This window comes from Sediminibacterium sp. (assembly GCF_051860225.1).
GTDB lineage: Bacteria > Bacteroidota > Bacteroidia > Chitinophagales > Chitinophagaceae > Sediminibacterium.
The window spans coordinates 288,358-346,028 of record NZ_JBHYEI010000003.1 but is presented as its reverse complement, the minus strand read 5'-3'; the positions used below and the strand labels follow the sequence as shown (position 1 = coordinate 346,028).

49 protein-coding genes and 1 tRNA gene (2 of these 50 only partly in view) are annotated in these 57,671 nt (G+C 34.9%); 20 read left to right on the top strand and 30 right to left on the bottom strand.

Translation table 11 applies throughout. From position 1 onward, the window contains the following. On the bottom strand, positions 1–467 hold the 5' end (the start) of the coding sequence (locus ACTIEI_RS12090; RefSeq protein WP_439506551.1) for a putative sugar nucleotidyl transferase. 718 nt of this gene lie to the left of the window's left edge; the window shows 467 of its 1,185 coding nt (coding positions 1–467); it begins with the start codon at positions 465–467; the stop codon falls past the left edge of the window. A gap of 73 nt (positions 468–540) precedes the next feature. Between ACTIEI_RS12090 and pruA the strand changes: the two genes are divergently transcribed. After that, the gene (gene pruA, locus ACTIEI_RS12085; RefSeq protein ID WP_439506550.1) at positions 541–2,172 is read left to right on the top strand and encodes an L-glutamate gamma-semialdehyde dehydrogenase; all 1,632 of its coding nucleotides are present in this window, start codon (positions 541–543) and stop codon (positions 2,170–2,172) included. 60 nt (positions 2,173–2,232) lie between these two features. Here the strand turns inward: pruA and ACTIEI_RS12080 are convergent, their stop codons facing one another. After that, positions 2,233–2,745, bottom strand: coding sequence for a fasciclin domain-containing protein (locus ACTIEI_RS12080; protein ID WP_439506549.1), 513 nt, complete (start codon positions 2,743–2,745; stop codon positions 2,233–2,235). 218 nt (positions 2,746–2,963) lie between these two features. Here ACTIEI_RS12080 and ACTIEI_RS12075 point away from each other — a divergent pair, with 218 nt between their 5' ends. The 5 genes from ACTIEI_RS12075 to ACTIEI_RS12055 are packed head-to-tail and all read left to right on the top strand — an operon-like array spanning position 2,964 to position 6,403. Then, positions 2,964–3,440, top strand: a complete 477-nt coding sequence (locus ACTIEI_RS12075) for a hypothetical protein (RefSeq protein ID WP_439506548.1) — start codon at positions 2,964–2,966, stop codon at positions 3,438–3,440. A 47-nt stretch (positions 3,441–3,487) separates the two neighbouring features. Beyond that, positions 3,488–4,483, top strand: a complete 996-nt coding sequence (gene pdhA, locus ACTIEI_RS12070) for a pyruvate dehydrogenase (acetyl-transferring) E1 component subunit alpha (RefSeq protein ID WP_439506547.1) — start codon at positions 3,488–3,490, stop codon at positions 4,481–4,483. A gap of 25 nt (positions 4,484–4,508) precedes the next feature. Further along, positions 4,509–5,198 carry a tetratricopeptide repeat protein gene (locus tag ACTIEI_RS12065; protein ID WP_439506546.1) on the top strand — a complete coding sequence of 230 codons (690 nt, stop codon included), beginning with the start codon at positions 4,509–4,511 and terminating at the stop codon, positions 5,196–5,198. Then, positions 5,198–5,677: a 6,7-dimethyl-8-ribityllumazine synthase gene (gene ribH, locus ACTIEI_RS12060; RefSeq protein WP_439506545.1), complete on the top strand. Its 480-nt coding sequence runs from the start codon at positions 5,198–5,200 to the stop codon at positions 5,675–5,677. Before ACTIEI_RS12065 ends, ribH begins: the two co-directional genes overlap by 1 nt. A gap of 6 nt (positions 5,678–5,683) precedes the next feature. Next, positions 5,684–6,403 (top strand): (Fe-S)-binding protein, encoded by a 720-nt coding sequence (locus ACTIEI_RS12055; protein ID WP_439506544.1) that lies wholly within the window; start codon positions 5,684–5,686, stop codon positions 6,401–6,403. Between the two features lie 3 nt (positions 6,404–6,406). Here the strand turns inward: ACTIEI_RS12055 and rnr are convergent, their stop codons facing one another. From rnr to ACTIEI_RS12040, 3 genes are read right to left on the bottom strand one after another with little or no spacing between them, the layout of a single operon-like run. Further along, positions 6,407–8,368 (bottom strand): ribonuclease R, encoded by a 1,962-nt coding sequence (rnr, locus tag ACTIEI_RS12050; protein ID WP_439506543.1) that lies wholly within the window; start codon positions 8,366–8,368, stop codon positions 6,407–6,409. Then, positions 8,365–9,450, bottom strand: coding sequence for a tetraacyldisaccharide 4'-kinase (lpxK, locus tag ACTIEI_RS12045; protein ID WP_439506542.1), 1,086 nt, complete (start codon positions 9,448–9,450; stop codon positions 8,365–8,367). The genes rnr and lpxK overlap by 4 nt, the downstream gene beginning before the upstream one ends. Beyond that, positions 9,440–10,006, bottom strand: coding sequence for a 5-formyltetrahydrofolate cyclo-ligase (locus tag ACTIEI_RS12040; RefSeq protein ID WP_439506541.1), 567 nt, complete (start codon positions 10,004–10,006; stop codon positions 9,440–9,442). Before ACTIEI_RS12040 ends, lpxK begins: the two co-directional genes overlap by 11 nt. 96 nt (positions 10,007–10,102) lie before the next feature. Between ACTIEI_RS12040 and ACTIEI_RS12035 the strand changes: the two genes are divergently transcribed. Then, complete coding sequence (locus ACTIEI_RS12035) at positions 10,103–11,749, top strand: beta-N-acetylhexosaminidase (RefSeq protein ID WP_439506540.1); 1,647 nt, start codon at positions 10,103–10,105, stop codon at positions 11,747–11,749. Between the two features lie 54 nt (positions 11,750–11,803). Here the strand turns inward: ACTIEI_RS12035 and ACTIEI_RS12030 are convergent, their stop codons facing one another. From ACTIEI_RS12030 to hutI, 3 genes are all read right to left on the bottom strand, one after another. Further along, positions 11,804–12,007 carry a hypothetical protein gene (locus tag ACTIEI_RS12030; protein WP_439506539.1) on the bottom strand — a complete coding sequence of 68 codons (204 nt, stop codon included), beginning with the start codon at positions 12,005–12,007 and terminating at the stop codon, positions 11,804–11,806. A gap of 181 nt (positions 12,008–12,188) precedes the next feature. After that, on the bottom strand, positions 12,189–13,241 hold the full coding sequence (locus ACTIEI_RS12025; RefSeq protein WP_439506538.1) for a formimidoylglutamase: 1,053 nt from the start codon (positions 13,239–13,241) through the stop codon (positions 12,189–12,191). Between the two features lie 41 nt (positions 13,242–13,282). Next, on the bottom strand, positions 13,283–14,521 hold the full coding sequence (gene hutI / locus ACTIEI_RS12020; RefSeq protein ID WP_439506537.1) for an imidazolonepropionase: 1,239 nt from the start codon (positions 14,519–14,521) through the stop codon (positions 13,283–13,285). Positions 14,522–14,547: 26 nt separating this feature from the next. On the opposite strand from hutI, the gene ACTIEI_RS12015 reads away from it, so the two are divergent. From ACTIEI_RS12015 to ctlX, 3 genes are all read left to right on the top strand, one after another. After that, positions 14,548–15,237 carry a spheroidene monooxygenase gene (locus ACTIEI_RS12015; protein WP_439506536.1) on the top strand — a complete coding sequence of 230 codons (690 nt, stop codon included), beginning with the start codon at positions 14,548–14,550 and terminating at the stop codon, positions 15,235–15,237. A 223-nt stretch (positions 15,238–15,460) separates the two neighbouring features. Continuing rightward, positions 15,461–16,891, top strand: a complete 1,431-nt coding sequence (locus ACTIEI_RS12010) for an arginine deiminase family protein (protein WP_439506535.1) — start codon at positions 15,461–15,463, stop codon at positions 16,889–16,891. 7 nt (positions 16,892–16,898) lie between these two features. After that, positions 16,899–17,810: a citrulline utilization hydrolase CtlX gene (ctlX, locus tag ACTIEI_RS12005; protein ID WP_439506534.1), complete on the top strand. Its 912-nt coding sequence runs from the start codon at positions 16,899–16,901 to the stop codon at positions 17,808–17,810. 29 nt (positions 17,811–17,839) lie between these two features. On the opposite strand, the gene ACTIEI_RS12000 is transcribed toward ctlX, so the two are convergent. The 4 genes from ACTIEI_RS12000 to ACTIEI_RS11985 all read right to left on the bottom strand — a co-directional run bounded on the left by ACTIEI_RS12000 (position 17,840) and on the right by ACTIEI_RS11985 (position 22,464). Next, the gene (locus ACTIEI_RS12000) at positions 17,840–18,718 is read right to left on the bottom strand and encodes an SDR family oxidoreductase (RefSeq protein WP_439506533.1); all 879 of its coding nucleotides are present in this window, start codon (positions 18,716–18,718) and stop codon (positions 17,840–17,842) included. Between the two features lie 131 nt (positions 18,719–18,849). After that, a complete protein-coding gene (locus tag ACTIEI_RS11995; RefSeq protein ID WP_439506532.1) occupies positions 18,850–19,530 on the bottom strand; it encodes a response regulator transcription factor in 681 nt (226 codons plus the stop codon). 35 nt (positions 19,531–19,565) lie between these two features. Beyond that, on the bottom strand, positions 19,566–20,078 hold the full coding sequence (locus ACTIEI_RS11990; protein WP_439506531.1) for a hypothetical protein: 513 nt from the start codon (positions 20,076–20,078) through the stop codon (positions 19,566–19,568). Positions 20,079–20,169: 91 nt separating this feature from the next. Continuing rightward, positions 20,170–22,464, bottom strand: coding sequence for a tetratricopeptide repeat-containing sensor histidine kinase (locus tag ACTIEI_RS11985; protein ID WP_439506530.1), 2,295 nt, complete (start codon positions 22,462–22,464; stop codon positions 20,170–20,172). A gap of 256 nt (positions 22,465–22,720) precedes the next feature. Between ACTIEI_RS11985 and pfkA the strand changes: the two genes are divergently transcribed. From pfkA to ACTIEI_RS11960, 5 genes are all read left to right on the top strand, one after another. Beyond that, positions 22,721–23,704 (top strand): 6-phosphofructokinase, encoded by a 984-nt coding sequence (gene pfkA, locus ACTIEI_RS11980; protein ID WP_439506529.1) that lies wholly within the window; start codon positions 22,721–22,723, stop codon positions 23,702–23,704. A 28-nt stretch (positions 23,705–23,732) separates the two neighbouring features. Then, on the top strand, positions 23,733–25,223 hold the full coding sequence (pyk, locus tag ACTIEI_RS11975) for a pyruvate kinase (protein WP_439506528.1): 1,491 nt from the start codon (positions 23,733–23,735) through the stop codon (positions 25,221–25,223). A gap of 97 nt (positions 25,224–25,320) precedes the next feature. Continuing rightward, positions 25,321–26,964 (top strand): beta-N-acetylhexosaminidase, encoded by a 1,644-nt coding sequence (locus ACTIEI_RS11970; protein ID WP_439506527.1) that lies wholly within the window; start codon positions 25,321–25,323, stop codon positions 26,962–26,964. A gap of 73 nt (positions 26,965–27,037) precedes the next feature. Next, the gene (gene nagB / locus ACTIEI_RS11965; RefSeq protein WP_439506526.1) at positions 27,038–28,954 is read left to right on the top strand and encodes a glucosamine-6-phosphate deaminase; all 1,917 of its coding nucleotides are present in this window, start codon (positions 27,038–27,040) and stop codon (positions 28,952–28,954) included. A 15-nt stretch (positions 28,955–28,969) separates the two neighbouring features. After that, positions 28,970–29,590 (top strand): phosphatase PAP2-related protein, encoded by a 621-nt coding sequence (locus ACTIEI_RS11960; RefSeq protein WP_439506525.1) that lies wholly within the window; start codon positions 28,970–28,972, stop codon positions 29,588–29,590. Here the strand turns inward: ACTIEI_RS11960 and ACTIEI_RS11955 are convergent. From ACTIEI_RS11955 to ACTIEI_RS11920, 8 genes are all read right to left on the bottom strand, one after another. Further along, positions 29,583–30,374 (bottom strand): phosphatase PAP2 family protein, encoded by a 792-nt coding sequence (locus ACTIEI_RS11955; protein ID WP_439506524.1) that lies wholly within the window; start codon positions 30,372–30,374, stop codon positions 29,583–29,585. The two genes, ACTIEI_RS11960 and ACTIEI_RS11955, sit on opposite strands and share 8 nt — an antisense overlap. A gap of 144 nt (positions 30,375–30,518) precedes the next feature. Continuing rightward, complete coding sequence (locus ACTIEI_RS11950) at positions 30,519–31,073, bottom strand: DUF4833 domain-containing protein (protein WP_439506523.1); 555 nt, start codon at positions 31,071–31,073, stop codon at positions 30,519–30,521. A 43-nt stretch (positions 31,074–31,116) separates the two neighbouring features. Continuing rightward, positions 31,117–31,848: a CDP-alcohol phosphatidyltransferase family protein gene (locus ACTIEI_RS11945; RefSeq protein ID WP_439506522.1), complete on the bottom strand. Its 732-nt coding sequence runs from the start codon at positions 31,846–31,848 to the stop codon at positions 31,117–31,119. A 41-nt stretch (positions 31,849–31,889) separates the two neighbouring features. After that, positions 31,890–34,448 (bottom strand): DUF5686 family protein, encoded by a 2,559-nt coding sequence (locus ACTIEI_RS11940; protein WP_439506521.1) that lies wholly within the window; start codon positions 34,446–34,448, stop codon positions 31,890–31,892. A 10-nt stretch (positions 34,449–34,458) separates the two neighbouring features. Beyond that, positions 34,459–34,836: a GtrA family protein gene (locus ACTIEI_RS11935; RefSeq protein ID WP_439506520.1), complete on the bottom strand. Its 378-nt coding sequence runs from the start codon at positions 34,834–34,836 to the stop codon at positions 34,459–34,461. After that, the gene (locus ACTIEI_RS11930) at positions 34,830–35,282 is read right to left on the bottom strand and encodes a phosphatidylglycerophosphatase A family protein (protein WP_439506519.1); all 453 of its coding nucleotides are present in this window, start codon (positions 35,280–35,282) and stop codon (positions 34,830–34,832) included. Before ACTIEI_RS11930 ends, ACTIEI_RS11935 begins: the two co-directional genes overlap by 7 nt. Continuing rightward, positions 35,279–36,604, bottom strand: coding sequence for an inositol-3-phosphate synthase (locus ACTIEI_RS11925; RefSeq protein WP_439506518.1), 1,326 nt, complete (start codon positions 36,602–36,604; stop codon positions 35,279–35,281). The genes ACTIEI_RS11930 and ACTIEI_RS11925 overlap by 4 nt, the downstream gene beginning before the upstream one ends. A 23-nt stretch (positions 36,605–36,627) precedes the next feature. Further along, entirely contained in the window at positions 36,628–37,215 is a 588-nt protein-coding gene (locus ACTIEI_RS11920) for a TetR/AcrR family transcriptional regulator (RefSeq protein ID WP_439506517.1), read from the bottom strand. Positions 37,216–37,429: 214 nt separating this feature from the next. On the opposite strand from ACTIEI_RS11920, the gene ACTIEI_RS11915 reads away from it, so the two are divergent. Next, a complete protein-coding gene (locus ACTIEI_RS11915) occupies positions 37,430–38,350 on the top strand; it encodes a hypothetical protein (RefSeq protein ID WP_439506516.1) in 921 nt (306 codons plus the stop codon). A 72-nt stretch (positions 38,351–38,422) separates the two neighbouring features. Here the strand turns inward: ACTIEI_RS11915 and ACTIEI_RS11910 are convergent. From ACTIEI_RS11910 to ACTIEI_RS11900, 3 genes are all read right to left on the bottom strand, one after another. Further along, positions 38,423–38,496: transfer RNA gene (locus ACTIEI_RS11910), tRNA-Arg, on the bottom strand. 63 nt (positions 38,497–38,559) lie between these two features. Beyond that, complete coding sequence (locus tag ACTIEI_RS11905) at positions 38,560–40,269, bottom strand: hypothetical protein (RefSeq protein WP_439506515.1); 1,710 nt, start codon at positions 40,267–40,269, stop codon at positions 38,560–38,562. Between the two features lie 5 nt (positions 40,270–40,274). Next, positions 40,275–40,799 (bottom strand): DUF4833 domain-containing protein, encoded by a 525-nt coding sequence (locus tag ACTIEI_RS11900; RefSeq protein WP_439506514.1) that lies wholly within the window; start codon positions 40,797–40,799, stop codon positions 40,275–40,277. Positions 40,800–40,903: 104 nt separating this feature from the next. Between ACTIEI_RS11900 and ACTIEI_RS11895 the strand changes: the two genes are divergently transcribed. Continuing rightward, positions 40,904–42,736, top strand: coding sequence for a PAS domain-containing sensor histidine kinase (locus ACTIEI_RS11895; RefSeq protein WP_439506513.1), 1,833 nt, complete (start codon positions 40,904–40,906; stop codon positions 42,734–42,736). A 9-nt stretch (positions 42,737–42,745) separates the two neighbouring features. Here ACTIEI_RS11895 and ACTIEI_RS11890 read toward each other — a convergent pair whose 3' ends face one another. After that, positions 42,746–45,415, bottom strand: coding sequence for a glycoside hydrolase family 3 C-terminal domain-containing protein (locus ACTIEI_RS11890; protein ID WP_439506512.1), 2,670 nt, complete (start codon positions 45,413–45,415; stop codon positions 42,746–42,748). Positions 45,416–45,485: 70 nt separating this feature from the next. Between ACTIEI_RS11890 and ACTIEI_RS11885 the strand changes: the two genes are divergently transcribed. Beyond that, a complete protein-coding gene (locus ACTIEI_RS11885; protein WP_439506511.1) occupies positions 45,486–46,745 on the top strand; it encodes an aminotransferase class V-fold PLP-dependent enzyme in 1,260 nt (419 codons plus the stop codon). On the opposite strand, the gene ACTIEI_RS11880 is transcribed toward ACTIEI_RS11885, so the two are convergent. Together ACTIEI_RS11880 and ACTIEI_RS11875 are read right to left on the bottom strand one after the other, a co-directional pair. Beyond that, positions 46,742–48,652, bottom strand: coding sequence for a TonB-dependent receptor plug domain-containing protein (locus ACTIEI_RS11880; protein ID WP_439506510.1), 1,911 nt, complete (start codon positions 48,650–48,652; stop codon positions 46,742–46,744). The two genes, ACTIEI_RS11885 and ACTIEI_RS11880, sit on opposite strands and share 4 nt — an antisense overlap. Positions 48,653–48,696: 44 nt before the next feature. Beyond that, positions 48,697–51,090: a hypothetical protein gene (locus ACTIEI_RS11875; protein WP_439506509.1), complete on the bottom strand. Its 2,394-nt coding sequence runs from the start codon at positions 51,088–51,090 to the stop codon at positions 48,697–48,699. Positions 51,091–51,185: 95 nt separating this feature from the next. Between ACTIEI_RS11875 and ACTIEI_RS11870 the strand changes: the two genes are divergently transcribed. Together ACTIEI_RS11870 and ACTIEI_RS11865 are read left to right on the top strand one after the other, a co-directional pair. Beyond that, a complete protein-coding gene (locus tag ACTIEI_RS11870) occupies positions 51,186–51,659 on the top strand; it encodes a 23S rRNA (pseudouridine(1915)-N(3))-methyltransferase RlmH (protein WP_439506508.1) in 474 nt (157 codons plus the stop codon). 3 nt (positions 51,660–51,662) lie between these two features. Then, positions 51,663–52,307 (top strand): rhomboid family intramembrane serine protease, encoded by a 645-nt coding sequence (locus ACTIEI_RS11865; RefSeq protein WP_439506507.1) that lies wholly within the window; start codon positions 51,663–51,665, stop codon positions 52,305–52,307. Here the strand turns inward: ACTIEI_RS11865 and tilS are convergent. The 4 genes in view from tilS to ACTIEI_RS11845 are tightly spaced (at most 51 nt apart) and all read right to left on the bottom strand, a layout consistent with a single transcriptional unit that may run on beyond the window. Beyond that, positions 52,304–53,680: a tRNA lysidine(34) synthetase TilS gene (tilS, locus tag ACTIEI_RS11860; RefSeq protein WP_439506506.1), complete on the bottom strand. Its 1,377-nt coding sequence runs from the start codon at positions 53,678–53,680 to the stop codon at positions 52,304–52,306. The two genes, ACTIEI_RS11865 and tilS, sit on opposite strands and share 4 nt — an antisense overlap. A gap of 2 nt (positions 53,681–53,682) precedes the next feature. Next, positions 53,683–54,027: a hypothetical protein gene (locus ACTIEI_RS11855; protein WP_439506505.1), complete on the bottom strand. Its 345-nt coding sequence runs from the start codon at positions 54,025–54,027 to the stop codon at positions 53,683–53,685. 11 nt (positions 54,028–54,038) lie between these two features. Beyond that, positions 54,039–56,507, bottom strand: a complete 2,469-nt coding sequence (locus ACTIEI_RS11850; protein ID WP_439506504.1) for a penicillin acylase family protein — start codon at positions 56,505–56,507, stop codon at positions 54,039–54,041. Positions 56,508–56,558: 51 nt separating this feature from the next. After that, positions 56,559–57,671: the 3' portion of a DEAD/DEAH box helicase gene (locus ACTIEI_RS11845; protein WP_439506503.1), read on the bottom strand. 210 nt of this gene lie beyond the right edge of the window; 1,113 of the gene's 1,323 nt are visible here — the last part of the coding sequence; its start codon lies off the right edge, out of view — the gene reads right to left on this strand; its stop codon occupies positions 56,559–56,561.

Genomic DNA, 57,671 nt, shown 5'->3' with positions numbered 1-57,671 from the left:
TCATAATCGCTTCTGATGATAGCGTCATTCATTTGCATAATTTCCCAAGGGAAACGAAATCTTAAAGCATGCTCAATTTTATTAGCCTGCGTAAAGTAAGCAGCAGTATTGGCTGGATCAAATTCATGAAAAGAAAAATTTGATTTACCTGCCACTAACCCAAACTCATCCATTAAACAATCTCCTATTCCCAATTGCTTTATTTGAGTAAGCAATAATTCGTTGGGCAGAACAGAAGCATCAATCCAAATGGTTTCTTCGGATATGCTAGCTTCATTTGTAATGTTTGGTACAGTATATAAATCCTGCAAATAGGGTGCGGTATGAATATAGGATACCTCATTCAACATCAGCTCCCATCGCTCTTTAACACTTAATAATCCAAAATAAAACTGTGCCACTGCTTTGGTAGTAGAAAGCGGTGCTAAAAGGTTCCTGTATGGTGGATCAAATAAAATAACAGCCATATACAAATGTAGCCGAAAACCTAATACAGTTTTCTTCGTAACTTGCGCATTCAAACTTTATAAATTTTCTCTTATGAGTATTGGTACATTTTCTTACCCTATGCCGGCCAACGAACCGGTTCTTCAATTTGCACCAGGAAGTCCTGAGAAAGCTGCGCTTAAAAAAGCATTGGCGGAAGCAAAGAAAAAACAGTTAGACATTCCTATGTATATTGGAGGGAAAGCGGTTAGAACGGATAAAAAAACAGCCATTCATCCCCCACACGAATTAGCACATGTGTTGGGTCATTTTAACGCAGGAGAAGAAAAACATGCTCATCTTGCTATTGCTTCTGCTTTGCAAGCCAAAGAAAAATGGGCTGCAATGAGTTGGGAAAATAGGGCACATATTTTTTTAAAAGCAGCTGATTTATTGGCTACTAAATACCGGTTTCAAATGTTGGCTGCAACCATGTTGGGCCAAAGTAAAAATGCTTTTCAAGCGGAAATTGATAGTACTTGTGAATTGATAGACTTCTTGCGTTTTAATGTTCACTTTTTAAGTGAAATTTATAAGCAACAGCCTATTTCTGCTCCAGGCATGCACAATCGTTTAGAGTGGAGACCTTTAGAAGGATTTGTATTGGCTGTAACTCCATTCAACTTTACTGCAATTGGTGGTAACCTTCCTACTTCTGCTGCTATGTGTGGCAATGTGGTAGTTTGGAAACCTGCAAATACCCAAATTTATTCTGCACAACTATTCATGCGCATTTTAAAAGAAGCTGGTTTACCTGATGGTGTAATCAACCTTATTTATGTGGATGGACCTACTATAGGTAAAGTTTGTTTTTCACATAGAGATTTTGCTGGTGTTCACTTCACAGGTTCTACTGGTGTATTCAACAATATGTGGAAAGTGATTGGAGAAAACATGGGCATGTACAAATCTTATCCAAGAATTGTAGGTGAAACAGGTGGTAAAGATTTTGTTGTTGCACATAAGTCTGCAGATGTAGATTCTGTAGTGACTGCATTGGCAAGAGGCGCTTTTGAATTCCAAGGACAAAAATGTTCTGCCGCTTCAAGAGCCTATATTCCGAGCAATTTAGCAGATGAAATTTTACGTAAACTAGTTGCTGCCATCAACACCATGAAAATGGGAACAGTGGAAGATTTCACCAATTTCATCAATGCAGTCATCGATGAAAAATCTTATACAAGCATTACCCGTTACATCACTAACGCAAAGAAAAATAAGAAAGTAAAAATCATTGCTGGTGGTAACTTCAGCAAGACCAAAGGTTATTTTATTGAACCAACGGTGATTGTAACCAAGGATCCTAAATCGGTTACCATGTGCGAAGAAATTTTTGGACCAGTGTTAACCATTTATGTTTACCCAGCTGAACAATTTGAGAAAACACTTAAATTGATTGATGGTACTTCTCCTTATGCTTTAACTGGTGCTATTCTTTCGCAGGATAGAGCTGCTGTTGAATTAGCTACCAATGAACTTAGAAATGCAGCTGGTAATTTCTATATTAACGATAAGCCAACCGGTGCGGTAGTTGGTCAACAACCATTTGGTGGAGCTAGGGCTTCTGGCACCAACGACAAAGCAGGTAGTGCGCTGAACCTTTACAGATGGCTTAGTGCAAGAACGATTAAAGAGACCTATAATCCTCCTGTACATTATGGATATCCATTTATGCAAGAAGCTTAAATAACAAAAAAAGTCCCGAAATCATTCGGGACTTTTTTTATACTTACACATTAATCTAAATTACTTAGGTAATACTACAGTATCAATTACGTGTACCACACCGTTACCTGCTTTTAAATCTGCAGCAACTACAGTTGCAACACCACCGTTTTCATCGGTTAATGTTACTTTACCATCTTTTAAAGTTACTGTCAATGAATTTCCTGCAACTGTTTTAACAACCGCTTTGCCTTTACCATCTTTGATGGCTTTGATTACTGCAGCAGCGTCTAGATTTCCTACAACAACATGATAAGTTAATACTTTAACTAAAGTTGCTTTATTTTCAGGCTTTAATAAATTAGCAACAGTTCCTGCCGGTAATTTATCAAATGCTGCATTCACTGGAGCAAATACAGTGAAAGGTCCAGCACTTTGTAAAGTTCCAACCAAATCAGCCGCTTTAACTGCAGCTACCAATGTAGAATGGTCTTTAGAACCAACTGCAATATCCACTACGGTGTTCTGTGCAGCCACGGTACCAAATAATCCCATTACTGCAATCATTGTCAAGGTTAAAATGCGCTTTTTCATAAATATTTTGTTTAATTTTTTATATCTAACTCCTAAACAAGAAAAAGGTTCATGCAATGACTCATATTTAAGGATGAACGGTAGCAATGTGGAGTCCTTTGGGCAGTAAAATTGATTTTGGTTGTACAAATAAAATACTAGGGATAATTGGTCTATAAATTAGTATTAAAATCAACTTTTACACATTTAGTCTTGTTAATAAAAAAAAGAAAAAAGTTATGGCGTATCCAAACCTGGTTCTTGTAGATGTATTAAGACAAACTGCCAAAAATTTAAAAGAAGGAGCTCATTACGCTTGGGGAAACCACGGAGCCTGTAATTGTGGAAATTTATTGCAAGTAGTAGCAAATGTAAGCAAAGAAGAAATTTTAACTTATGCTCACACTGGCTTTGGAGAATGGACAGAATTAGCAGAAGAATATTGCCCTGTAAGTAATACCCCAGTTAACCTAATGATTAAAAAGTTAACCGATATTGGTTTAACCCCATCTGATATTCATCACTTAGAATATTTAGACGACAAATCGGTTTTAGAAAGACTACCCGGCGGTTTCAAGTGGCTAAAGCGAAATGTTAGAGAAGACGTTGTTGTATATTTCGACACGTTCGCAGATATTCTAGAAGAAAAATACCTAAATAATATCAGCATACCCTACCCGCCAAAAGAAGTATTAGAACGTGAATATGCTGGGTAGGGAACTATCAAGGATAACCCCTATATTTGCCTTCAAATTTTTGAAAAGTGGCTACAAAGTTTTCTAAAGAAACCTACCTCTATTGGTATGAATTAATGCAGCTGATTCGTCAGTTTGAATTAAAATCAGAAGAAATGTATAAAATGGCAGGAAAAATCCGTGGGTTTTTCCATGCTTACATTGGCCAGGAAGCAATTGCTGCTGGTTGCATGACTGCTACTCAAGCAGATGACCCTTTTATTACCGCTTACCGCGATCACGGTTTAGCTTTAGCTAAAGGGGTATCAGCTAACGCCTGTATGGCAGAGTTATATGGTAAAGCAACTGGCTGTGCAAAGGGTAAAGGTGGAAGTATGCACTTCTTTAGTGTTGAACACAAATTTTTTGGCGGACATGGTATTGTGGGTGCACAAATTGGAACCGGAGCTGGTTTGGCATTTGCAGAAAAATACAAAGATACTGAAAACGTAGTACTCTGCTATTTTGGCGATGGTGCTGCTCGTCAGGGCATGTTGCATGAAACTTTTAACCTTGCAATGCTTTGGAAATTACCTGTAATTTTTATTTGCGAAAATAATAATTACGCAATGGGAACTTCTATTGAAAGAACCAGTAATGTAATTGATATTTATAAGTTAGCGGACGCTTATGAAATGCCTGCAGACAAGGTAGATGGTATGACTCCTGAAGCAGTTCATGATGCTGTAGCTAGAGCAGTTAAAAGAGCTAGAGAAGGGGATGGTCCTACTCTACTTGAAATGAAGACCTATCGCTATAAAGGCCATTCCGTGTCTGATCCCCAAAAATACAGGTCTAAAGAAGAAGTGGAAGAATATAAAGACCAAGACCCAATTACCAAAGTAGCCTCAACTATTTTAGAAAATGGATTTGCAACTCAGGCAGAAATAGACATTATTAATGCACGCATTAATGCCATAGTAGATGAATCTGTTAAATTTGCAGAGGAAAGCCCTTGGCCAGATGATAGCGAAGTATTGAAAGATGTTTACATCGATCAAAACTATCCATTTATTGTAGATTAATTTATCAAACGCATAATCAATTATAATGAGCGAAAAACAAGCGCCTGAAGTTGTATCTCAAGAGGCAGCAAATAAAGTAGAATCAAGTTTTGCAAAAATTCAAAAGCCACTCATTGGAGCTATTGTGGCCGTATTAGTATTAGGTGGAGGCTGGTTTGCTTACCAACAATATGTAGTGAAACCTAAGGAAGAAAAAGCGGCAGAAGCTTTATTTAAAGCAGAGCAATATTTTGCACTAGACTCTTCTAGATTGGTTTTGAACGGAGATGGACAAAACAAAGGAGTATTAAATGTAATTAGCAATTTTGGTGGAACTAAAGCCGCTAACCTAGCCCATTATTATGCAGGTATTAGTTATTTGAAATTAGGTGAGTTTGATAATGCAGTGAAACACCTTAAAGATTTTTCAACAGATGCTAAGCAAGTACAACTATTAGCAACTGGTTGTTTAGGTGACGCATATGCAGAACTTAATAAAAAAGAAGAAGCAATAGATGCTTACAAGAAAGCAGCGACTACTTTTGTAGAAGATGAAGCCAATTCTTCTGAATATTTATTCCGTGCTGCTTTATTGTTAGAAACCACTGGTAAAACAACTGAAGCTTTAGATTTATACAAAGAATTAAAAAATAAATTTCCGAAAACAGATAAAGGTTTTCAAGCCGATAAATATATTTATCGTTTGAGCATCGAAAAAAATGATTTAGCTGAATAATGGCCACAAAAGGAAATACATCATTAAACAAAGGCATCCCCACTCTGGAGGATGCCTTTGTTGTTATCATTAAAACAGAATGGAATAGTTCCATCATCAATGCTTTAGAGAGGGGTGCTAAAAAGGTATTAAAAGCCGCTTCCACTTCAACTAAAACAATGATTGTACCTGGTGCATTTGAATTACCCTTTGCGGTTAAACAACATTATACTTACAGCAAGCGTGTGCCAGATGCTTATATTGTGTTGGGGGCCGTTATTCAAGGAGATACACCTCATTTTGACTATGTGTGCAAAGGTGTTACCGACGGAATTATGCAATTAAATTTACAAATTGACGTACCGGTTATTTTTGGTGTATTAACTGTTTTAAATGAACAACAGGCAATTGAAAGAATCGGCGGTGTCCATGGTCATAAGGGGGAAGAAGCTGCAATAACTGCCCTAAAAATGATTCAATTGAATCGTTCCATTAAATAACAAAAAATGAACGTACACATATTTGTTCCTTGCTTTATAGATCAACTCTACCCTGATGTGGCATTTAATATGGTGAAAGTCTTAAAGAAAGCTGGTTGTACTGTTCATTACAATACTGCACAAACTTGCTGTGGTCAGCCTGCATTTAATGCTGGATTTCATGGAGAAGCAAAAGAAGTATGCACCAAATTTTTACAAGATTTTGAAGGAGCTGAATATATTGTTGCCCCTAGTGCAAGTTGCGTGGGGTTTGTAAAAAACTATTACAAACAATTATTTGAGAACTCTGCATATAAAACCCAAGCCGCCAAAACTGCCGAAAGAATTTATGAATTTTCTGATTTTCTAGTTAACATATTAGGATGTACCGATTTTGGTGCTGTACTTCATGAAAAAGCTACATATCATGACAGCTGCGCTGCATTGAGAGAATGTAAAATAAAGCAAGAACCGAGAATTTTATTGAGTAAAGTTGAGGGGCTTGAGTTAGTAGAAATGAATGATGTTGAAACCTGCTGTGGATTTGGAGGCACTTTTGCGGTAAAGTTTGAGCCTATTAGTATAGCAATGGGGAATCAAAAAATAAATAACGCTGCCGAAATAAGTGCATCTGTATTAATTAGTACAGATATGAGCTGCTTAATGCATATTGATGGTTGCGCAAAACATGAAGGTAAGCCAATGCGTATGATGCACTTGGCAGATGTGTTGGCTAGTGGGTGGTAGATATTAGCCTAACTCCCACTCAAAATCTAATTGTCGTTTTTCTAAATTGGCAGCTACTAAAGTAACAGTGACTCTATCTCCCATTTTAAATATTCGCCCACTCCTTCTTCCTACTAAACTGTATTCGGACTCTACTAATCTGAAATCATCAAAATCGCTGAGGCTAACAATACTTACTAATCCTTCACACTTGTGATCAACTGTTTCTACAAAGAAACCAAAACTAGTCACCCCACTTACCACACCTTCAAATGTTTCTCCAACATGTGATTGTAGAAACTCTACTTGCTTGTATTTATTCCCCGCCCTTTCGCATTCCATAGCCGCACGCTCCCGTTCACTGGTATGCTTACATTTTTCTGCCATTTTTTTATCAATCATTGGAGCCCCATCTAATACAGATTGTAATACACGATGAACCAACACATCTGGGTATCTTCTAATTGGCGATGTAAAATGACAATAATGCTCGAATGCTAATCCATAGTGACCAATATTTTCTGGTGTATAAATAGCTTTGGCCATGGTTCTAATGCCCAATTGTTCTAATACATGTTGTTCTGGTTTCCCATGTGCATCGGCCAACATACCATTAAAACTATGTGCAATGGCTTGAGGAGTAGAAATATCAAAACGATGCCCATATCTTTTGGCATACTGTATAAATGGCGCTAGTTTTTCCTCATCTGGTTGATCATGTACGCGATACGGGAAAGGAATGGGCTTTTTGTTTACATGTTGCTTGGCAATATTTTCTGCAACAGTTCGATTAGCCAATAACATGAACTCTTCAATTAATTGATGCGATTCTTTGCTTTCTTTTACAACAATTCCTATGGGTACTCCTTTTTCATCTAATTGGAAGCGTACTTCTTGAGAAGAAAAGTTGATGGCCCCTTTGCTGAATCTTTTCTTTCTTAATTTTTGTGCAATATTGTTGAGTAATAAAATTTCATCCTTATGCAACCCATCTTTAGTTTCAATAATTTGCTGAACATCTTCGTATGTGTAACGATGGTCAGAATGAATCACTGTTCTTCCTAACCAATATTGTTTTACATCACCATTTTCATTTGTTTGAAATATTGCAGAGAAGGTAAGTTTATCTTCATGAGGTCGTAAGGAGCAAAGTTCATTTGAAATATGTTCAGGTAACATTGGATTTACTCTATCAGGCAAGTACACTGAAGTTGCTCTTCTATATGCTTCCGCATCTAATGCAGCGTCTGGTAACACATAATGACTAACATCTGCAATATGCACACCAATTTCATATTTATTGTCTCCTAGTTTTCTGACAGAAATGGCATCATCAAAGTCTTTTGCATCAACCGGGTCAATGGTAAAAGTAAGCAAGGATCTACAATCCCTTCTTTTGGCTATTTCTGCCTCATCAATGATATCTACTAATCTTGCTGCTTCTTCGAGCACTTCCTCAGAAAAACTGAGTGGAAACCCGGCTTCTGCCAAGATTTCTTTCATTGCCGCATCATTAACGTCATCTGGAGCCATCACACTAATTACTTCTCCAACTGGCTTTTTATCTTCTTTCTCCCAACGAACCAGCTTGACCAATACTTTATCTCTATGCTTTGCTCCATTGATGGATTGCATTGGAATATATAAGTCTGGCATTGGTTTGTCAGAATCAGGCACAAAAAAAGCATGATGCGCTGATACCTGAATTCTACCTATAAACTCAGTTTGTTTCCGTTCTACCACTTCGGTAATCTTCCCCTCTTTTTTACCAGTCCGCATATTCTCCCGAATAACTTTGACTCTTACTGTATCTCCATTTAGAGCAGTACCAAAATCATTGGGCTTCACCAATACATCTCCTGATTTATCATCAATTAACACATATCCCATACCAGAACGAGTCACTTCTAGTTTCCCTTTCAAGGTTTGAACTGTAATGGTTTTTGCTTTTTGTTTTTGCTTAGACTTGGGCTTTTTGGTGCTCATGAGGTTGGATTGAAATTAAAATCTTGAATGAATTTAATCAGCAATTCATTAAAATGCCAAGATTCATCAAAAAGGATTCGGTGTCTTATAGGGATTACAAAAAAAGGAAGACCTCTTAATTCATCTTTGAATTTGATTAGCCTTACGGCATCTTTTTCTGTTGTAATAAATAATTTTCTATCAACTGCAATATCATCAAACTTTTGTTTCATTTCTTTTAAGTCGTCTATCGAGAAGATATGATGATCTGGATAATCTTGTTGGTAATAAGTAGTGGCTTTTTGTAATAAATAATCTTTAAGTGGCTTAGGATTAGCAATTCCACATACCAACATCACTTCATCTATAGAGTGAATTGCATATTGAATACTACTATCGCAAATATGATAAGGTATTCCATACTCGATGCAGGTGAAAAATACCTTCTGTGAAGGCATGGGTTTTAACTCTCGCAAAATGGTCGACTTCATTTGTTCGTCCATGTCAGGAGGACATTTTGTTACAATAATTACTTGGGCTCTTTTTGCGGATGCCCACTCATCTCTTAAATCTCCAGTGGGTAAAAAAAAGTCACTGGTGTATAAATTACTGTATTCAGTCAATAATATATTGAAGCCAGCACGCACTGTTCTGTGCTGAAATGCATCGTCTAATATAATGGCTTGTAGTTCTGGATGATCTTGTAATAAGTGAGGGATTGCAACGATTCTTTCTTCTCCAACGGCTACTGCAACTTTAGGAAACTTCAATGCAAATTGCATGGGTTCATCTCCTATTTCCAAAGCAGTTGTTTGCTCATTTGCCAGTGCATAACCCTTGGTTTTCCTTTTATATCCTCTACTTAAAGTAGCCATTTTAAATCTAGGACTTAAGAGTTCCAATAAGTATTCTACCATGGGAGACTTTCCAGTTCCCCCAACGGCTAAATTACCCACACAAATAATGGGAAAATTAAATGCAGCAGATTTCAAAACGTCCTTATCAAACAATCTATTGCGGATAATAATAATTAAGCCATATAGCGCTGCCAATGGCAGCAACAATACGCGAAATGATTTTAAAAAAATGGTATTAAAATTCATAAATACGCTTAGGGGTAACACCTAGGTGTAAAGGTATATCAAATTCATGGGTGTCGCTGATAAGGGGAATTGGATCAAAGTAAGAAAATCCAATTAAAGCGGTATGCTCCGCTTTATTAGCTAAAAATCGATCATAAAAACCTTTCCCAAACCCCACCCGATAGCCAGATTCATCAAAAACTAATAAGGGCACCAAAATTAAATCAATAGATTCTAACGGTATTGCTTCTCCTTCTTTTGGTTCTGTAATACCCCAATGATTAGTTGCATAAACGGTATCCTCATTCACCAGAATAGCCTCCATTTGAACAGTATCTTTAATAACGGGGTAAGACAATTGTAAATTTGGTATAATATGCCTTAAGTAGCCATTAAATAGATGCGTATTAGGTTCTGCTTTGTTTAGCATTGGCCAATAAGTCAAAACGGTTTGAATTCCTTCAAAATTGATTTGCTGAAATTGTATTAATAATAAATCATCCAATTTTAACCGTTCTGCTCCGTGTAATTCATTTCTTTTGTTAAGATAGTGGGCTCTTAATTCTGCTTTCAGCATATCCTTTTTTGTGTGCTTGTGGAAAAACTTGGATGCAATTTACCAAATAGCCAATCAATTTGATATTTTTATGTAAATCCATTATTTCTATTAAACATGAAAAAAATATTTCTCGCCTATATATTACTTTCTATTTGCTTGAATAGTTTTTCGCAAGATGCTAATTTAATCATTCCAAAACCTGCTTCTATTAGTTACCCCCATAGCACTGAACCTTTTGTATTAAAAAATAAATTAAACATTTTTTACGAAGACCCCTATCTAGCACAAGCAGTATATTTAAAAGAGAATATAGCTAAACAAACAGGGATTGAACTTGAAGTCCTAAAAAATGCAGGAACAAATGAACCGAGTAAAATCGGTATTTACCTTGTTCCCAAATCATCCTCAAATTATACCCCTGAAAAATATGAGCTAAATATAAATAAGCAAAACATCGTCATTGAATTCTACGATTTGCGGGGACTGATTAATGGCATTCAAAGTTTATTGCAATTAATACCAATTGGTCAATTTAAATCTGCAAATATTTCCCCAGTTCATATAGAAGATCAACCAAGATTTTCATACAGAGGAATGCATTTAGATGTAGTAAGACATATTTTTCCGATTAGTTACATTAAAAAATACATTGACTATTTGGCATTTCACAAATTCAATACTTTCCATTGGCACCTAACAGACGACCAAGGATGGAGAATTGAAATGGACGCTTATCCTAAACTGAACACTATTGGATCTTACAGGAATGAAACTTTAATAGGTCATTTTAAAGATAGCCCAGCCCAATATGATGGAGTTCGATATGGTGGATACTATACCAAATCTGAAATAAAAGATATTGTACAATACGCAGCCATCAGGGCTATTACCGTAATACCTGAAATAGATATACCTGGGCATAGCCGAGCGGCCATTGCAGCTTATCCTGAACTTAGTACTAAACCAGATACTATTTGGAATGTTGCTACTACTTGGGGAATGTACAATAGACAAAACAATGTTTTAGCTCCCAGACCTGCAACTTTTCGATTTTTAGAAACAGTATTTGATGAAGTAGCTGCTCTTTTCCCATCTCCTTATATACATGTTGGTGGCGATGAATGTAGTAAGATATGGTGGAAGCAAGATCCGGCAACACAGGCTTTCATGAAAGAAAAAGGATTGAAAAACGAAACCGCTTTACAAACCTATTTTATTGAATTCATTGCTAATCATCTTAAAACAAAAGGCAAACAAACCATTGGTTGGCATGAAATAAACGAAGGAGATTTAGACACTTCAACCATTGTAATGAATTGGGGTACCGAAAAGCAGGCAATTGAAGCAGCTAGTAAAGGATTCAAAGTAATTAATACGCCAGGCAAACCTTTCTATTTTGATCACTATCAATCTCAAGATCCCAAAGATAGTTTAGCGATTCATGGTTACAATCCACTAGAAGCAGTCTACAATTATAACACTATACCAACTGCCATTATTCAAAAAGGTTTAAGTAATAAAATTATTGGAGGTCAAGCAAATGTTTGGACTGAATATATGGGCAATGAGAAAAAAGTGGACTATATGATATTCCCTAGAATGACTGCCTTAAGTGAAACCCTTTGGAGTAATTCTGAAAAAAAGAACTACGCAGACTTTTTAAAAAGGATTGAGAGAACAGCCATTCCAAGATATCAATTTTGGAATAGTAGTTGGTTTAAAGACTATGTTAAATGGGACTTAAGCAAATCGGCTAAATAAAAAATCCGCTGAGCATTGAGTCCTGCACAGCGGATTTTAATAAGTTTACTGCAACTAGAATTGTGATTTAAAATTTCTATTTGCAGACTTCATTTCTCTGTGAATCTTCCAAAGATCAACTGCACGAAATGCTTTCTTTTTTTCTTCTCTGTTTTGAACAAACATGTCTGTTGCCAAAGTTTCTCTTACTTCTTGTACTAATTCGTTTAAATGCGCCTTATCCATCTGTACGATAGAAGGCATAACTTCACCTTTCATTGTATTACTATTTTAATTTTTTACAAATGTTTTTGAGCAGGGTAGGAAAATTGTCGTAATCGTTAGAATAGAATGGCCTTCTATTTGTCTACCTGTATATTTGATTCTTAATCGTTGCTCAATTCCGCCGCAAATGTACGACGACTAAGCACAGTAAAAAAATTAAACTGTAAAATAAAAGTTAATATACCATATGGCCTTTTATAAAATCGCTCACTAAGTAGCTAATTAATTTGCCCGTTCCTGGGTCTTTCTCGCCAGTTGATAATTGTACTGCACCCTCTGAAATATGTAAGTAAGCTGCCTTGGTATCAGCAGCTGTATATTGCATATACTGCCTCGCTTGCATAGGCGTTATACCTATTTTAGCATGAGCGCTAGACAAAGTATCAGCTATAGCATCCATATCTAATTCGATACCGCATAATGTATCATCAGTGAATGATGTTGCATGTGCTACTGCTTGAATAAAAGTTCTTTTTTCATGCACAAATATGTCTTCATAAGTAATGCAATCGATGAATGGGTTATTGACCATATCCATCCATACGTTTTGAGGAATATAATTTTCGTGCAACCCAATTACACAGTATTTTTCTAGATATCCATCTTCTTCAGCATAAGTAAACCCATTTCCACTATGCCTTCCTTCCATTGGTCTAAAATCGGCATGCGCATCTAAATTAATCGCATTTATTTGTGCAATGGGGATTACGCCAGCTTTATAAAAACCTTTTGCCGCTCCCTTTATGCATGGATATGCATTATTATGACCTCCGCCAATAACAATGGGTATTTTTTTATTTTGCGTAATCAAGTGTATTAGCTGCTCTACCGCATCATCAATGGTATTTACTGCATGTCGATATGCAGCCATTTTCTCTTCTTCATTAAAAGCGTTTTGATCTATCAATTCTGCGATGGCGGAAAAATCAAAATGTCCTAATACCATTAGATTACTGCCTTCTAAAAAATCATTGCTTTGGATATTTAAAAAAGCTTTTATAAATGCCAACCAAGCACTATCAGTTCCTCCTATTCCTCCATTGGCTTTTACGCCAATATCTTCGGGTATACCAAGTATAATATAATTGGCAGGACTTGTTTGCAAGCTAGCTTCGATATTTGATGGATTTGCTATCACCTGCACCCGCTCACCTAACTTGGTTTCAAAACGGCGAATTTTTGTAACAGATAGTATATCCTGTTTATTATAAAACTTAAAATGGTGCATGGTCAAAAGTTTAATTGATCAATTCTGTTACTTAAATATAATTAAATAAACTGACCATTAATCATAACCTTTTTAATCAAATTACTCCCAAAAGCATAAGGCATATAGGCCAATGAAGGAATGGGGTGTGTGAAAATTAAATTGGCCCGCTTACCAATGGTGACACTACCTACTTCATTTGCTAATTCCATAGCAAAAGCACCATTGATTGTTGCTGCGTTGATGGCTTCTTCTGGTAACATCTTCATTTGTATGCAACTAAGCGCAACCACAAAATTCATATTTCCACTTGGACTAGAGCCTGGATTAAAATCTGATGCAAGTGCCAAAGCTGTATTTGCATTGATTAGTGTTCTTGCTGGCTGGTAAGGCATTCTTAGAAAAAAAGCTGCTGTTGGTAGTAAAGTACCAATCGTATTCGATTGGCATAATGCGTTGATTGCTGAATCATTCATGGTTTCAAGATGATCAACAGAAATAGCACCCAATTTTACCCCTAGCTCTACCCCACCCGACGCATTTAATTGATTCGCATGAATTTTGGGTTTTAGTCCATATGCTATACCAGCTTCACAAATTCGCTGGGCTTCAGCTACGCTAAAAAATCCCTCTTCGCAAAAAACATCTATATAGTCTGCCAGTTGCTCTTTTGCAATGATCGGTAACATTTCATCGATTATTTGATTAATGTAACCATCGTGATTTTCCCTAAATTCCAAAGGATATGTATGCGCACCTAAAAAACTTGCTTTCACCGGAATAGGAGCAGTTTCCTTTATGCGTTTAATAACGCGCAGCATTTTCAATTCGTTTTCTGTATTAAGCCCATATCCGCTTTTGATTTCAATAGCACCTGTTCCCAGTTTCATCAACTCGTTCAATCTTGTCATTGCTTGCAAATACAATTCGGATTCGGTTGATTGGGCTATTTTTCTTGCAGAATTTAGTATTCCACCCCCTTTTGCTGCAATTTCAGCATAGGTTAGCCCATTAATTTTATGAACAAACTCATCTTCTCTGCTTGCTGCAAAAACCAAATGTGTATGGCTGTCGCACCAACAAGGAAGAACCGATGAACCGGCGGCATCAATCACTTCAGCCCCAGACAGATGATCAACAGTTAATTCATGCATAGTGCCATATGCTTGAATAATCCCATTTTCAACTACTATAAATGCATTTTCGATGATTGGAAGTTGCGAAAGTGCTGCCCCCCTTACAACTATTGAATTGGTTCTGGTGTTAACCAAATGTTTGATATGTTGTATGACCCTTTTCATTGCCGAAAATTAGTTTAATTTAATGTATGATTGCTACTTTAAGTATAGTTAGGTACCCCAGTTATTTGGGTTGGGCTGGTTTTTTATCAATGGCTTTATTTAGACTTCCGCTTTGGCTTAGCAGTAAAATTCATTTCTACAAACTAATGGGTTGTGGCCGCAATGGCACTTTCGACAAAACACCTGATTGGAGACAATGGGCTTTATTAAGTATAAGCGAAACAGCTAATGCCGGCTTTAGACCAACCTTTGTTAAAGCATGGTGGAAATTATTTGGTGTAGAAATATGGGAGCTACAACTTGAGCCGATTGAAGGACATGGTACTTGGGATGGCAAAGAAGTATTCGGTTCTTTACCCAAACAAACTAACTATGAAGGCCCAATTGGGATTCTAACCAGGGCAACCATTAGACTTTCACAATTAGGCCGTTTTTGGTCTCATGTAGATGCAATTGCTAATCAAATGGCCAGCGCAGAGGGATTCGTTACTTCGGTAGGAATTGGAGAAGTGCCGTGGATAAAACAAGCTACATTTAGTATTTGGGAGAGCAAAGAACAAATGAGACAATTTGCTTATAAGATGAAAGAACATGCTGAAGTAGTGAAGAAAACCCATCAAGAGAAATGGTATACGGAAGATATGTTTGTTCGTTTTAAACCCTTGAAATCGTCTGGCAGTTTAAATGGGAAATTGCCATTTGAAATAAAATTGTAATTTGCATTTAGTGAACCATTGTTCTACCATATCTTTTTTAACATCCCATTTTGCTTGGATGTACAGGGGCTTGAACCCAATGCCCGATCATTGACGCGCGTTTATTTATCTTAAGAGTTCGTTTATTATAATTTAAATAGACTACTAAATCATGTCTATTGCTTTGAGTAAATTATCATTACGCAAAGTATCTAACTATTATTAAGCATTTATAAAACATCATATGAAAGTTTCTGTTACTTCCGAAATTGGCACCCTAAAACGATTATTGGTACATAGTCCTGATAGTGGATTAGGAAAAGTAGTTCCATCAAAAGCCCAAGATTGGCTTTTTGAAGACATTGTACATTTAGACACCATTAGAAAAGATGAGTACGATTATTACACTAAAATTTTACTCTATTTCTTAGATCCAGAAAAAATAAAGGGGAAATTAAGCGAGATAGATCATGTTCAAAATAATCGTGGTTTTTATAAACCAGAACACAGCGGTTTTTATAAATCAGATAAAGTAATTGAACTACAATGGCTTTTATCTGAACTACTTGAAAATAAAGATATCAAAACAAAATTGGTGTCCTCTGTTTGTGCAATTGAAGGATGTACTTATCAAATTCAAAATGAACTGTTGAATTACGAACCAACTGAATTGGCAAAAACCCTTATCTCTGGAACTTCACAAGAAAGACAACTTTTATTTGCGCCAATTCCCAACTTTATTTTCACACGAGATATTGGAATAACCATTAAGGACCATGTGTTATTAAATAAGCCCGCAAAGAAAGCTAGAACTAGAGAAGCTTTGTTGGCAAAATATATTTTCTTTAACCATCCTTTATTTGCAGACTATACAAAGAAAATAATCGAATTATCCGATTCGCATCATAGCTTTTTATTACCAAAAGAAGACGATGAAAGAAAAATCACTTTAGAGGGTGGGGATATCATGGTTGTGAGTGAGCATCATATTCTGGTGGGTGTAAGTGAAAGAACTTCATCAGAAGCTGCTGTTAAAATAACACAAACCCTTTTTGAAATGGGATTGATGGACAAAGTTACCATCGTAAAAATTCCTAAGAAAAGAGATTACATGCATATAGACACTGTTTTTACACAAGTAAAAAGAGATGTATGGGTCATGTTAGGAAACTTCTCTAGAAAAGCGGTGAAGCATGAAGACGAATCTGCAGTAGAAAGAATTCTTGAAATTAAAAAGGAAGAAAAGATTAAAATTTTACAATTTCATAGAAGTAATCCCGAAAATCCTATTTCATTTGAAAGCTTAGAAGACTTATTGGTAGATATTAGTAAAACGGATTTAAAATGTACCAATGAAGTACGGTTTATTTTTTCTGGAAACAACGAATTCCCCTACAGTGCAAGAGAACAATGGACAGACTCTTGTAATTTATTAGCCTTAAAAGAAGGGGTTGTTTTGGGTTACGATAGAAATGATAAAACCACCGAAGCATTCAGAAATGCGGGTTTTACTATTATTGGAGTAAAAGAATTATTACAAAAATTAGAGGATGGCAGTATCAGTACCGACCAAATAAAAGATACTTTTATTTTAATGCCATCTGCTGAATTATCTAGAGCAAGAGGTGGATTTCATTGCATGAGTATGCCACTCTGGAGAGAACCAATTAATTAAATCAACTATGCAACATACTAGTCACTTATTAATGATACAACCTGTTCATTTCAGTTTTAATGATGAAACAGCAGTCAACAATAGTTTTCAAAACAAATCAGATCAATCTAACGTACAAACTAAGGCCAGAGAAGAATTTGAACAATTCATCACTGTTTTAAGAGCCCATGATATAGACGTTACAGTGGTAGAAGATAGCCCAAATCCGCATACTCCTGACTCTATTTTCCCAAACAATTGGATTTCTTTTCATGATGATGGAAGCATATGCCTCTACCCTATGTTTGCAACAAATCGAAGATTAGAAAGAAAACCCTCTGTTTTAACAGCCATTCAACAAAAATTTGTAATCAAGCATACCAATGATTTTACAAGACATGAAAATGACTCACTTTTTCTAGAAGGCACTGGCAGCATGGTCCTGGACCGAGAAAATAAAATTGCCTATGCTTGCCTCTCCCCTAGAACAAATCAATCGGTTTTAGATGAATTTTGTACAACCATGCATTATAGAGGAGTATCATTTGTTGCAGTAGACGCAGCAGGTGATCCTATTTATCATACAAACGTTATGATGTGCGTGGCCGATGATTATGTTGTCATTTGTTTAGACTCCATTAAAGATGTTGCAGAAAAAAATAATGTAATTGCCTCAATACAACACTCAGGAAAAATAATCATTGAAATTGATTTTAGTCAGATGAATCGATTTGCTGGGAATATGTTACAAGTTCATAATGCTAAGGGAGAGAAATTTTTAGTCATGTCTAGCCAAGCATTTAATGCATTAAGACCCGACCAAATAGATAAGATTCATGTGTTCAATAAAATCATACATAGCGATATTACGACTATCGAAACCAACGGTGGTGGTAGTGCTAGGTGTATGATGGCTGAAATATTCTTACCACTAAAATAGTATGGTTTATTATTGATACACTAACAACCTTAGAAACTTTTACGAACCCCCTCTGCAAAAGAGTGGGGTTTGTAGTTTAATATCTTACAAGCTTTATCAATTTTAAGTCCAGATTGTTTAGCCCTTTTTACAGGTTCAGGAAAACTACTACTGTCTACGGCTTCAATTAAATGGTGATTCAAAGACAAGCAATTCGCAACTTCTAGCGCCATTTCGTATGGGGTAATAATTTCAGCTCCAGCCAAATGAAAAATTCCATTATGGTTTTCCACAATGATTGTTTCTAAGCCTTCACATATATCATTTACAAAAGTGGGGGTTCGTTGCTGATCATTAACCACTTTAATTGAGTTCCCTTGCAATAACTGTTTTTGCACCCATTGAATAAAACTTGGTCTAGAACCAGGCAACTCAGGACCATAAATAAAAACGGGCCTTACAATCACATAATGCGGTATATGCTCTTTCACCCAAATTTCTGCTTGTAATTTACTTTCACCGTAAAAATTAAGCGGAGCTGCTTGATCTTCTTCACCATGAGGTCCATTTTCACCAAAAATAAAATCGGTAGAAAAATAGATAAATCTAGATTGATATTTCAATGCGGCTTCACCTAAATGAATAGTAGCCTGCACATTCTGCAATAAACAATTTTCTCGATTAACATGGCATTCATCGGGTTTACTCATTGCGGCAATATGAATAATCCAATCGGGTCGAATACTATCAAATACCATTTCAACAGAAGGCATATCAGTAAGATCGCAAGAATGATATTGAATTGGACTTTGTATTGCAAATCGAGCGACTCCCCTAGAAATTGCATGTACTTGAAATCCTTTATTTGCGAAGAATTGAGTAACATGTTGACCAGTAAATCCATTAGCGCCGGTTATTGCTATTTTCATATGGCAATGCTACGAAAAATACATATACTAAAAATGCAGAAGGCGCCAGTTGGCGCCTTCTATTTAAAATACAATCCCCCTCTGATTGTATAATAAAATAATAATGAATTTAAGATAAGTAGGATCTGGAACTATGATCGTTTAAACCAATTTTTTTTTAGTGCAATCTTTATAGCGGCAGTTTTGTTTGAAACATGTAGCTTTTCGTAAATATTGGCTATATGCTTTCGTACCGTATGCGGACTGATAAATAACTTATCGGCAACCTGATGATAGTTTAAGCCGTCTACAATACCTTCCAAAATTTGCATTTCCCTTTCAGACAAAACAGAAGGCGTCACAGCTTTATTTTCAGGCAAATCATGATTGTTGACAGATTTTAGCATCATTAAAGTCTTCCTTGCAACAATTGGAGACATTGGAACAGTGCCTTCATTTAATAATTCTTTAATGAAAGCAATGATTTTTGAAATTGATTCATCTTTTAAAAGGTAACCACTTGCGCCTACTTTAACCGCTTCAAATATTTTTTCGTCTTCACTGAATGCGGTTAGCATCAAAAATTGTATATCAGGATAAATTTCCTTTGCAATCAACACCGTTTCTAAGCCATCCATTTCCGGCATTTCAATATCCATGAGAACAACTAAAGGATATTGAGTACTTGAAAGATTTTCCATTTGTTGAAGAAAATCAATCCCGTTCCCGGCTGTTAAAACAACTTCAATTTGATTTGAATATTGGAGCTGATCTGCCAAATTAGATCGCAAAAATCTTTTATCATCAACAATGGCAACTCGAATCTTATCCATAATAATATTTTAATATACTAGGCTCAAAGGACTAATTATTGCTCAACCAATGTACATGAAAAATCTAGTGTTTCTCCACCTAATAAACCCTGTTGTAATACTTTTGTAGTGGGAACCTTAATAGTTACTTTCCCACCATTAACCGTAACATCAGCTAAAACAGAAGTTGCAGTTGATGCATAACGTTTATTTCTTGTCTTATCTTCTACACTAATCATTAATTCATCCGCATTAAGCATTGACGGATCGGGCGTAATAACAATTTTATATTTCCCTGCTGTTGGAGTCGATTTAAACAAAACCGACACTCCATTTAAAGCTACAAATGAATTTGAGTTGGCAGCACTTTCAGCAGAAGTTGGAATTTTATCCCATGCTTGATATGCAACAAAAACACCTGAAGGAACTTTCCGAGATAAAACTTGACTAAAATTACTCCCTCCTAAAGTCCAGCCAGCAATAGATTGATCATTGGGCGAATCACCCTCTTTATTACATGCACTCATGGTAAAAAGACTAACACAAAGGATTAATAGAAGCTTTTTCATTTTTGTTTGTTTAATTATTTACTGTTTTAAAATTTAACTATACAAAAATGATTAATCAGCATTGGGTATTCAATAACTCATATGTAGTATTTTAAGTGATGGGGATTGTAATTTGAACCTTTGTTCCGCTTGGCATATTAGGGGAGAATTGAATATTACCCTTTAAATAAGCTACCCTAATTAAGATATTTTTCAAGCCTAGCCCATCTTTTGCTTTACCTTCTTCATAATTAAAACCAACTCCATTATCGGTTAAAATCACACTAATTTGATGGCTAGTCTTTTCAAGAATTAATCCCAATTCATTTGCATTTGCATGTTTAATAACGTTGTTAATGAGCTCTTGAATTACCCTATACAATATAACTTCTTCATTAAACTCCAGTTGATCTTTGAATCCGATAGATTCAAAGTGAATCTTTAATTTTTGTTCATCTATTTTTTCGATAAAACTTCTAATATCACTAGCAATACCTGATTTCAATAGAAAATTAGGCATCATTTTATGACTTAAAACCCTTACTTCTTTACAGCTTTCTTCTACTAGAGCCAATGTTTTCTCAGCCAAAAACTTATCTTCCGTTTTTGGCAAATCAACTCGTTCTAATAATCCATTCAAATTCATTTTAACAGCGCTAAATAGTTGGCCAATGCCATCATGTAAATCACCCGCAATTCGTTTTCTTTCAGACTCCTCCGCCTCAATTACTGCTTTAGCTAAATCTTCTCTTTGTTTCGCTTGGGCTTTTTCAAATACCCGTTTTTGCTCGATTTGCTTTTTCTTGTAAAATACAAATCCGGTCAAGGATAATAAAAGGGCAAGAATCACAATAATTAATATTGTTGTATTTTTTTGCTTTATTGCCGATTCTTGTTTTTGCAAAACCAATTCTTTCCTTAATCCTGTTTTGGTAAGTTCATTAATTTTATCTGTTTTAAGGGCGGCTTCTAATTGATTATTAAGGATAATTTCATTCTGACTAAACAATAGTAAACTATCTTCAGCCAAACGAAGTTGAGCTCCTGTTAATGCAAGTTTCTGTTGGGTAAGCTGAAAATTAGCTTGGTTGATTAATAATTGTTGGTTTAAAATTTTTAAATTATTAATTGAATCTTCTCTTGAGAGTAGTTTGATTTTATTTTCTTTTTGACTTGTCTCGTATTTCGTCTGTAGTTCAAGGAGTTTAGCGTTAGCAGTTTCATTAATGATATTTTCTTTATATATAAATTGTGAATCCTTAAAGCTAAATGCCGTTGAAAAATCTTTCTTTTCTGCATAAAAAGCAGACATCGTTGCATACAAGCTGTGTAGAAACTTTTTGAACGAAATGTCTGATTTAGCTAAATCAATTGCATTCTTTTGAATATCAATAGCATTATCAATTTTATTAAGACCACTCAAGAACATGGCATAATTGTTATATGCAATTATTAAAGCTTCATTGTCTTTATACTTTCCAAGGGCATTAAATAATTCATTGAAATACAAAGTAGCATTCAAAGTATCTCCTAACCTTTCATAACAACTAGCTAATGTGGAAAGCGTGGCTGTTTCAATTTTAGTATTATTGATTTGCTTTGATAAACTTAAGTTTTGTTTTAGAATTGGTATTGCTTCTACATACTTTTTTTGCCCATGATATAAGCTACTAATATTGTTATTAATTAACAATATTCCATTTTGATTCTTTAAAATTGTATATATCTGAATTGCTTTTTTATAATAACCTGCAGCTATATCAAAATTTTTCTGATTAACATTGATAACTCCTAGATTAGAATAAATTTGAGCTAATCCTTCATTATTGTTTACCTTCTCGTAATATTCTATAGCATCAAAGTAATATTTGATTGCATTTTCTAAATTACCTGTTGAAAAATAATTATTCCCAATATTTTGACTAATATTTCCGAGTCTGAGATTGTTACCCAAAAATTTAAATAATGAAAAGGCGATTTTATATTGATTAATTGACCCAGTATAGTCTTTTAAGCCATTTAAAACAGATCCTTTAATGAAATTACTGCGCGCAAATTCATTGCTGATAGTCATCTTGCTTCCAGAAGCAATAGAATTATCTAGTATAGAAATTGCTTTTTGATATTCCCCTTTTAAAAATAATTGAATTGCATATTCATTTATACCAAGTTGAAACAAATAGGGATTAGTTCTTTTTTGTGAAAGTTGAATCCCTTTATTGAAATATGTTGTAAATTCATTTTGATTGATAGGCGCATTTTTTTTTGCTATATCGTAATAAATCAAAATTTTAAGGCTGTCATTTTTTTCTGAGTTTAGTAAAACTTTTAAACTATCAATTTCTTTTTGTTGCGCATGTATAGAAAAACTCAGCAAGAAAAAAAAGAGAGAAAAAATAAAACGCATATATGCAAAATTTAAGATGGCAATATTTAAATATAAAACATTCCGTATATAACTGAAAGTTTATGAAAATTAACGTTAAGTTGGCACATTGAACTAACGTACGTTAGTAAGCATTTTTTTATTCTATCCACCCTCAAATCAGATGATATATCCCCAAGGCAATGTGCTTTCAAATCCGTATTTTTGGAATTCCGTGTATTCAATACACATTAAGTTTAGAAAAGATTGTCTTATATAATTAAAGCGATTGAGAAACATGGGTAGTAAAAAAGTAAGTAAGATTGGCGTATTAACTTCTGGCGGTGACGCACCAGGAATGAATGCCGCCATCAGAGCTGTAGTTAGAACGGGAAATTATAATGGATTAGAAGTTTTCGGTATCATGAGAGGATATAGTGGAATGATAGATGATGATATTGTACCTATGAACTCTAGATCTGTTGCCAATATCATTCAAAGAGGTGGCACTATTTTAAAAACGGCTAGATCGATGGTTTTTATGGAACCAGATGGCAGAAAATTAGCTTATGAAAACCTTAAGAAAAGAGGAATAGATGGGCTTGTAATTATTGGAGGGGATGGTAGTTTTAAAGGTGCACAAAAATTCAGTAATGAATTTGATATCCCATGTATTGGATTACCAGGAACGATAGATAAAGACATTGCAGGCAGTGATTTTACCATTGGATTTGACACTGCTGTTAATACTGCCGTAGATGCCATTGACAAAATAAGGGATACGGCCGATGCACACGATCGATTATTCATTGTTGAAGTAATGGGGCGTGATGCTGGTTATATTGCATTACACAGTGGTATTGCTACAGGAGCAGAAAACATATTGATTCCAGAAACAGAAACAGATATTGAAGAACTCATTCAGTCTTTATCTGAACAAGAAAAAAGAAAGAAATTAGTGAACATTATTGTAGTTGCAGAAGGTGATAAATATGGTGCTAATGAAATTTCTAGCATCATTAAGAAAAGGCTTCCAAACGCAGATACAAGAGTTTGTATTTTAGGTCATATTCAAAGAGGAGGATCTCCTACTTGTTTAGATAGATTAATTGCAAGTAGAATGGGATTTGCCGCAGTTGAATGTTTAATAAATGGCACCCATAATGTCATGGTGGGTATTTTAAATAATCAATTACACTACACTCCATTAGACCATGCAATTAAAGCCAAACAAAAAATTTCTGAAGATTGGCTCAGAATTGTAAAAATATTAGCTAGTTAACCCCTCAATAAAAAATTAAAACAACAAAATGTCAAAGAATTTAGAGAAGTACTTGCACAAAGAAATGGATAGAGAAGCGGGCATTAAGCACGTGATGCATAAAACAAAAATTGTTGCAACGGTAGGACCTGCTTGTGATTCATACGATCAATTATTAAATCTCGTAAAAGCCGGCGTAAACGTATTTAGATTAAATTTTTCGCATGGTAGTCACGAAGACAAGTTGGCAATTATTGATCATATCAGAAATATCAACAAAACACAGCCATACAATATTGCTATTTTAGCCGATTTACAAGGTCCTAAACTTAGAGTGGGAGAAATTGAGAATAATGCATTAGACCTACAAGTGGGAGATATTTTAACTTTTACCAACGAAAAATGCATTGGTACCAAAGAGAAAATTTATGTTTCCTATCCCAATCTTGCTGGCGATGTAGTGATTGGAAACCTGATAATGATAGACGATGGTAAGATTGAAGTGAAAGTTACTGGCATAGAAAAAAATGGGGATGTAAAAGTAGTTGTTACATTAGGTGGCATATTATCTTCTAAGAAAGGATTAAACTTACCTGATACCAAAATTTCTTTACCTGCTTTAACAGAAAAGGATTTAATAGACTTGGAATTTATTATTGAACAACAATGCGATTGGGTAGCATTAAGCTTTGTAAGAAGTGTTAAAGACATTGTTATTTTAAGAAGCAAGTTAGACGAGAAAAAAAGTAAAACTAAAATAATAGCGAAGATTGAAAAACCAGAAGCCTTGGTGAATATTCGTGACATTATTTTAGAAAGTGATGCCATCATGGTTGCTCGTGGTGATTTGGGAGTAGAGCTTCCAGTTGAACAAATTCCATTGATTCAAAAAGAATTGATCCGAAAGTGTATTCATCGCGCTAAGCCAGTTATTGTAGCTACTCAAATGATGGAGAGCATGATAGACAGAGTTAAGCCCAATAGAAGCGAAATTACAGACGTTGCCAATGCAGTACTAGAAGGAGCAGATGCGGTAATGCTAAGTGGTGAAACTGCAGCAGGTCAACATCCCGCTTTAGTAGTAGAAACCATGCGTAAAATTATTGTAGAGGTTGAGAAAAAGGAATACAGATACAATAGATCAGAAGACTTAAAACCACAACCACATTCACCTTCATTTTACAGTGATGCTGTTTGTTACAATGCAGCTAAAATGGCTGAAGACGTTTCTGCAAATGCACTTATAGGTATGACATTGAGTGGTTATACTGCATTTATGTTAAGCAGTTACAGACCATCTTCTCCCCTATTTATTTTTACTAAAGAAAAATCATTAGTAAATCAATTGAGTTTAAGTTGGGGCGTACGGGCATTTCATTATGCAGAAGAAGAAAGCTTAGATGATATTGTAGCAGATCAAATTGATATTTTAAAACAAAGAGGTTTTGTAAAATCAGGTGATGCTGTTATCAACACAGGTAGTACTCCAATTGATCAACATTTGCCAACCAATTTGATTAAACTTACTAAAGTAATTTAGTAGCTTAAACAATAAAGGTCTTTTCATATAACAGAATAAAAGATTCCTCATTCAGAGGAATCTTTTTTATTTTTATCTCCTAACGAACACTATAACCATGAAGCATTGCTTACTAATCATTTGCTTATTCTGCACATTATCTGTTTTTTCACAGGATAGCCCAATTATTCCACAACCACTGGAATTAAAAATGGGACAAGGAAATTTTTTAGTGAATAGTAAAACAGTAATAGTTACCAAAGGAGGTGGATTAGATAAATCTGCTAAATTTCTCCAAGCATATTTAAAGAAAATGTATGGATTGGTTTTACCTATTTCAACTACAGCAAACAATAATGGCAATATCGTTTTATCGTATGCAAGACTAGATTATCCTATTGCTGGGGCATATCACTTAGAAGTAAAAAATAATGGCGTTGTTATAGAGGGAGACAATGAAACTGGGGTATTTTACGGCGTTCAGTCATTAATTCAATTATTCCCTTTTGCCAAAACAAATATCCTTGCAATTCCCCAATTATGGGTGAAAGACCAACCAAGATTTGCTTACCGAGGTATGCATTTAGACGTTGCTAGACATTTCTTTCCAGTAGAGTTCTTAAAAAAATATATTGATTTTATTGCGATGCATAAGATGAATACTTTTCATTGGCATTTAACAGAAGATCAGGGATGGAGAATCGAAATAAAGAAATATCCAAAATTAACATCAGTAGGTGCTTATAGAAATGGAACTACCATTGGCAGGTACCCAGGAACAGGTAATACCAATACTCGTTATGGTGGATACTATACGCAAACCCAAATTAGAGAAATTGTAAAATATGCAGCAGATAGATATGTAGAAGTTATCCCTGAAATTGAATTACCAGGACATTCTTCCGCTGCAATTGCGGCTTACCCAGAATTAAGTTGTTTTCCAGATTCTAGTACAAAAGTGCCAGCTAAAATTGCCTGGAATGGATCTACTAAAGGTAAACAAGTACAACAAACCTGGGGTGTATTCGAAGATGTTTTTGCGCCAACTGAAACTACTTTTAAATTCTTAGAAAATGTATTTGATGAAGTAATTCAATTATTCCCATCAAAATACATTCATATTGGCGGCGATGAATGTCCTAAAGAAGCTTGGAAAAAATCAGATTTCTGTCAAAAACTAATTAAAGAAAAGGGATTAAAAGATGAACATGGCTTGCAGAGTTATTTTATTCAACGAGTTGAAAAATTTTTAAACAGCAAGGGTAAACAAATTATAGGTTGGGATGAAATACTAGAAGGGGGACTTGCTCCTAATGCAACGGTTATGAGTTGGAGAGGAGAAGCAGGTGGTATAGAAGCTGCTAAACAAAAACACAATGTAATTATGACCCCAGGTGGTTGGATGTACTTTGATCATAAACAAACCAAGAATGAAGATTCAGTAACAATTGGTGGATATACTACTGTTCAAAAAGTATACACTTATGACCCTATCCCAAAAGCGCTCTCTGCCGAAGATGCCAAATATGTTTTAGGCGCTCAAGCCAATGTTTGGACCGAATATATGACGAATACTAATAAAGTTGAATATCAGATTTTTCCTAGAATGAGCGCTTTAAGTGAAGTACTTTGGACACCTAAGGAACAAAAAAATTGGCCAAATTTTGAAAAAAGGTTAATGAACCAATTCAAGAGATATGACTGGTTGGGCATCAATTACAGCAGAGCCTATTTTGATCCTGTAAACAACACCCCGAATTAAGTAAAAAACAATAAAATACCGCAAAATACTGCTATTTTAATGCAGATTTATGACGCTTTAACGTATATTAGCCATGCAAAACAAATTAAATATGGTAGACTCTTTTGAGAAGATTGAAGTGAAAATTTATCCAACAGCAGCAGAAGGTTCTGTTTATGCAGCCCAACAAATAGCTAATTTGATTAAACAAAAATCTTCCAGAGGAGAAATGGTTGTTCTAGGTATGGCAACAGGCTCTACTCCTATTAAAATGTATGCAGAGTTAGTAAGAATGCATCGTGAAGAAGGATTGAGCTTTAAAAATGTAATCACTTTTAATTTAGACGAATACTACCCTATTGATAAAGATGCATACCAAAGTTATTGGAGCTTCATGCATAGAAACTTGTTTAATCATATTGATATAGATCCCCTAAATATTCATTTGCCAAATGGAAATGCACCAAAAGAAGAAATGAAAAACTACTGTGCCTCCTATGAACAAGCAATTGAAGCAGCTGGTGGTATTGATTTACAGATTTTAGGAATAGGTCAAAACGGTCATATTGGTTTTAATGAACCTGGCGCAAGTATCTTATCAAAAACAAGATTAGTCAATTTGGAGAATAGTACAAGAATTGCCAATTCCTATGAATTTGAAACTATATCTAAAGTTCCACGCTTAGCCGTTACGATGGGAATTAGTAGCATTTTAAAAGCAAAAAAAATTATCCTACTAGCATGGGGAAACAAAGCAAGTATTGTTGCGAAAGCAGTAGAAGGAAATGTAACAGAGAGCATACCAGCAAGTATTTTACAACAACACAATGATTGCACATTCATAATTGATCAAGCTGCTTCAAGTGAGCTAACTAGGATAAAATCACCCTGGTTAACAGGAGAATGTGAATGGACCAATTCAATGATTAAAAGAGCTGTTGTAAATCTTGCACTAAAGCTAAATAAATCTGTATTGAGCTTAACAACTTTAGATTATACAGAGAATGGACTTTCCGATTTATTAGTTGAGCAAGATGATGCCTACGAAATAAACTTACAGGTATTTTACATGCTAAGAGATACGATTACAGGATGGCCTGGTGGTAAGCCAAATGCAGTTATTCCGGCACACCCTGAAAGATCGGAACCACATCCAAAACGTTGTTTAATTTTTTCACCTCACCCAGATGATGATATCATCAGTATGGGTGGCACATTTATGCGATTACATGACCAAGGACATGAAGTACATGTTGCCTATCAAACCAGCGGTAATATTGCAGTTACCGATGAGTTTGTTACCCGATTCATTGACTTCGCGGTAGGTTTTGAAGAAATGTTTGGAATGGACAATAGCAAGAGTATTGAACAACTATCTTCAGCTGAAAGGTTTATTGCTTCGAAGAAAAAAGACCAAATGGACACAAGAGAAATCAGGGCCGTAAAAGGCTTGATAAGAAGAGGCGAAGCAAAAGCTACTTGTAGATATGTTGGATTACCAGAAGGCCGTTGGCATTTTATGAATATGCCATTTTATGAAACAGGCACTATCGAAAAAAAACCATTGGGTGAAGAAGATATATTAATCACCATGGAATTGCTTAGAAAAATCAAGCCACACCAGGTTTATTGTGCGGGTGATTTAGCCGATCCGCATGGCACACATAGAGTATGTTTAGAAGCAATTTTTGAAGCGCTTAGGCGGATTAAAGCCGCAGGCGATGACTGGGTTAAAAACTGTTGGGTTTGGCTTTATAAAGGTGCATGGCAAGAATGGGATATTGCAGAAATAGAAATGGCTATACCAATGAGCCCAGATCAGGTTAAGAAAAAACGTTTTGGCATATTTATCCATCAATCTCAAAAAGACATGGTTCCCTTTCAAGGAGCAGACAATAGAGAGTTTTGGCAAAGAGCTGAAGATAGAAATGCTAATACAGCCAATTTATATGCTGCACTTGGCATGACCAAATATGCAGCAATGGAAGCATTTGTTCGTTGGCATTACTAGCACTACTTTTGCCGAATGACGAAAAAGACATGGGGCCAATTTTTAAGAAATAATTCATTTCGCAATAAATTGGCGGCTGGTATTATTCTATTGGGCCTACTAATTGCTTTTCTACCCTATTATTTTGCTTTTATTGAAGCAAGAAAAGGAATTTTAATAGATGATCTTGTTTTAGATTTCATTCAAAGTGCCAACGTATCTATTCCTACGTTTATCATTATTTGGTCTATAAGCTTATGGTATCTGGTTAAAAGTTTTAAAGACCCTGCATTAATGTTATTGATTTTATGGGGATTTAATGTTTTATCCATTTCAAGAATAATCAGCATATATCTTGTTCCACTTGAACCTCCAGCTGATTTAATTGAATTAATTGATCCCATTACCAATAGTTTTTATGGTGCAAAATTTATTACTAAAGATTTATTTTTCTCAGGTCATACAGCAACCCTTGTTTGTTTAGCATTATGTTTAAAGGAAAGAAGAGATCAAGTTATTGTATTTACCAGCGCAATTATTGTGGGTATATTGGTATTGATTCAACATGTGCATTATACAATTGATGTAATTGCTGCGTTTATTTTCCCTTTTATATTGGTACCGATTGCAAAAAGAATTTGTGCTCCCTTTAACTAAGGGCTTTCACTGCTTTCTCAATAGCATTATGAACCCAACCTTTGCTATGTAACACTCTTTGGAATAACCAAATACCAAATAAGGCACAAGTGATTCCGGCAAGTACATCTAAAACATAATGATGACTACTATAAACTGCTGCGAACCAAATGCCAAAAGTAATGGCAGCTAAAACAAGATTAACCCAACCTAATTTATTACGGATACCATAGTATAATACGATGAGTGGATATGCAGAATGTAGAGAAGGCATTGCAGCAAATACATTCGAACTTTTTTCGTACAACCCCTTAAATATTTCAACACCAAAAAAAGCATCGAATCTAGAAAGTCCAGCTGTGTTCCCCTTTGTTGTAGGAATAAAATCAACCCCATATTGTTGAATATACCAAGGCGGTGCTGCGGGGTAAATATAATAAACAATGAAACCCAATAAATTCACCAACAGGAAGGTTAAAGAAAAATAGAAAAATTCTCGTTTATTATAAAAAAATAAAATGCCTGCAAATGTAAGTGGTACCGGAATCCAGCTTAAATAAAAAAAACCTGAAACAATATCTAACGCATTAGAATAATTTAATAGCCAATACTCATTAGGGGTAATTAGGACCCCATTAAATTGGAAGCCAAAAAGCTTTTTTTCTAATTGATAGAGTTGATCAATACTAACTGAATTGTACTCATAATTAGGAAATGCTTTCATGTAATCAAAAATGATCCAAAAAACAATAAACACCGTAAATCCTAATATGAATTTTCTTGTAACTGCCGACAAGTAATACATGCAATTAAAAAGACCTACCAATATCAATTGGTCTGTTTTGAATCCAATTAGAAAATAAGATACCAATAAATATAAGGCTGAAAAAAACAGCACAAGCAAAGATGCATGGATTGATTTTTTATTGAGGGGCATACTGTTGTTCCGTTATGGTTTAAATCTTTCCATGATGGGCCTACTATTAATTGCTTCTTTGCCTTTCATTTCAACATAAGCAATATTGGGATTAAATAATGTACCTCCCGGATCAATTTTAATGAATACCCTTTTTATTTCAGACTCTTTATTATTAATAAGTGTATAGAGTTTATATGTGTTATCTATTGGAGACTTCTTTAAGATGAAATCCTTTTTCTTATATGCAACTAAATGAATGGTAAAACTTCCATCTTTGTTTTTTTTAGAGGTTGTTCCATAAGCAAATGCTTTTTGTATAAAATTTAAATCCTTCTGCATTCCCCCTTCTGGATATCTAATCCAAAAAACTTTAACTGGATTACTTTCATCTAAAACCCCTTTATCACTTATATTCAAAGCATAAATCACTGTATTGGTATTGGTAGTTCTTTGTAAATAAAACAATTGATTTTTTATATTGGCAGGTACAGGAAAAGTATCCTGCGGGTCAATCATGATAGGCATTTTTGCATACCCTTCAGAGTGAAAAAAAGTCAAACACAATAACACAATTAAAATTCTCATTCTTTCAAAAAAATATTTAAATAATCCATTAATCAACACAGAATTAAGCATCTTGTTTATTCTTATCTTTTATATCTAGTGCAGCTTTAGCATCAATTAAACGTTTAAATGCAGTATAGTTGGTAAGTACTGCCATTATCGTTAATGGTACAGTAAAAACTGATATCGTCTCAAAAACCTGTACTTTGGTTCCCGGCAAATAGATTTTAAACTCCCCTCCAATAAAATAAGCAGTTATACCACATGCAATTGCAGTGACCCCAATTGTAATGACTCTTTCTGGCCTTTGCATCAAACCTTCTTTACATTCTACTCCTAACCCTTCGGCCCTTGCTCTGGTATAACTAACCATCAAAGACCCAATCATAGCAATGAAAGCAAATAAAGAGCTATAAAAATAATGATGAGAAATTAAATAATAACATATTCCTAAAAACAAGACTAACTCACTGTAACGATCTAAAACTGAATCAAACAGGGCACCAAAAGAAGAGGACATTTTTCCTAGCCTTGCAACCTGCCCATCTAACATATCAAAAATTCCTGCAAATAAAACCATTGCCCCAGCCCAACCAATATAACTTAATTCTCCTCGATGGCCTTTCTCTGCCCCTTCTATAAAAATTGCAGTTACTAAAATATTTAAAAACAATCCAATCAATGTAACTGCATTGGGAGTTAATCCAAGTTTAATTAGAAACTTAACCAATGGATTAATCATCACGTAAATGAGTTGCTGTACTTTGTCTCTAAACTTGGGTTTAGCCTGGTTCATGTATAATTGTTTAATTCAATCTCAAAAATGAATGACTCAAATTAAAAATCAAACCTAAATCTTGTCCTAATGCCATAAGGTGAAATTCCTGGATTATCTAAATAACTCAATCGTTTAACGAAATCAACTCTTAGAATATTGAATATATTTTCAACACCAACACTAGCTTCCATATAAGGCTTTGTAGGATCTAATGCAAAAGTAGAATTAACACCGTTTATTGTTGGGAAAGCAAATAAGGATGAATTTAATAGTGGGTTATTTTCACTTCTTACCCCACCGTATAGAATTTTAAAAGAAGCGACCTCCCTAAACTTCAACTTTTTCAACAAGGGAATACGATTGAAAACAATACCCATAAAATGTTGAACCCATGTAAATGATGCGTAACGATCACTAACAAATTCTAAGAAGTTCATCATATTGTATGAATTCAACTGATAGGCAAAAGTTTGGTTAGCTCTGTGAACGGTTAACAAAGGAAAAGGCACTTGCCCAAATGTATAGCCTGCCTCAAATGTTGCATCAGCATATCCTAATCTTCCCATGTAATTTCTTTTCTCAATTCTCAAATCTACTTTTTGGTAATTATATTGACCTCCTAACAAGCCCTTAACACCAGCTGCAGCACTTAAAGTAAATATGGGATACTTGGTAAAAATAGGAATACGATAAATTTTACCCTGATAAAATTTTTCATTAGGTGCCCATCTAACTTGTGCGTTCAACTCTGTAGTGATGACGTTTTGAACATTTTCAGGCGCACCATTGGTTGTTTTTGTGTAGGTTAAAATTCCTGCAGGTTGTTGATGCCAATTTTTAAACCCAATACTATAAGAGAATCTACTTTTAAATTCTTTTACAAATTCGGCCTGATAAATATTATTGTATAACCAACGTTCGTTGTTACCACGTTTAAATGAAAGTAGAAAGTTATCTTCTTGAACAAACTCTAAATCTTGACCAGGAATTTTAGTATCACTTTGAGCACTAATCCGGATATAATTCATTGGGAATGTATAAATTGACTTATTGTTTAGAGAATAAGTTGCACTAAGAAACCCTTTCCATTGTTTATCATTAAATCCATATGCACCATAAGTTTCAAAATATAAGCGTTTACTCATTGCAGGAGTTGTTCTGCCTCCAAAGCGTAATCGAAAGCCTTCAACTGGATTAAAGCTGTAAAATGTATTTACTGGTCCAATTTCAACTGGCCCCAAATTGCCATAACCAGCAAACAATAGCGTAATTAATGCCATGGTTCTTCTAAAAGAAGGCATTTTTTCTAGGCTGTCAATATTACTATACACTTTAGACTCTGGACCTGATAAGGGATTATGTCTTTTTGCTTGCCAAAAACTATCGGGCATTTTAGCAATCACTTCCTCATTTCTTACCATTGCTGGTCCTTGAAATAAACTATCTGGCCTCGTTTTGTTAAATGCAAACCCTTTATAAGAAACCGTACGTTCACCAAAAAAACCGCCGCTAGTACTATTTTTACTTAGCCCCATATCGGCCATCAAATCACTTTTAACCAAATGATAGCGCTTGTCTTCTCCACGTTCAAACTCTAAATCAGCATGTAGTTCTTTGATCCAATTGATATTAGCATTTCTACTAATAAACATATTAATTTTCTGAACTGCATAGTTTCCATCTAAAGTGATAAACATATTACCTCTGAACAATAAATCATTGGTATTACGTGGGGTAAAATACAATTTAACTAGCTTAGTTCCGTATTCATCCGTAATAGTATCTCGGATATAATACATATAAAAAGTAGGAGCAGCATTAGCAATTGGGCTCAAAAATTGGTAGGCAAAAATGGGAATATTATTTTCATAGATATCAATATTCTCATACAAACGATTCAATAAAGAACTTAATCCTTCATTGTCAATATAGCTTCCAAAATTAACTTTCTTCTCTCCTAAAATGAATGATTTAGTTGCAGAAGGATCTTTCCTCATGTATTGCTTAGAAAGTCTTTCTTCCAAGTAAATAGGCATTAAAACCTTACCATTTAATTTGGTACTATCTCGATTCTCAAATAAGAAATTGTATTTTTTCAATAAGCGAGAATTGGTCACTTTATCATTAGAGTTGCTTAAAGCAGCTTGAATTTTTTCATATTGCTCATATTCAACGTAATCATAATTGGCTATCCGATTATTCTCTCTGTTCTCAATTACATTTCTAATCAATTCTACTGCTGGATTATCCTTATTTCTATATTTTGCTCGTTTATTTGTATTTACGGTAACATTAGTTAATAGCGCTGGATCGGGCCCCAACTCAATGTTTAACTCTTGCATTTTATAGCGGTTCACCGTAAATTGAACCTGCCTAAATCCAACTGAAGACACAACTACTTTATTAATAGAAGTATTCGTGATAATCATATATCTTCCTAAGCTATCTGTAACTACTCCGCGTCCTTTTAAAAAATATACACTTACCCCTTGTAAAGGACGTTGGGTGATAGAATCTACAACAATACCTTTAACTACAGTCTCTTGTGCGTATGTATTGCTCGTTACAAATAATGCAACGAATAATGAGAATAATTTAAAAACCCTGTTGACTTTCATTTAACAGATTTTATTTAAAAACATATTTCCCTTGTAATAAGTAATTATAGAAGATACCTACCATTAAGGAAATAAAAATTTTCGAAACTATATAATTGGCTTGCATATAATTCACCATAAATGCTAAGCCTGCTACATTTAATAATAAATTCCCCATCCAAACAATTAAATAGCGAAATGCTTGTACTGGAATTGGCTGTAATCCAGATTTGAAAACCCAATTCCGTCCCAAAGTAAAATTCACTACCCCACCAGTAATAGTTCCGATTGCGCCAGCAAGCACTGCCCTTAGATGAATGAATTCCACTAAAAACACCGTCATTAAAAAGTCTACTGCCGTAGCAATTAGAGATGAAGCCTGGGCTTTTAGGAATACTTGCTTTACCATAATTTTAGATACAATAAAATTTGTAAAACAATATTGCTATAGCAACCCGCTAAAACATCATCTGCCATTACCCCCCATCCCTTGGGTAAATTTTCAAGTTTATTGACGAATAGTGGTTTAACAATATCAAAAAACCTGAACAAACACAATGCGACAATTAAGTTAACAATAGTAATTGGTATAAACAATAAAGCGATCATCATTCCGGCTACTTCATCAACAACTACCCTGCTACTATCCTTTCCCCAGCCTGATTCTACTTGACTTGCACCCCAAACACCATAAAATGTAACCATTAGTGTTAAAATGATTGTCAAAACAGAATTAGACTGTTCTATTGCAACAAACCAGAAAAGGGATGTTGCAATAGCAGCCACTGTTCCACCTCCTTTTGAAATAAATCCAATTCCAAAAAAGCTGGTCAGTATCTGATGAATCTTTATCATAATGCTTCTACTACATCTTGATAATAATCTAATCCAAGATGTGTAATTAAATCTTCACCCATTATATGTCTCAGTGTATTTTGCAACTTAATAAGCTGTTTAAAAATATCATGTTCAGGTCTTAATCCTGGTAAAGTTTGTGGAGACTTAAAGTAGAATGACAACCACTCTTGTATTCCACTCATATTCGAACGCTTAGCTAAATCCATAAATAATGCAAGATCTAATACGATAGGCGCAGCTAAAATAGAGTCACGACATAGGAAGTTGATTTTGATTTGCATTGAGTAACCTAACCAACCAAAAATATCGATATTATCCCAGCTCTCTTTATTATCTCCGTGTGGAGGATAGTAATTGATTCTAACTTTATGGTACAAATCACCATATAAAGCAGGGTTAATTTCTGGTTGCAAAATATCCTCTAATACACTTAGTTTAGATACTTCTTTGGTTTTGAAATTATCAGGATCATCTAATACTAACCCATCCCTATTACCTAAGATATTAGTGGAGAACCAACCTTTGATTCCTAATGCTCTTGCATGTAAACCTGGAGCTAGAACCGTCTTCATTAAAGTTTGACCTGTTTTAAAATCCTTGCCAGCAATAGGTGTTTGCGTTTGTTTAGACAATGCTTCTAATGCTGGGATATCAACGGTTAAGTTTGGAGCACCATTTGCAAACGGCACACCTAATTTAAGTGCAGCATATGCATATATCATACTTGGTGCAATGGCAGGATCATTATTGTGTAAACCTGCTTCAAACGCTTCTAAGGTTTCGTGAACAGCTGAAGTTTCTATGTACTTTTCAGTTGATCCACACCAAACAATCACTACTCTAGTGCAATTATTATCTTTTTTAAATTGCTCAATGTCATTGATTACTTGCTCTGCAAGATCGTATTTAGATTTACCCTCTTTAATATGTGTACCGTCTAAATTCTTAATATACTCACGATCAAAAACAGCTTTCATTGGCTTGATCGCTTCCAATTCTGGTTTAACTGCGTGCAACAACATTGGCTCTAAGACTTTTGCATTAATAGCCGCTTCAAAAACATTGTCTGAATATACATCCCATCCTCCAAAAACGATATCGGTTAAGTTGGCTAGTGGAACAAAATCTTTAATTAGTGGATAACGATTTTCTGTTCTTTTACCCAAACGTATATTTCCCATTTGGGTTAATGCACCAACTGGCTGAGATAGCCCTTTATTTACAGCTATTACACCTGCAATCATAGTTGTACCTACGGCACCTAAACCAGGTATCAAGATGCCCAATTTCCCTTCAGCAGGGGCGATGTTTTGTTTCATACGCTTTCTTCTTTTATATTTTGCTATTTATTTTTTAGTCCATTTACCATTAGATTAGAAATGGCACCAATTCGATGCTCTAATCCAACTAATTTATCATTGAAAAAATCACGCTCAATCCCTCGGATACTACTTACTACTACAGAGGGCAATAAATCCATTTCTTGAGCCAGTGCACTATTAAATTCACCACTTTTAATCCCAAACTCTAATATTGACCGAATTAAGTTGATTTCTTTTTGAGAATATTCATTGAATAAGCCTTTGGCACATGATGCGTTTTCTACAAAATCACCGCAAACCAATCGATATAAGTTCAACATATTGCTAAGAACTTTAATTCTTGTGACAGCGAAAATTTTTAATTTTTCTTCGGCAGAATGAACTGTTTCAACGGCAAATTGGGTTTGTATAAAAACCTCTTGAAGCTCTTTTAGAAGCACTTCTTCAAAAATCTGTTCCTTGCTTTGATAATAATAATAAAGGGTGCTCTTACCCTTTCCTAAAGCTTTGGCAATATCTTCCATGGTAGTTTTCTTAAGACCATAGGTTTGGAAAAGCTTTTGAGCCTCTCGAATAATGTCTTCTCTGAAAATCTCCTCTTTTACCATAAACTTTTAGACCAAAATGGTTTTATGGTCCAAAACTACAACAAATTGAGTAAATCCTACTCTTAAGAAAAGCTTAATATTCAACTAATTCATCTAAAGCAAATAGTTAATATCCGATTAAAGGAAGATAAACTAAGCCAATTCAGATAGCAGGTGAACTTGTAGTTTTACTTAGAAAATTATATATATATATATATTAAAAAGAATATTTAAAATGAAGATAATCAAACAAATTACAAGTATTATTACTTGCATCTCAATACTTTCTTGTTCAACCACTAAAAAAAATAGTATTGACCCAGTTAAGGAAAAAACAGAAAAAATAGGCATCAAATATTTTCAAAAAATGATTTCTCAACCCCTGACCAGTTTAGGACTTGATACCTTTTATAAGAAATATGCCGACGCATATGGAATTCCAATCGTTTCTTCAGCAAAAGTGCCCGATGATGCCATATTAATTGCTAGGGATATTGTAAACTACATGCTTATTAAACGACCAGATATCAGATCTACTCTAATTACACAAAAAGCAAGAGTCCTAGTTATGGCAGAATCTGAGATGGAAACAGATCTTCCAGAAAGGAGTAGATGGAAAAAACCAACTAAAGATGACAAACGCTTAACACCGGGCGAGAGAAATAATTATGACCTACTAGGCGGAATTGCCAGCATGTCTGATAAAGAGTATTGGAATAAAAGAGCGAGAGGAATGGGAGGCACAATCACTTCTTGTGCAGAAGAAAACTTACTAGGATATCCCAATACGCGCTATTACGGGGAAAATATTCTCATTCATGAATTTAGCCATAATATGATGAATGCAATCAGGTCTTGCGATACACCCCTTTATCGGGAAATTCTTGCAGCCTATGAGATTGCAAAAAAAGAAGGTAAATATGAAGGACAGTATGCTATAAATACTTCTGCTGAATATTGGGCAGAAGGAACACAGTGGTGGTTTTGGTCAAATTACGAATTTTACGACGGGGAACAAAGAATTCAATCCCCAGAAGATTTAAAAAAATATGATGCCGTCCTCTTCAGTTTATTGGAACGTGTTTATCTGGGCCACCATAATCCTGGAGATATGTATTATGGAAAAAATATAAAGCCAAGTGCAAGAAGAAGATAATTTTCATTACACAAAATTGATATGTAATGATTGGCAATAAAAAAGAGTTGCAATTTTGCAACTCTTTTTTTGTGACCGCGTTAGGATTCAAACCTAAAACCTTCTGATCCGTAGTCAGATGCTCTATTCAGTTGAGCTACGCAGCCATACCCCTAAGGGGCTGCAAATATAAAACAAACATAATTAATCACAAAATAAGTTGTTGAATTTTACTCAACAACCCATTCTTTTCTAATTAATTCACCGTTTTGCATTACTCCTTCCAAGATCATTCTATGGCGTTTACTGTAATCATTATTAAAATATGTAAAATTAAAAGTTGGCTTTTCTTGTGACAAATGGATAGTGGAAATCCAATGCAGTAACCTACGTTTATCAATCACTGATTTTTGCTTTTCAGATTGATATTGCGGGCTTTTAAAGGGCTGATATGGGGTATACCCTTTAAGTGGAATTTGGGTTAGCTTAGACCCTTTAGGTATATAGTTGGCCTCATCACCTTGTTTCGTGTAAATAGCAATAGCTCCGTTTGGCGCACCTAATGCAGCACCTAAAAAAGGGGGCTTGAAAACCTTAACAAAGGCAATTTCATTGATGTTCAGTGTTAGTATGGTTTCAGCATCTACAAGAACCTGATTTAGAAATAGTTTCAACATGTCTTGCTGTGACCTCCAGAAAAAACGGGGTATCCCCTTTCCCGTTGAATCAACACCAAAAACAATTTGAAGCCCTGGTACTTTCCCGCTCAAATACGTAAATATATTCGAAAATGAAATAGCGTTGGGTGTCATGATGTTAAAAGAAACAGCATCCCCTCCTTTAAATAATCCAGACACGTATTTTTCCTCCAAAACTTGTAACGGGCTTTTGCTTGTACTATAGACTACGATTTCGTTTTCACTCGGAATATAAGAAGCAAGTTCTCTTGCTTTGGGCGATTGAAACCGCAGCGCAGGCAATGAATACCCAAAATCGTTCACATAGGTTGGCGCATCTGCAAAGAGACCCAATTGTTGAAATTGCATACCAATCTTTTGCGGCTTTTTCTTCTTTGTTTGCAGCTGAATTCCCAAAGTAGCAGAGTCGGAAAAATTTAAACGACCAACTACAAATGTTCCGCTATCGCTAACTGGAACATCATCAATAATGGGCAAATTTCCTGTTTGAAGCAAGGAAAATGCTACCATTGCGCCCTTTAAATCAGTAGGATTATCTGAGAATTTACCTCGCACTTGAATAAATGCATCTCTATAAAGTGGGCTCTTGATGGTTATGGATGGATGTCCAAGTGGAAAGTCTTTTAATATGGAATAAGTGTTTGGTATAAAACGCTCTTCTTCAACTATAGAAAGGGAAAGATTCACAAAATCATTGCCTTTATTTACAATCAACCAGTCGTTCTTTCCTTTAGCTCCAAGTGATTTTTGCAGTGGTTTCAATTCTATGATATTTTCCGATGAATTGTTTTGACTACTGTTGCTTGTATCCGCGGAAATACCTGTTGACTTTTGCTCTGCCTGATCATACAAAGCCGGCTGAAATACGGGAACTACTTGATCACAATACATAGATCCTTTTTGTTGATTCATTGTGACCAAAGTATACGCCCTCATACGAATGTAATCAGCCTCATATGCACTTGGGATTTGAAAACTGATATTTGCGCCCCCTTTTTCAGCAAGATAAGTTTGGTGCTGCAGCAATAATCCCGCTTCATTATACCAGTCAACATACACGTTAACCGGTTGCATCATTAATCGGTTTCGCTGCTTTATATATAGCTTACCATATATTTTTTCGCCTTTACCATAAACCGCTTTTGCTTGATGTACATACAATGTTTGAAACAATGGTTCTTGTGTATATGCATTATTATGATACACAAAAACCAACAAACACATATAAATAATCTTCTTCATTTGCATTATCGGGGAATTACTTTAATACTCGTTTGATTACCTGCATTATCAAACCCATATAAAATCACCTGTTCTAATTTGGGGTTAAAATCACTTCTACCTTCTTTCATTTTTAAGAACATTCGAGTTAATATAATGGTTTGATTTTGAATAAACGCTTCTACAAACGCTTTGCCATCTTGGCCAATTTTCATATACAACTGCAAGCCAGCATACGAAACCAACTTGAGTTTGAATACAGTTTCAGAAATTTTACTGAATTCTATTCCATATGCCAATTTTCTTTGTAATGTGGTCAGTGGTTTTTTTATTCCTCCATCCGTATATAAAATTCGATGTATACTTACTGGCTCCTTACTATCTAGTTGCTTCTCAGAGGTAAAGTTTGCATCGTAAACATACGTGTTGTGATTTTTACTGTGTTGAATATAAAAAAGTCTATTCTCTGTTAGGGGTGGTATTGGATAATTGTCTTGTGCAATAGAATCAAGTATTAAAAAAAAGGCAGAAAACATCAAAAGAAATCTCATCACCAGACTTTGTTCAGTTAAGTTACAAAAAATGCGAATTATATTGATATAAATTTCCCCTCAAATTTAACTTGATGCTATAGTAATTGTTAAATTTACGAAAGATGATTACCGTTAAAAATCCAGATATCATAAGAGTACTTGATCTTTCATTAGATTTAATTCAAATAATTGATTTAAATGGGATTATCCTTTTCAGTAGTAAATCTGCAGAACTAATTCTAGGATATACTGCTAAAGAGTTAATTGGAGACCATTTTTTGAGTAATACTTTAAAAGAAGATAAAGACAAAACTTCAAAAGCTTTACTAGAAGTAAGAGAGGTTAACAAAATTTACAATTTCGAAAATCGGATAGTAGGAAAAAACAAGCAATTAATATTCCTTTCTTGGAGCTTAATTTGGGATGACCAAACACAAGAAACCTTTGTTATTGGAAGAGATATAACTGAATTGAAACGCAATGAAGAAATAAGACAGAATAACGAAAAGCACTATCGTTCACTTATACAAAATATCAATATTGGAATTATTATTCAAAAAGAAAATTCTGAAATTACACTTTGTAATCAACCTGCACTTGAAATGCTTGGGCTTACCGAAGATCAACTTTTAGGTAAAACCTCCTTTGATCCTGATTGGAATGTAATTCATAGTGATGGGCGTTTTTTTCCAGGAAACGAACATCCTGTTCCAACTGCAATTGCAACTAAGCAACCCGTTAGAGATGTAGTGATGGGCGTTTATCGACCAAATACAAAAGATCGTGCATGGTTATTAGTTAATGCAGAACCACAATTTGATATATCGGGTAATTTTGATCATGTCATTTGCACCTTCACTGATATTACAAAAGAGCGAAAATCTTTGGTACAAAAGCAAGCAGAACTATTAGATGTATTAGATAATACAGCAGCATTTTTTGCAACCCTAGATCTTAATTTCAAATTTACATTTGCAAACAAGTCTTTACTTAAAGCAATAGGAGTTAGTGACAATACAGATATCAATGAAATTAACCTTAAAAAGTTTAAAATTATTGATGCATCTTTTACACTTGAAAACTTGTTACAAAAACTATTAACTGAAGGCACTTGGATTGGATCAAATACTTATATCAACAAGGAAGGAAAAGAAATAACTGTGTGGCAAGTGGTTTTATTGCATAGAAACGAACAACATATCCCAACACATATTTCAGTTACTGCAATAGATATCTCGGCTAGCAAAGCCCTAGAAAGGGAAATTCACTTAAATAAGATAAAAACTGAGTTTGTAACCAATGTATCGCATGAATTTAGAACTCCACTAACCATATTCAGAACTAGTATGGAAATACTAGATATGTATTTAAAAAAATTAAAAATAGATTTGCCCGAAGAATTAGTGAAGAGACTGCAGGTAATGGATAAAGAAATTGACCGATTAACTTATGTGATTACGGAATTTCTAACAGTTGGAAAAATGGAATCGGGAAAAATAACAGTCAATAAAAGCAGTATTCCTATAATACCTATTATTCAAAATTCTATACATAGAATTACATTAATGAATAAAGATAAGAGGTCTATAGCCCTGCATATTTTTGGTGAACCTAGAAATATTTTGATTGATGAGTTTTTAATGATGCATGTATTTGATAATTTAATTTCGAACGCTGTAAAATATTCAAAAGAAAAAAAAGCGCCAGAAATAAGTGTATATTTTAAAGAAAAAATAACTGAAATAATTATTAAAGATTATGGTATAGGCATACCCAACGCTGAAAAGAATAAACTATTTAGTTCTTATTTCAGGGGATCTAATACGCATAATATTAAAGGAAATGGCTTAGGATTAGTCCTTGTAAAAAACTTCATTAATTTACAAAATGGTATTGTCTTAATGGAAAGCGAAGAAAACATTGGAACTACTGTAACGCTTCAATTTCCTTATTAATACACTAAATCATCTTTTATACAAGAATGATTTTTTTAACAAAAGTGCTTTACTATTTGGACCAATCATAATCCTGAAAACGCCTGGCTCTGTCACTTCTTTACCTTCCTCATTAATCAATGTGAGCATTTCAGGATTTATTGTAAATTCAACTGTCTCCTTTTTCTCCGGCTGAATTGTTACTCTTTTAAATGCCTTTAAAGCAAGAACTGGTGTTGCAACTGTTGACAAATCCTGTCTTACATACAATTGCACTACTTCATCTCCGATTTTACTACCAATATTAGTGATATCAACACTCACTTTAATTTCATCATTACTACTTAAAGTGTCTTTACTAAATTGGAGATTACTATATTGGAACTGCGTGTAACTTAATCCATATCCAAAAGGGAATAAAGGCTCGCCACTTAAATCATGATAATCGTCTCCCCTACCAGTTGGCTTATGATGATAAACCAATGGAAGTTGACCTTCTGACTGAGGGAAACTAATCGGCAGTCTACCCGCAGGGTTTTCATCCCCATACAGTAAAGATGCAATAGCATTCCCTCCTTCTTCGCCTGGGTACCATACCATCATAATAGCACTCACTTTATTCATCCATTTTTGCATGGTTATTGCACTCCCGCCTACTAATAATACAATCACTGGTTTACCAGTTGAAGCAACTGCTTCAATTAATGCCTCTTGGTTGCCTGGCAAACTAAGCGAAGAACGATCTTGAAATTCTCCTTCATGTATACCCGCAACAACAATATTGATATCTGCTTTTTTTGCTAAATCGATTGCTTGCTTTATTTTAATATTGGTACTATCTCCCCCTGATTTCTTCCATAAAAATTTTATTTTCCCATTCCCTTTAGATTCAAAAAACTCGACTTTTAACTGGTAAGATTTCCCTTTTTCAAGTAAGACCTCAATGGTTGCCCTTCTATAAGAAATTTTATCCCATTGATTAATTAAGAGTTTATTATTTAAGTATAACCTGAAACCATCATTCCCCTCTAAGGCAAGTGCAAATTTACCCGTATTAGGTGCTTTTAAATAACCAGAATAACGAATAGAATAATGATCGGAGGTTATACTACTGTCAGGAGACATAAACGTATAAGATTCATTAATTTCATTTACGAATCTAGACTTTTGCAATGATTCACCCGGTATTAAAGAACTATAATATTCAGCTTTGAGCCCTTTGCTTTTCAAGGCTGAATCTATAAATAAATTAGGAGTTGAAACAACTTCAAATGTTTCTGATTGAACACTTGCTCCCTCGAAAAAAAAGATTTGTTGCTCCTTATTTGCGCGACTTTTGATCCCCTCTAATATATTTACTACCCCATTACCTGGCCCACTGTATCCGCCTAAACGAGCGTCTACAGCATCTTTGCCAAAAACCGCTATATTTTTAGCATAGTTACTTAATGGTAAAACGCTATTGGTGTTTTTCAACAAAACGGTTGCCTTAACTGCGGCTTCTTTGGCCAGAGATTTATGCAAAGTACTATTGACCCATTTAGCTGCAATGGATTCATCGACATATGGATTATCAAAAAGTCCTAATTCAAATTTTACTTTTAAAACCCTTGCTACCGCGTCATCAATTCTCTCTTGAGGAATGGTTCCATCTAAAAATGGGGGAATAAATAATTTATAGTGATCATAATTAGTTTGAAAAATTACATCTAACCCATTTTTTATTGCAGCAGCACTTGAAGCAGGATAATCTTTTGTTGTATGATGTAATACAGTAGTTCCACCCACGGCTCCTGCATCAGATATTACAAAACCCTTAAAGCCCCAATCCTGTTTTAATTTTTTATTTAAAAGCCAGCCATTTGCCGAACTAGCGGACCCATTTACAGAATTATATGCAGTCATTATAGACCTTGATCCAATTTTTTGGATAGCATGTTTAAATGGTGGAAAATGTAATTCATCTAAAAAAGATTCATTTAAATGAATTGGATAACTATCTCTGCCTCCATCTCCAACATTTGCAATAAAATGTTTGGGAGTTGTCACGATACCTGCACTTTCAAAATTACGTAAATAATTAGCAGCCATCTGTTTTACTAAAAATGGATCTTCTCCATAAGTTTCTTCTGTTCTTCCCCACCGAACATCAGTAGCAATATTAAGCACAGGTGAAAGAATATCTCTTATACCCCTAGCTTTTGTTTCTACCGCAATTGCTTTTGAAACTGCACTTATTAAAGAAGTATCAAAGCTTGCAGCCAACGCAATTGATTGAGGGAAAGCTGTTGCACCACTTCTGACTAGTCCATGCAAGGCTTCATCAAATGGAATAAATGGTATACCAAGCCTTGTTTCATTGATGAAATAACGTTGAATCTGATTTATTTTTTGAGCAAGCAATAATGCATTCTCTTTTGTGTTATACTGTAATAATTGTTGACCTACTCCCGCTTGCATAGACGCAGCACTGACTTGAAATCCAAATATACCATGCTTGTACTGATTGGGATCTTTCCCTAAGTCGCCTGGTATCATGAACAATTGCCAAAATTTTTCAACCGGTGTCATTCGCTTAATCAAATCGGATACCCTTTCTTCAGTCGTATACCTTGGATTTTTATAAATAGGTAATTGCTGCGCAAAAATGTGGGCAGAAAAGCAAATGCTAAGTAATACTTGAAACAATAGAACTCTCATGAAATGAAATTAAGGAAAACATGAATGCATTATCATATATAATCTTAACTTCAGAATCACAATTTTTGTCATGCATAAAAGAACTTTTTTAAAAGGCATTGCTTTAGCAGGGTTGGGTCTCCCTCAATTAGGAAAATCAAATACCAGTAGTTTAATATTAAATCCTATTGGCCCAGCACCAATGGTTGCAAAAGACGAAAAATTTTGGAAGTCGATCAGAGCACTTTATAAAATTAAACCTGATTATATAAACTTGGAAAGCGGTTATTACAACATGCTTCCAGAAGAAACATTAGAACATTATTTAGCTTTAATTAAGGAAGTGAATTACTATGCTTCTTTTTATATGCGTACCCGTCAATTTAAAGAACGTGCAGCACAGAATCAATTAATTGCTCAATTTTTAGGGGGCACTGAGGAAGAAATTGTTCTGACAAGAAATACAACAGAATCTTTAGACCTCATTATTAGTGGTTATCCTTGGCAATTGGGTGATGAAGCCATATATGCAGAACAAGATTATGGCGCAATGATTGACATGTTTAAGCAAGTAGCTAAAAGACATGGAGTCGTGAATAAAATGGTATCTGTTCCAAATATTCCCCAATCAGATGAAGAGATTGTAAGCATCTACGAAAAAGCAATTACGCCGAAAACAAAATTGATTATGATTTGCCATATCATCAATATAACTGGACAAATTCTTCCAGTTAAAAAAATTTGTGACATGGCGCATAAATATGGGGTTGAAGTCATGGTTGATGGAGCGCATGCTGTTGCACAAATTCAATTTAATATCAATGAGCTTGGCTGCGATTATTATGGTGCAAGTTTACACAAATGGTTAGCAGTACCTTTAGGAGTTGGAGTACTTTATGTAAAAAAAGAACATCAATCTAAAATATGGCCGCTAATAGGTGAAAATGAATCAGTTCAAGGAATTAATCGACTAAATCATTTTGGAACTAATCCCGTTCACACCTATTTAGCCTTACAATTTGCCATTCAGTTTCATCAAAAAATTGGGGCTGCAAATAAAGAGGCGAGACTAAGGTTTTTACAACAATATTGGACTTCAAAAGTTGGATCAATCCCTAATATTATTTTAAATACTCCGTTAGAAAGTAAGCGATCTTGTGCAATCGCTAATGTAGGTATTAAGGGATTAAAACCGGCTGATATGGCAGAAATACTGCTAAAGAAATATCGCATATATACAGTTGCGATAGACAGTGCAGGTGTGCACGGATGCAGAATAACGCCCAATGTATTCACCACAATAGAAGAACTTGATCAATTTGTGGCAGCTTTAAAAGAAATGGCTGCTTAATTAAAAACAAGTCTTGCTCCTACTTGTAACCATCTGCCTGGTAGAGGTGCACCTATAAAATCATTGATAGTGCTGTTAAATAAATTATCAGCCTGAATAAAAATAATATGCTTCATGCTATTGAAACGGAAATTTATTTTAGCATTCATCACAAAATAGTCACTATTGATAGGTAAAAGAATTGGATTAGCTGTTTGTGCATTTCTACTTTTATATAAACCCGTTAAATTAAAGTCAACCAATTTTGTTGAAAAAGTAGTAGCAAAATTGGCTAAGAATTTTGGAGCAGAAGAAAGATAAAAACTGAGTGGTCCTCCTTTGCTATCGGTATTAATCCAAATTAATCCTGATTTGAATTTGATGGATTGAGTTGAACTAATTTTTTTATCTAACAAATAATCAAATTCAACCCCATTCACAAGAACGCTACTTTGGTTTTTAGCTAATAAATAATTACCTCCCACAACTAAATTTTCTTTTCTTGGCATATCTGCATAGGATGTAAGGGACCAATCAATTAAGTCTCTGCTATTCCTATTAAACACACTAAAAGAAAATTTACTGTTTGTATTTGCAATCCAATCTAAGCCAAGTTCATAATTAAAACTTTTTTCTGCTTGTAGATTTGGGTTACCAATTGAACCACTTCTAATTCCCGTTCTATTGTAATTATTAAATAATTCTGTAAAATCTGCATTACGGTAAGCATATCCTGCACTAGCTCTTAACTGAATTTGATTTATTTGATAAGAAAGGTTTATCTGAGGAACAAAAACCCATCCTCCATTTGATGCATATTCAATTCTTAAAGAAGTATTGGAGGAAAAATGGCTATTAAAAGATTCTTGCCAAACTCCATATAAAGCCATTTGATGCACTGAATGTCTACCTCTATCATTCGACCGTATATTCCTACCGATGTATTGCCCTCCAAGAGTATATTTTGTATTATTGCTTTGATTACGCAAAAACAAGGCATTCAGCTGAAATAGGTTGGAAAAACTGGAATTTGCAGAAGAAATTGAACTGAATCGATAATTATCTTCTGTATTTTTGAATCCAGCATAAATCATTATCTGATTTTTGTTTTTTTGATAATGGGCATTTAGCTGATTCCAAAATACCTTAACTCTCTCTACTGCTGTATCTGAACTAAAAGAAGTATAAAAATTTTGTGCCGCAAAGGAACGGTCATTATATGCAGTCCTAAATGAGGTTTCCCAATACCCTTTTTTCTTACTCCATGCCATAGAAAATGCATTCTCTTTCATAAATCCAGTAATACCTCTTTGCTGAGGACCATCCGCGCTATTTCTAAGTGCGGAAAGTTGAAACTGCTGATTATTTTTACTGGAACTAAAATAGCCTGAACTGCTAAAAAGACCTAACTGACCTGCTGCTAATTGTATAATTCCATTGGTCTCCGATTGTTTTTTTTGCGAAAAGGTTTTTGTGGTAATATAAATAACTCCACCAACTGCGTCCGACCCAAAAACCCCTGAAGATGCCCCTTTTAAAATTTCTATTTTTTCAATTTCATCTAATATCACTGGTATATACCCACTGAAATGACCAGTATTAGGGTCATTTAACCTTAATCCATCCAAAATAACCAATACCTGTTGAAAAGTACCACCTCTCATACTGATATCACTTTGAGCACCTAATGCTCCCCTACTCTGAACATCTATTCCTGGCAAGAACCTTAGTAATTCATCCGGAGTTCTTACAGGTAATTGAGCAATGTCTTTTGCAGTAATTACTGTAATATTTCTGCCTGTCTTAGATGCCTTTGTCTCATAAAAAGAACTTGTTACAGTAACTGGATCTAATTTCAATTCATCTGTTTGAGCAAACAATGATTGATTGAGCGTGCTAAAGGCAAATAATAATATAAGCTTTTTCAAGTAACTATTTTTAGGGAGGCAAAACTAAGGTATATCTGCCTTTATTATTCTATAACCCTAACAACTCTAGTCATTTTTCCGTTGGCATTAATCCCCTCTAAAACCACTTGTAACTTGGTAGAAACATCGTTATTATAGAATTCAATTTTATACCTAGGTGATCGTTTATTGGTAATGATATACGGATTCCAATACAAGGTATTTCGGGTATCTGGTTCAAATGAAGCAGCTGACTTATCATAAACTGGATTATAGAATTCTCTGAATCTAGAATATCCTGCCAAAATAGTACTCTCCATTCCTTTAACATTTTGCCCTCCCTTAGAACTGCCTCCGCCTTTTTTCGTGTATACAACAATTGCTCCGCTTGCTCCTCCACCACCAGACCCAAAAAATGGCGGTCTAAAAACTTTGATATAAGCAACATCAGTAACCGGTATCGTAGCAACCATCCCTACATCTGCTCTCATTTCATTTAAATAAATATCAGGGACTCCACCTCGCCAATTTAAATTAGCACCAGCACCAGATCCTGATATTTGTAATCCAGCTACTTTACCTTGCAAATAAGTTAAGATATCTATTGGGGCAGCCATCCCATCCGTTAAATCAAAACTATACCCATCCCCTCTTGAAAATAATCCAGAAGCGTAGGTTTCATCAAGGACTTCCAATTTTGATTTGGTTTTTGCTTTTACCACTACTTCCGACAATGTGGTTGATGCCATTAACCTACGGAGTTTTTCTTGTTCGGATAAAAAGTAATTCATTCGAACAATTGCCATCGAATCAACCCCACCCCATACGGGTGGAATACTGCCCAAATTCACTTTAGCACCATTCTCTTTACGTAGCAACCCATTTTCAATTTTGACCTGAGTAGCTCCACTTAATTTACTATTGTTATTAAACCCATAAAAAACCTTGACAGTGTCATAAAAAAACAAACCAGGCTGCTGAAAATTTCCATTACCATCTATTGCAGCAAATAACAAGCTTTTACTACTGTCTTTAGCAGCTAAAACAAAATTGAGTTGTTGATCCTTTACCATTCCAGGCTTAATTCCAAAAACACTGCCTTTTAAAGACATGAATTCATTCTCAGGCATATATTTTAGTTGTGGACCAATCCCCGCTTTAATTTGTTCCCAATTCATTTTTCTCCATCCATTGGTCATCATCACTAAATCTAATTTACTCGTGATACTATCTGCATCACTTTGAAAATAATATGATGGATTGTGTACATAGCCTTTTATCTCACTAGAAAGTAAGAAGCTGGAAAAAATAGAATGAGGATCTGTGCTATTAGCGCTTGCATCATAAACAGATACAGACATGTTGGTCATTGTAGTATCTGAAACAATTATTTCAAAGCTATTTAACCCTCTTTTTTTCAAATTCGTATAAATTGGATTCAACTTTGCACTAAAATCGTGTGTGTGATTATTTACGAATACAATTCTTTCTGCTACTGGTATCCAATCTGATGTAAATAAAGTAAACTGAATAATTCCAGTTGGTAGCTCATCAATAGGAATTTCCGCACGCTGAAAATTTCGCTCTACCATTTTAAGCCCTACTTTATACATCAATGTTTGATTCATGTGAACCAACAGATTCATTTGTTTAAATGTTTCCCCCGCATTGGCAGATCGTTCAAATTGCAAAAAAGCTTTTTCATTGTTGGTTCTTACGGTGAGTACTACGCCCTCTTTTTTTATATCATTGATTTTGGTAACACCAGAACGACCAAACTCATCCGTCCAATTTAACTGGTATTGTTGTCCTGCAAGAGGTCTTAACATAAAAACGCCCATTCCATCGTGTTGCACTTTTAAACTATCCAATACTTTTCTTTGGGCATCCACTAATACTCCTTTAACCTTTACCGGAAGTCCAGATTGGTTGATTGCTTTAAACGCAACTCGAGAATTCAACCCTTCGACCAAAACCCCACTTTCAGGAAAAAGCTCAATTTTGGTTGGCTCAGGCATTTTTCCCACGACCACAGCTCCTCCATTAATAGGAATATTTTTTTGATACAAATAGGCGACATCATCATTTAGCATCCATCTCGTAAATGCCTTAACATGTAAAAAAGCACCTTTGTAATTGGCTGGAATTTCAAAACTACCCTTTGCAGTTGCTTGAAACAGCGGGCTTACTGTTTGTTTTACTAATACACCTGAGGTATCGTACCATTCTACATATAAATTTTTACTTAAAATACTGGGTTCATTAACTGCTAATAAATACACTTTATAAAACAAAGTATCCCCCGTATTATAGTAAGGTCTGTCAAAATGTACATGTATTTTTTCTTTGGGAAAACCCTCTGCATATACATTCATCATTGAATCTATTTGCTGTGCGTTGATTTGTTTAACTAACCCTAAGAAAGAAAAAGTAACGATGATTAATTTCAGACACTTCATTAGCTATTCAATTTTACCTGAAAGATACTTTGTCCTTCCCAACTTACAAAGCAGATCAAATTGGTTGCATAAGCTTTCTTAACTATTTTTATTGAATGAAGATACGTCTGCTATCTGTTGGGAAAGTTCATGAGTCATCTTTTAAATATGGCATTGAGGATTTTACCCAAAGAATTAACAAATATTTTAAGGCGGAATGGGTAATCATTCCTACAGCCAAAAATGCAGCTAGTTTATCGGAGATAGAATTAAAAAAAACAGAAGCTTCGGCTATTCTCTCACAAATTGATAAAGATGACTATCTGATATTACTAGACGAAAGAGGAAAATTATTAAGCTCTCCTCAATTGGCGCAATTTATTCAACAAAGAGCTAACGAAAGCAGTAAACAATTGGTTTTTTTAATTGGGGGGGCATTCGGGGTTGATACAAGTATTGCTAATAGAGCTCAATTCGTATGGAGCTTTTCTCCATTGGTCTTCCCACATATGTTGGCCAGACTTATTTTATCAGAACAATTATACCGAGCTTGCACTATAATTAGAAACGAAAAATACCACCATATTTAACTTATGATTACATTAACCATTAGTATCATTCTTCTTACAAGTTTGATTTCTTTTACAGCTTTCTCGAATCAAAAAATACTAGATGATTTAATTTTTTATCCACCTGCTATTACTAATAGAAATCAATGGTATCGATTCATCACCAGTGGCTTAATACATGCTGATATTATGCATTTAGTTTTTAACATGTATTCGTTTTATTTATTTGGTGATTTAGTAGAAAAATCATTCTCACAAATTTTTGGTGATAGTGGGAAAGCGCTCTACATTATACTTTATGTGGTTTCATTAATCGTCTGCTTACTTCCAACTTATTTTAATAATTTAAACAACTATCATTACAGGAGTTTAGGTGCATCAGGCGCAGTATCAGCCGTAATCTTTGCCGGTATTTTTCTGTATCCTACAATGGGAATGGGCATTTTTCCTATCCCATTTCATATACCTGGTTTTATTTTTGGGCCGCTCTATTTAATCTTATCCGCTTACTTAGCTAAAAAAGGACATGGAAATATCAATCACTCTGCACATATTTGGGGTGCAATTTTTGGAATTGTATTTGTAGTTATCACTACTAGTTTTATGACAAGATTCAATGCTTTGGAAAACTTCTTTAATGCGATAAAAATGTATTTAGGTACTTTTTAATCGCGATTAAACTGAATTTTTAGTACTTTTTTGGTATTAGCTGAATACCTAAAACGATTATCGATCCGTAAACCAATAATCGCAATTATTTTTTTATCAGATTCTAGCACCCAAATTTTTTCTTTATCTGTTTTGCTTAATCTGGCATCGATTAAAAATTTAGAAACTTTCTTCTTTTTTGTCATCCCTAAAGGATAAAAATAATCTCCCGCTGCCCATTGGCGAATGAGTAATGGAAATTTTACTCGATCGGCATCTACCCACTCAATATTGATATTATGATTTAGAATGGGAGTATTATTAATTTCACTGGATACGGACTGTATATCGTGTAAGGAAAGATCAATCTCCCCCTCTTTAAATCTAGTTTTACCTGCCCTATTAATGATAACATGATGGGCTTGTTGCTCCGCTAAGGGCGCAATAATCATCCATTGCCTATTCTTTATAATTCTGTGGCTATTGGATTGAACATAACTACTATTAGCTCCATCTAATAATTTTATCACGGATGGTATTTGGGCTGCAGAAAAACCATAAGATTGGATTATTTCCCAAGTAATTGTATAAAGTGGCTTTACCTTTTTCCATTTAAGTACGGGAATATGCCATTCATTATCTTTTTGCTCTACTAACTTTTTAAGCTGAAGTTGAACTCCTTCTTGGTATAAAATGGCAGTTTCTTCAAAACGATAAGTATTCTGCAAAAGATTTTCTTGAACAGCTGGGAAAATTGATTCCAATTCAGGAATCAATTGATTACGAAAAAAATTCCTAGTATAATGATTAGATAAATTAGAAGAGTCAACAATAAATGCTACTTGATTTTGATTTGCAAAAGCCTCAATTTGCTTTCTAAAGAAAGGTAATAAAGGTCTAATTACTTTATTCGATTGATTGATTGCTGGGATTCCTTTTAATCCATCAATTCCTGTTCCCCTGAAAAAGTGTAACAAACTTGTTTCAATACTATCATTTGCATGATGTGCAGTTAGTACCCATGAATTTGTTAATTCAATATTGGTAGCCCTAATTTCATCAAACCAATGATACCTGATTTCTCTAGCTGCAACCTGAACCGATAATTGGTGCTGCGTTACATATAATTGGGTATCAATTTTTTTTACAAATAAAGGGATATTCAATGTTTGGCAGAAAGATTGAACAAAAGCCTCGTCTCGCTCACTTTCTGATCCTCGTAATTGATAATTTACATGCGCTGCAACAAATTCAATTCCAGATTGATGAAGTAAGTAAGCTAAAACGGTACTATCCGCTCCTCCACTCAATGCCAACAAAACTTTTTGTTTAGGTAGTATTAAATGAGCAAAATGCTTTTTCCAATGCTGCTGGAATTCCTCCAAGAAGTTCATGCTTATTTTTTTACAAAAGAACCTGTTAAAGCAGCAAACCCACTTATTAATCCACCAATTATACCTGTTACAAGAATTAACATCATATATGATCCACCTAGTGGAAGTATTAAAGCTACTTTGGTTGAAAGAATATGCTCATTAGCGGCATCTTTTATAAATGCTAAAACGATCCATAAAAGAAACAATCCTAAAAAGCCACTCAAAAAAGATTTGCCAGGACTTTGATGCAATAATGCTGCCACTATAAATGAACTAATCACAAAAATCCACCAAGGAAGCTGAGTGAATAAGCCCGCAACAAATGCTAACAACGCAGATAATAAGATAGATGCTATAAATTTCATACTACTTTTTTTTAAGCTTTGGTAAAAGTCATTAACCATTTAATGCGTTTATTAATGGGTGCATCTTTAAGGTGTAAAAACAAAATTGGATAATATTTGCCAGTAGCCCAATGATTTATAAAGGTATCGTAATACTTGCTACCAGGATTCCCGTTTTGACCACCAGGATAAACACCATAAGCTTCAATTTCATCGGTCATATGTACAATCATTCTCCAACTTGGGCCATGTGTTTCTGTAGTTGCATTAATAATATGTTTGCCCCCACCAATTGGCAAATGCAAGGAACTCAAAGCATTGATTTTTAATAAATGGGATACACGGGTATCTTTGAATGCAGCCCATTCTAATTTTCCTTCTTTATCTGCTTTCACTAATACCGCCGTTGCTTTTTTAACTGCTTCCATTACTGCGTCTGCAATGGTTTCTTTTTTGTTAGGGGTTTTTATATTGTCAGCAAAAGAGTAGAGGCTATCCCTTTTAATACTTTCTAACAAAGTAATTTCATCTGGCCAACCCAAATTGGTTGTAGCCCCCGCAAATTCATCTGCCCAAATGGTCGTTTCTAAACTATCCCAAATAGTATTGAAAACGGTTGCGCCCTTTTCATTTACATCACTAACTAAATTCCAAGAACTTAAGATATTGATGTACTTTTTTTCATCAGCTGTTAATGCAGCTTGATCTATGTATTTTAACAAAACTGGTCTAGCCATCTCAGCAAATACATTGTAATTATCCATTTGAAGTTTTTGAATATCTGCTGCTGTAGCATTGTATAATTCACTTAACTTTCTGTTAATAATTACTCCACGATAAACGGGGAAATTACTAGCAGCCCCTAAATAATAAGGGTAGCTTTGATCAGTTGATTTTTGATTAGCACTACTCACAAAACCACGCTCAGGGTTTTTAATCATTGGGTTTTCGTTTGTTGGAATAAACCCTTGCCAAGCATAGGAACTATCCTGACCAGGCAATATAAAATCACCCTGTCTATACCATCTTGCTACAAAATTGGCTTGTTGCTTCAAAGCAATATCTCCTGTTTTTGAAGCAAAAGCAAAATTCTGGCCAGTACTATTCCAGTGTGAAATCGCTTCTAAGTAATCATCGTAATTTTTAGCATGATTCAATTTGTAAAAAGCCAATAAACCACTACCCCCATCGTGTGCAGTCCATCTTAATGCTAGGTTTTTACCACCTGAACCACTGTTTTTATAATTATGGTCATACATAGTAGGCCCAAACACAGTAATTGCGATGTTTTCTTGAATGGTAGCGCTGTCTTTTACTTTAATGGTTTCAATTCTTTTTTCTGCTTTAACCCATTGACCTTTGAACCAATATTCGTTTAAAGAAGTGTCCTTAAACTTCATATCGTAATAATCTAACACATCTCGACCTGCATTGGTAACGCCCCAAGCAATACTATCATTGAATCCAATGATAACCGCAGGAGATCCTGGAAAACTTGCCCCATAAGTGCGATGAGTTGGGGTTGATATCTGGACCTCATACCAAAGCGAAGGAAGATTTAAGCCTAAGTGAGGATCGTTAGCAAGGATAGGCCTACCAGATTTGGTTTTTGAGCCACCAACAACCCAGTTATTACTTCCATTACTTTTATTAGGAATAAATGGAGCTAGTGCTGTTGAATTTCCTGCGGTGTCTCCTAAATAAGCAGTTTGAACATCTGCAGGCGCAATGGGTTTTATCGAAGGGTTAGCATAAACAGTGCCGCGAGGAATAATTGGATCCAAAGAATCTTGCACATCGGTGAACAATAAATCAAAGTCTTTATAGCTAAAATAATTGCGTGCATTACTCATTTGCAAATCGGTAACTGCCCCTCTACCTGTTAAGTCATAAGACATAAACATTTGAAATAAATAGGTCTTCAGTGAAGTCCATGCTTCAGGTTTGTAATCAAGCAATTTATATTCAAATGGAATTTGTTCTGGCTTCAATTGTGCTATATAAGCATTTACTCCTTTAGCATATGCATCAATTGCAGATTGCATTTCAGGATTATTTTTTTCTACATAAGCCTTGGTTCTTTCTGCACCGTAAACCATCCCTAATCTTCGAAAGAATTTATCAGTACCTATTCTTTCCTTACCCACAATCTCACTTAGACGACCAGCCGCAACATGGGTCTGAAACTCCATTTGCCAAAGTCTAAATTTAGCATGCAGGTATCCCTGAACATAATAAGCATCATTGTCTTCATCCGCATAAATATGCGGAACCAAACGATCGTCAATATACACGTCTACCTTCCCAGCTAATCCTTCCAATTCAATATTATTGTTGTAATTGGCATCAGTTGCTTCTGCATTTTGCCAAAAACCATGTTGAGGAGATAAAAAATAACCCAATCTAGGAGTTTTACTTCCCCCAACAGATAGTTGGGTGTTAAACAACTCTGTGGCTCCCCAGGTCAATAGGGCAGATACAAGCAATGGTACAATCCTCATAACAAATATTTAAAGACTCAAATTAAACAAATTTGTTCAGAAGCTTCGCTGTTAGCGAGCTTCCATAATCAGGAATTTTTTCCCTTTAATTTTTTCTTCACGAACCAGTTTCAACAATGATAAAATCCTATTTTTTTTAACTGCCACAAAACTATTATGGTCTTTCACCACAATTAAACCTAATTCCTCCTTTGATAATTTACCTTTTTGAATAAATAATCCAACGATATCTACTTTATTCAGTTTATCTTTTTTACCTCCATTTAAATACACGGTACCCCATTCTGAAGGAGTTGGTGGTGGAGCATGCAATTTCAACGAAAAAGAAGGTGGTGTTTCGGATAAATAATTGGGCAAGGTTTCGTCTTCATGTAAAATAAGATACACATTCCCTTTATTATTCATCCTAGAAGTTCTACCATTTCGATGAGTGAATTCAGCATTAGTAGAGGGTAAATGATAATGTACAATATGATCAATATCTGGGATGTCTAATCCCCTAGCAGCTAAATCAGTCGCAATCAAATATTGCGCAGTACCATTTCTAAATTTGATTAAAGCTTGCTCCCTTTGCATTTGTTCCATTCCACCATGAAAAATAGTATTAGCAATACCTAACTCGGCTAATAAACTGCCCGTCCTTTCAACGGCTTCGCGGTGATTACAAAAAATAATTACAGATACTTTACCTAGTGTGCATAATAAATCATAGAGCGTGTTCACTTTGTCTTTCTCTGGTGACCATACAGTATGCATTTCAACGGTTGGTGCTTCATCGCGTCCATTCAGAAAGTTTAAGACAACCAATTGTTTAGGCTCAGCAAATGCCGGAATAGCAATGGATGCAGTTGCAGACACGAACACTTTTTGTACTTCTGGTTTTAAAGCTTTAGTGATGTATTCCATGTCTTCCTCAAAACCCAATGCCAATGATTTATCAAACTCATCAAAAATGTACAAACGAATACCTTTGGGATCGAAGGTTCTTCTTTTAAGGTGATCAGCAATTCTACCAGGAGTACCCACCAATAATGCAGGTGGCTCTTTCATACTATTAATTTCCGTGGGCATATCATGCCCGCCATAGGAACAAATAATTTTATAACCTGTTTGCATAGCTTTCCAAACCTGTTCAATTTGAATGGCCAATTCTCTAGAGGGAGT

Coding starts and splice junctions, on each gene's coding strand:
- ACTIEI_RS12000 (WP_439506533.1), bottom strand. CDS start 18,718: ATGAAAATAGCAATAACCGGCGCTAATGGATTTACTGGTCAACATGTT.
- ACTIEI_RS12015 (WP_439506536.1), top strand. CDS start 14,548: ATGATTGCTACTTTAAGTATAGTTAGGTACCCCAGTTATTTGGGTTGG.
- ACTIEI_RS11960 (WP_439506525.1), top strand. CDS start 28,970: ATGACGAAAAAGACATGGGGCCAATTTTTAAGAAATAATTCATTTCGC.
- ACTIEI_RS11850 (WP_439506504.1), bottom strand. CDS start 56,507: ATGAGGATTGTACCATTGCTTGTATCTGCCCTATTGACCTGGGGAGCC.
- ACTIEI_RS11895 (WP_439506513.1), top strand. CDS start 40,904: ATGATTACCGTTAAAAATCCAGATATCATAAGAGTACTTGATCTTTCA.
- ribH (WP_439506545.1), top strand. CDS start 5,198: ATGGCCACAAAAGGAAATACATCATTAAACAAAGGCATCCCCACTCTG.
- ACTIEI_RS11865 (WP_439506507.1), top strand. CDS start 51,663: ATGATTACATTAACCATTAGTATCATTCTTCTTACAAGTTTGATTTCT.
- ACTIEI_RS11995 (WP_439506532.1), bottom strand. CDS start 19,530: ATGGATAAGATTCGAGTTGCCATTGTTGATGATAAAAGATTTTTGCGA.
- ACTIEI_RS11955 (WP_439506524.1), bottom strand. CDS start 30,374: ATGTATTACTTGTCGGCAGTTACAAGAAAATTCATATTAGGATTTACG.
- ACTIEI_RS11985 (WP_439506530.1), bottom strand. CDS start 22,464: ATGCGTTTTATTTTTTCTCTCTTTTTTTTCTTGCTGAGTTTTTCTATA.
- ACTIEI_RS11935 (WP_439506520.1), bottom strand. CDS start 34,836: ATGGTAAAGCAAGTATTCCTAAAAGCCCAGGCTTCATCTCTAATTGCT.
- ACTIEI_RS12080 (WP_439506549.1), bottom strand. CDS start 2,745: ATGAAAAAGCGCATTTTAACCTTGACAATGATTGCAGTAATGGGATTA.
- pyk (WP_439506528.1), top strand. CDS start 23,733: ATGTCAAAGAATTTAGAGAAGTACTTGCACAAAGAAATGGATAGAGAA.
- lpxK (WP_439506542.1), bottom strand. CDS start 9,450: ATGAATTTTAATACCATTTTTTTAAAATCATTTCGCGTATTGTTGCTG.
- ctlX (WP_439506534.1), top strand. CDS start 16,899: ATGCAACATACTAGTCACTTATTAATGATACAACCTGTTCATTTCAGT.
- ACTIEI_RS11885 (WP_439506511.1), top strand. CDS start 45,486: ATGCATAAAAGAACTTTTTTAAAAGGCATTGCTTTAGCAGGGTTGGGT.
- hutI (WP_439506537.1), bottom strand. CDS start 14,521: ATGAAAAGGGTCATACAACATATCAAACATTTGGTTAACACCAGAACC.
- ACTIEI_RS11855 (WP_439506505.1), bottom strand. CDS start 54,027: ATGAAATTTATAGCATCTATCTTATTATCTGCGTTGTTAGCATTTGTT.
- ACTIEI_RS11890 (WP_439506512.1), bottom strand. CDS start 45,415: ATGAGAGTTCTATTGTTTCAAGTATTACTTAGCATTTGCTTTTCTGCC.
- ACTIEI_RS11875 (WP_439506509.1), bottom strand. CDS start 51,090: ATGAAGTGTCTGAAATTAATCATCGTTACTTTTTCTTTCTTAGGGTTA.
- ACTIEI_RS11915 (WP_439506516.1), top strand. CDS start 37,430: ATGAAGATAATCAAACAAATTACAAGTATTATTACTTGCATCTCAATA.
- pruA (WP_439506550.1), top strand. CDS start 541: ATGAGTATTGGTACATTTTCTTACCCTATGCCGGCCAACGAACCGGTT.
- ACTIEI_RS11930 (WP_439506519.1), bottom strand. CDS start 35,282: ATGATAAAGATTCATCAGATACTGACCAGCTTTTTTGGAATTGGATTT.
- ACTIEI_RS11925 (WP_439506518.1), bottom strand. CDS start 36,604: ATGAAACAAAACATCGCCCCTGCTGAAGGGAAATTGGGCATCTTGATA.
- ACTIEI_RS12040 (WP_439506541.1), bottom strand. CDS start 10,006: ATGCTGAAAGCAGAATTAAGAGCCCACTATCTTAACAAAAGAAATGAA.
- tilS (WP_439506506.1), bottom strand. CDS start 53,680: ATGAACTTCTTGGAGGAATTCCAGCAGCATTGGAAAAAGCATTTTGCT.
- nagB (WP_439506526.1), top strand. CDS start 27,038: ATGCAAAACAAATTAAATATGGTAGACTCTTTTGAGAAGATTGAAGTG.
- ACTIEI_RS12035 (WP_439506540.1), top strand. CDS start 10,103: ATGAAAAAAATATTTCTCGCCTATATATTACTTTCTATTTGCTTGAAT.
- ACTIEI_RS11950 (WP_439506523.1), bottom strand. CDS start 31,073: ATGAGAATTTTAATTGTGTTATTGTGTTTGACTTTTTTTCACTCTGAA.
- ACTIEI_RS12065 (WP_439506546.1), top strand. CDS start 4,509: ATGAGCGAAAAACAAGCGCCTGAAGTTGTATCTCAAGAGGCAGCAAAT.
- ACTIEI_RS11945 (WP_439506522.1), bottom strand. CDS start 31,848: ATGAACCAGGCTAAACCCAAGTTTAGAGACAAAGTACAGCAACTCATT.
- ACTIEI_RS11920 (WP_439506517.1), bottom strand. CDS start 37,215: ATGGTAAAAGAGGAGATTTTCAGAGAAGACATTATTCGAGAGGCTCAA.
- ACTIEI_RS11970 (WP_439506527.1), top strand. CDS start 25,321: ATGAAGCATTGCTTACTAATCATTTGCTTATTCTGCACATTATCTGTT.
- ACTIEI_RS11990 (WP_439506531.1), bottom strand. CDS start 20,078: ATGAAAAAGCTTCTATTAATCCTTTGTGTTAGTCTTTTTACCATGAGT.
- pfkA (WP_439506529.1), top strand. CDS start 22,721: ATGGGTAGTAAAAAAGTAAGTAAGATTGGCGTATTAACTTCTGGCGGT.
- ACTIEI_RS11870 (WP_439506508.1), top strand. CDS start 51,186: ATGAAGATACGTCTGCTATCTGTTGGGAAAGTTCATGAGTCATCTTTT.
- ACTIEI_RS12010 (WP_439506535.1), top strand. CDS start 15,461: ATGAAAGTTTCTGTTACTTCCGAAATTGGCACCCTAAAACGATTATTG.
- rnr (WP_439506543.1), bottom strand. CDS start 8,368: ATGAGCACCAAAAAGCCCAAGTCTAAGCAAAAACAAAAAGCAAAAACC.
- ACTIEI_RS11900 (WP_439506514.1), bottom strand. CDS start 40,799: ATGAGATTTCTTTTGATGTTTTCTGCCTTTTTTTTAATACTTGATTCT.
- ACTIEI_RS11905 (WP_439506515.1), bottom strand. CDS start 40,269: ATGAAGAAGATTATTTATATGTGTTTGTTGGTTTTTGTGTATCATAAT.
- ACTIEI_RS12055 (WP_439506544.1), top strand. CDS start 5,684: ATGAACGTACACATATTTGTTCCTTGCTTTATAGATCAACTCTACCCT.
- ACTIEI_RS11940 (WP_439506521.1), bottom strand. CDS start 34,448: ATGAAAGTCAACAGGGTTTTTAAATTATTCTCATTATTCGTTGCATTA.
- ACTIEI_RS12075 (WP_439506548.1), top strand. CDS start 2,964: ATGGCGTATCCAAACCTGGTTCTTGTAGATGTATTAAGACAAACTGCC.
- ACTIEI_RS12025 (WP_439506538.1), bottom strand. CDS start 13,241: ATGCACCATTTTAAGTTTTATAATAAACAGGATATACTATCTGTTACA.
- ACTIEI_RS12030 (WP_439506539.1), bottom strand. CDS start 12,007: ATGAAAGGTGAAGTTATGCCTTCTATCGTACAGATGGATAAGGCGCAT.